Below are 52,362 nucleotides of genomic sequence, written 5' to 3'. Positions count from 1 at the left end.
CCATTTATCAAAAGATACGTTTGAACAAATTGCTGATTCAGCACAACATATTGCTCATGTTGAAGCATTATACAATCACCAGCAGTCTATTTTAATACGTCAGTCTTAGGGGAGTGTAATTGAAATGATTTATATTGATAAAAATGAAAGTCCAGTTACGCCGTTGGATGAAAAAACAATGACGTCTATTATTAGTGCAACGCCATATAATTTATATCCTGATGCAGCATATGAACAATTCAAGGAAGCTTATGCTAAGTTTTACGGATTATCGCCTGAACAAATTATTGCAGGAAATGGATCTGATGAATTGATTCAAAAGTTAATGCTGATCATGCCAGAAGGTCCGGCATTAACGCTAAATCCTGATTTTTTTATGTATCAAGCATATGCGGCACAAGTAAATCGTGAAATTGCATTTGTAGATGCAGGATCAGATTTAACGTTTGATTTGGAAACCATTTTAACGAAAATCGATGAAGTACAACCATCATTTTTTATTATGAGTAATCCACATAACCCTTCAGGCAAGCAATTTGATACGGCATTTTTAACAGCTATTGCAGATAAGATGAAAGCATTAAACGGATACTTTGTCATTGATGAAGCATATTTAGATTATGGTACGGCATATGACATGGAACTGGCACCACACATCTTAAGAATGCGTACATTATCAAAGGCGTTTGGAATTGCCGGCTTAAGATTAGGTGTCTTAATTAGTACTGCTGGAACGATAAAGCATATTCAAAAAATAGAACATCCATATCCATTAAATGTATTTACGCTAAATATTGCGACTTATATTTTTAGACATAGAGAAGAGACAAGAGTATTTTTAACGATGCAACGACAGTTAGCTGAGCAGTTAAAACAAATATTTGATACACATGTTGCAGATAAAATGTCAGTATTCCCATCAAATGCCAATTTTGTACTTACTAAAGGTTCAGCAGCGCAACAATTAGGACAATACGTATATGAACAAGGATTTAAACCTCGCTTTTATGATGAGCCGGTGATGAAGGGCTATGTAAGATACTCAATTGCAACAGCACCACAGTTAAACCAATTAGAAGAAATTGTTAAAGAATGGAGCGCAAAATATGATTTATCAAAAACAACGAAACACAGCTGAAACACAACTAAATATTTCAATATCAGATGACCAGTCACCATCGCATATTAATACAGGTGTGGGCTTTTTAAATCATATGTTAACATTGTTTACATTTCATAGCGGTCTGTCATTAAACATTGAGGCACAAGGTGATATTGACGTAGATGATCACCATGTAACTGAAGATATCGGCATTGTCATTGGCCAATTGTTACTTGAAATGATTAAAGATAAAAAGCATTTCGTTCGTTATGGAACGATGTACATTCCAATGGATGAAACATTAGCACGTGTCGTTGTGGATATAAGTGGGCGCCCATACCTATCATTCAATGCATCATTAAGTAAAGAAAAAGTTGGTACGTTTGATACGGAGTTAGTAGAAGAATTTTTTAGAGCGGTCGTAATCAATGCAAGATTAACAACGCATATTGATTTAATTCGTGGAGGTAATACACACCATGAAATTGAAGCTATATTCAAAGCGTTTTCCCGTGCATTAGGCATAGCGCTAACTGCAACTGATGATCAGCGTGTGCCGTCATCGAAAGGTGTGATTGAATGATTGTTATCGTTGATTATGGATTAGGGAATATTAGTAATGTAAAACGCGCTATTGAACATTTAGGGTATGAGGTGGTTGTCTCAAATACCTCAAAAATAATCGATCAAGCAGAAACAATCATATTGCCCGGTGTCGGCCATTTTAAAGATGCGATGTCAGAGATAAAACGACTAAATCTCAATGCAATATTGGCTAAGAATACTGATAAGAAGATGATTGGTATTTGTTTAGGCATGCAATTAATGTATGAGCATAGTGATGAAGGCGATGCATCTGGATTAGGGTTTATCCCAGGAAATATTTCGCGTATCCAAACAGAATACCCAGTGCCGCACTTAGGTTGGAATAATTTAGTGAGTAAGCATCCTATGTTAAATCAAGATGTTTACTTCGTACATTCTTACCAAGCGCCGATGTCAGAAAATGTCATTGCATATGCGCAGTATGGGGCTGATATTCCGGCAATTGTTCAATTTAACAATTATATTGGTATTCAATTCCATCCTGAAAAAAGCGGTACATATGGGTTACAAATTTTGCGTCAGGCAATACAAGGGGGATTTATAAATGATTGAATTATGGCCAGCGATTGATTTGATTGGGTCAACAAGTGTGAGGTTAACAGAGGGTAAATATGATAGTGAAGAAAAAATGTCACGCTCGGCTGAAGAAAGTATTGCTTACTATAGTCAATTTGAATGTGTGAATCGTATTCATATCGTCGACTTGATAGGTGCTAAGGCACAGCATGCCCGAGAGTTTGATTATATTAAGTCATTGAGGAGATTAACAACCAAAGATATTGAAGTAGGTGGTGGCATTCGTACGAAGTCACAAATCATGGACTACTTTGCCGCAGGGATTAATTATTGCATAGTTGGAACGAAAGGCATTCAAGATACTGATTGGCTTAAAGTGATGGCACATACATTTCCAGGTCGTATTTATCTGTCAGTTGATGCTTATGGAGAAGATATTAAAGTGAACGGATGGGAAGAGGACACAGAGTTAAATTTATTTAGTTTTGTGAGTCAGTTATCGGATATACCTCTTGGAGGCATTATATATACTGATATTGCTAAAGATGGCAAAATGTCCGGACCTAACTTTGAATTAACTGGTCAATTAGTAAAGGCAACGACGATTCCTGTCATTGCTTCCGGTGGTATTAGACATCAGCAAGATATTCAACGATTAGCGTCGCTAAATGTTCACGCTGCTATTATAGGAAAGGCTGCACATCAAGCATCTTTTTGGGAGGGGCTAAAATGATTAAAAAACGTATCATTCCATGTTTAGATGTCAAAGATGGTCGTGTCGTTAAAGGGATTCAATTTAAAGGATTAAGGGATATTGGGAATCCTGTTGATTTAGCAATGTATTACAATGAAGCGGGTGCTGATGAATTAGTATTTTTAGACATCTCTAAGACGGAAGAGGGTCATAGCTTAATGCTAGAAGTGATTGAACAGACAGCGTCACGCTTGTTTATCCCTCTTACTGTAGGGGGTGGGATTCAAAGTCTCGATGATATTACTCAATTGTTAAATCATGGTGCAGATAAAGTATCATTAAATTCAAGTGCTTTAAAAAATCCACAGCTCATTAAACAAGCGAGTGATAAATTCGGTAGACAATGCATCTGTATAGCAATTGATAGCTATTATGATCCTGAAAGAAAAGCACATTATTGTTGTACGCATGGTGGTAAAAAGATGACAAATATTAAAGTATATGACTGGGTACAGCAAGTAGAACAGTTAGGTGCAGGTGAGCTCCTCGTTACAAGTATGGGACATGATGGTATGAAGCAAGGATTTGATATTGAACACCTAGCAAATATTAAGTCTCTTGTAAATATTCCAATCATTGCTTCTGGTGGTGGTGGCAATGCACAACACTTTGTAGAATTATTTGATCAGACGGATGTTTCTGCAGGTTTAGCTGCAAGTATATTACATGACCGAGAAACGACGGTTCAATCTATTAAAGAAGTGATACGGCAAGGGGGTATAGCAGTAAGATGACCAAATATAAAATTGATTTTAGCAAAGGTTTAGTGCCAGCAATTTTACAAGATAATCAAACAAAACAAGTATTGATGTTGGGCTATATGAATCAAAAAGCTTTTGATAAAACGATAGAAGATGGTGTAGTATGTTTCTATTCGAGGTCGAAACAACGTCTATGGACAAAAGGTGAAACATCTGGTCATACGCAACTTGTTAAAGATATTCATGTAGATTGCGACAATGATACTATTTTAATTGATGTCATACCAAATGGACCAACATGTCATACAGGCAGTCAAAGTTGTTTCAACACAGAAGTTCCATTTTCAGTGCAAACATTAGCGCAGACAGTTCAAGATAGTGCCCAATCCAATAATGAAAAGTCATATACAAAATATTTATTAACAGAAGGTATAGAAAAGATTACGAAAAAATATGGTGAAGAAGCTTTTGAAGTCGTAATTGAAGCAATTAAAGGTGACAAAAAAGCATTTGTAAGTGAAGTAGCAGATGAACTTTATCATTTATTTGTCTTGATGCATGCGCTAGGCGTCGATTTTTCAGAAATTGAGGCAGAATTAGCGCGTAGACATCATAAGCGCAATAACTTTAAAGGCGAACGACAAAATATCGAACAGTGGTAAAACAAGTACGGGCTGAGATATAGAGAAAAGGATCATGGCTTATACACTTACAAATATTGTGGAAAACGTGACATTTTCAAGTTTAAAATACGACACCAACATATTTTAACTATGAATGCTGTGATGGTACTAAAGTTGCAAACGCGTTATAGATAAGTAGTGGATAATCACAATACGAAACCAAAAATAATTATGAAAAGTGAATTGAGCAACTCAGGAATAGATGTCACTGTTAAAGATGTTGAAAAGTATATGAATCGATATAATGAAGTTATGAAGGGAAAAAATGGCGAAAAAGCTAAAGAGAATTTAGTAACCTTTAATATCATAGTTGTCATTATATTCTTTGTATTTATACTGTGAATAAAAATATATCTAGCCTGAAATAGAAATGTCATAGCCTATTTAAAAGACAATCTCCATTAGAACTAAGATGTGCATCCCGAAAGTTGGACTAAAAAACTAACTTTATGGGGTGTATTTTTATGCTAATCAGAGATTAAGTTAAAGCTAGTTCAAGAGTAATTAAACAATAAATTTAAAATAGTAGGATACTTACTTTGAGGGAAGAAAATTAACTGTATATATTTAGTTTAGGAACAAGTATTACGGTTTATCCTGATACAATTATTGTGGATGGGATGATATTTTTAGGTTTAAAATACGACACCAGCAAACATTATAACTGTGATAGCTCATAAATCACCTCATACAGCTAATCTAAAAAAATAATACATCATTGGAATCAAGCCCCAAGCATGTAAATATTAAAAATCACAAAAGATATATGTAAAAAAGTTACAATTTGCATAATTAAATTGTGTCTAATTATTGACTAATTAAATTTTGCCAAATATAATATTAATTAATAATTTGAAATGATTAGCGTATACACTTTAAATTCTCTTTGGAGAATATATTTTTTAAATACAAATGTAAACGCTTTCTCGTCAAATTAAACAATAGAAAGGATGGTCATTATGAGTGCTTGGTTAAGTAAATTATTTGAGTTTATTCCTCGAATAATTATCAATTTGTTTATCTAAAATAAAAAAATAGAGGTGCTGACAATGATGAAAAGTCAAAATAAGTATAGTATTCGTAAATTTAGTGTAGGTGCATCTTCCATTTTAATAGCTACATTACTATTTTTAAGTGGTGGACAAGCACAAGCAGCTGAGAAGCAAGTGAATATGGGAAATTCACAGGAGGATACAGTTACAGCACAATCTATTGGGGATCAACAAACTAGGGAAAATGCTAATTATCAACGTGAAAACGGTGTTGACGAACAGCAACATACTGAAAATTTAACTAAGAACTTGCATAATGATAAAACAATATCAGAAGAAAATCATCGTAAAACAGATGATTTGAATAAAGATCAACTAAAGGATGATAAAAAATCATCGCTTAATAATAAAAATATTCAACGTGATACAACAAAAAATAACAATGCTAATCCTAGCGATGTAAATCAAGGGTTAGAACAGGCTATTAATGATGGCAAACAAAGTAAAGTGACGTCACAGCAACAGTCAAAAGAGGCAGATAATAGTCAAGATTCAAACGCTAATAACAATCTACCTTCACAAAGTTTAACAAAGGAAGCACCATCATTAAATAAGTTAGATCAAACAAGTCAACGAGAAATTGTTAATGAGACAGAAATAGAGAAAGTACAACCACAACAAAATAATCAAGCGAATGATAAAATTACTAACCACAATTTTAACAATGAACAAGAAGTGAAACCTCAAAAAGACGAAAAAACACTATCAGTTTCAGATTTAAAAAACAATCAAAAATCACCAGTAGAACCAACAAAGGACAATGACAAGAAAAATGGATTAAATTTATTAAAAAGTAGTGCAGTAGCAACGTTACCAAACAAAGGGACAAAGGAACTTACTGCAAAAGCGAAAGATGATCAAACGAATAAAGTTGCCAAACAAGGGCAGTATAAAAATCAAGATCCTATCGTTTTAGTGCATGGTTTCAATGGGTTTACAGATGATATTAATCCTTCAGTGTTAGCTCATTATTGGGGCGGTAATAAAATGAACATTCGCCAAGATTTAGAAGAAAATGGTTACAAAGCTTATGAAGCAAGTATAAGTGCTTTTGGAAGTAACTATGACCGCGCAGTTGAACTTTATTATTATATCAAAGGCGGTCGTGTAGATTATGGTGCAGCACATGCAGCAAAATATGGACATGAACGTTATGGAAAAACATACGAAGGAATTTACAAAGACTGGAAACCAGGACAGAAGGTACACCTAGTTGGACATAGTATGGGTGGTCAAACGATACGTCAACTAGAAGAATTACTGCGTAATGGTAATCGTGAAGAAATAGAGTATCAAAAGAAACATGGTGGCGAAATTTCTCCACTATTCAAAGGTAATCATGACAATATGATTTCATCAATTACTACTTTAGGAACACCACATAATGGTACACACGCATCAGATTTAGCTGGTAATGAAGCTTTAGTGAGACAAATCGTATTTGATATCGGTAAAATGTTTGGTAATAAAAATTCAAGAGTAGACTTCGGGTTGGCTCAATGGGGTCTAAAACAGAAGCCAAATGAATCATATATTGATTATGTCAAACGCGTTAAACAATCTAATTTATGGAAATCAAAAGATAATGGATTTTACGATCTGACGCGTGAGGGTGCAACAGATTTAAATCGTAAAACGTCGTTGAACCCTAACATTGTGTATAAAACATACACTGGTGAAGCAACGCACAAAGCATTAAATAGCGATAGACAAAAAGCAGACTTAAATATGTTTTTCCCATTTGTGATTACTGGTAACTTAATCGGTAAAGCTACTGAAAAAGAATGGCGAGAAAACGATGGTTTAGTATCCGTTATTTCTTCTCAGCATCCATTTAATCAAGCTTATACAAATGCGACGGATAAAATTCAAAAAGGCATTTGGCAAGTGACGCCTACAAAACATGATTGGGATCATGTTGACTTTGTAGGACAAGACAGTTCTGATACAGTGCGCACAAGAGAAGAATTACAAGATTTTTGGCATCATTTAGCAGACGATTTAGTGAAAACTGAAAAGGTGACTGATACTAAGCAAGCATAATTTATAAAGTAAAGGGAGGTATATACAATGACAGCAGACTTCTTTCAATTAATCGGATCATTATTTAGAATTCTAAAAGAATTATTCAAGTAATATCTTGGCGGGGCCCCAACAAAGAAGATGGCGGAAAGTCAGGTTACAATAATGTGCAAGTTGGGGTGGGACGACGAAATAAATTTTGCGAAAATATCATTTCTGTCCCACTCCCATTGGCATTTACGAAGTTTAAATGTGCAATTAGAATATATGTATAACATTATTAAACACGCGGTAAAACGAAGTCAGTCAATTCAAACTGATTTCGCCCACCGCGTGTTTTTAACATAGCTTAATAATTAATAAGCATTAATGTTCAATTTATATGGTTGTTTTCCAATAATAAACCTAAAGATATAGAATTCACGCAATATCATACCGACACCTATACATAACCCTAAAATGAATAGTAGTGATATCGCTAGAAAGACCATTGTATTATCCTCAAATATATTTGTATATGCAAACAATGAGTCTAGAATGATTGGATGTAATAAATAAATAAAGAATGAGAAAGCACTAATCATTTGAATCGTATTAAATAACATTGTTTTAAAATGCGTGCAAATACCCAAGATAACAATAAACATAATACTATTGTATGGTGTTAATGAATATGAAAAGCTGGTAACGTTCCAATAGTCTCCATTTGCTAACGCAATAAACACAAAATAAGTAGCTACAGCTAATACAATCATAATAACTAAATAACGTTCTAAGAAATTTAATACACGTTCGTAGTTATAACCCATATATGCACCTAAAAAGAAATAAAAAATCCATCCGAATATTATAGTGTTTTCACTTAATGGATAATAGTGTAGCACGGTATCGTGAAACGCTGTGTTGTTCGTAAAGTAATATAAAAATGATTGCTGTAAAATAAAAGATAACAATAATAATATTTTACTGTTGAATAGGTTATAGTTAATTTTAAAAATGATATAACTCAAAATAAAGAATTGCATGATAACAACGATAAAATAGCCATACCATTGACCTAATAGGACATTTTCAATGAATTGTTTATTGAAACTTGAATCTGTTAATAATGATTCACTATAACTGTAAAACAATCCCATTAATATGTAAGGAATAAGTATATATTTTACGCGTGTAGTTAAGTATCTATAGGTGACTTTTTGGTAATTCAAGGTTGTCAGTAACTGTGACAAGATAATAAAGCAAGGTGTACCAAAAATCACAATATTACGAATGTAAAATTGTAATACTAAGGATCCTCCCTCCATATTCTCATGTTTTAAAGTAATTTGTGTTAATAAATGTGTAACAATAATAATTGCACATATAATGGCACGTAAATATACGAGCTCAAGTCTAATCTTTTTCATGGAATCCGTCCCATCTCTTAATTAAATGCTCAAAAGCATCATCACTAATTAATATTCTAGGGATGTAATAATCATTGGAGTTCGGAGTGACTGCTTTTTCCTCTAATGAAAAACCGTATTTTAACCCAGCTTTTTTGATTACCGGTAATTTATCGTCATTCATCAAGCCATAAGGATAGGCTATAGTTTTCTGCGACTTTTTAAAGTTTTTAGTTAGATATTTTTCACTTTTGTTTAAATCTTTTATGATTGTATCTTCAGAAGCTTTCATTAATTTTGACTTATTATTTTTAGATAAGTTATGCAAATCGTGGGTATGTGTTTCAAATTCCCATAACCCAGTTTTATACATTTCTTTTAGTTCTTTTTTACTAATCATATCGAGGTTGTGAAAGTTTTCTTCCCCAACATGACCTGTGATAATAAACCCAGTTGCCGGTATTTTATATTTTTTTAAGATTGGATAAGCATTTTCATAAATAGTTTCATCCATATCATCAAAGTTAATCCATACACTTCGTTTTGGAAACTTACCTTTTTTCTTGTAATATAAAAATTCTTTCAAGGTTAAAAATTTAGCATCATGTGATTTTAGCCATTTTATTTGAGATTCAAATTGTGATTGACTAACACTATAATTTTTAATTTCTTTACTACTAGAAAAGAAGTAAATGAAATTATTCAGAAAATTCGCTTTTCTTACACGGTGATAATTTAATGCCAGAGCACTATTTTCTTTATATTTCAGTTTTTTAGGTGAATCGTCATCTGCATTTGCAATATGATGACCATCCAGTGTGCTTACAGGCAATATGATCAAGATACTCAACACTAAAATTATTAATTTTCTATACTTCACGATTCTCTTCCTCTCTGCCATTTTTGAATCAATATGCTAATTGTAAAAAATACAAAAATGATAATCGCGAAAATGCCCATAGTTTCAAATATATCTAAAATTTCAGTATTTTCAATGTTTAAAGCAACACGTATTGTATTGATACTTTCGTCATGAATTTCAAATATAGTACCAATATAAACGAGTAGAACAACTAAACAATATATCCAAAAGACACAAGATATAGCGATAAGTGCTGTTTCTCTTACAATATTTAGCGATGATTTTAGCGTTGGGTATTCCCTCTGTCTGGGCTTGACCATGTTGCGTAACCACCTTTCTTACGTTTTAATGCTTTTGGAAATGCGACAAGAACTACTGCTGCGTTAATAATCCAGTATACTGTCGGATACCAACTTACAAATATGAGTCCAGCCATATTCTTTTTCTCGTAGCGACTATCAATAAAGAGTGCGACTGTAAATTGAATAACGTTTATAAAAGTCATAGTAAATGATGATAGTAGAAATATTGAAAAACTATATGTCATAAATGTATAGTCTAAGAAGTTTGCTGTTATGAACAAATAGCCTAAATATAGAAGCACTATATATACCCATAAAATTGAGATGATTTGCTCAAACATCAAAATATATAAAGGAAACCTTTTCGTTTTCATTGTGCTAAAAAAGTCTCGTAGTAATACTTCGTGTCCCCCTTGAGCCCATCTCACGCGTTGCTTCCAAAGACCTCCCAATGTTTCTGGAACCAACATCCAACACATGGCAAGCGGTTCATACTTAATACGATATCCACGTAAATGCAATTTCCAAGAAACTGCAATATCTTCGGTAATCATATCAGTATCCCAGTAGCCAACGTCGACAACTGCACTTTTTTTAAATAGAGTAAAGACACCCGAAATAGTATTGACTGCGCCAGCAAGTGTCTGACTTCGCTTAATACAGCCAATTAAACTTGCATATTCTATCGTTTGAATTTTACCTAAAATAGAACTCTTATTTCGAATTCTAGGATTACCTGTAACTGCACCAAGTTTTGGATCATGTTTGAAATTTTCAATCATATAATATGGTGCATCTTGATCAACGATAGTATCTGCATCCAAGCACATTACATAATCATATGAAGCCTGTTTAATACCTTGATTGAGTGCGTTGGCTTTACCTCTGTTTTCTTGTAAATCGACGAAAATAAAGTCATTATTTTCTTTAATTTTATAGATGAGTTCTGCTGTATTATCTGAACTTCCATCATTAATGATAATAATTTCTTTCTTCTCGTATTTGAGTGCAAGAACATTAGACAACGTATCTTCAATCGTTTCACTTTCGTTATAACAGGCAAGTAAAAATGTAATGCCTTCTAATTCATCCACATTTATGTCAGGCTTCTTGTTCAATGAATATCTAATTTCTCTGGTAAAATAGAAATAAATTGAACCGACAATCCAGTAAATAGACATAAATACAGGATAAAAAAGCAAAAAGTTAAAAAATTGCAATTTCTTTACCTACCTTTCGTTAGTTAGGTTGTAAGCCATATGGTAATTGATAGTATTTTAATTTGCAATAGATTGTTGTTATAATTAAACGGAAATATTTGTAATTGCAACTTAATTTTCCTGTAACATAGTGTGATTAATTTTCAGTAGGGGGTTATAAAAATTGAAGGATAAGATTATTGATAACGCAATAACCTTATTTTCAGAGAAGGGGTATGACGGTACAACACTTGATGATATAGCTAAAAGTGTAAATATAAAGAAAGCGAGTTTATATTACCATTTTGACTCGAAAAAAAGTATTTACGAACAAAGTGTTAAATGTTGTTTTGATTACCTTAATAATATTATTATGATGAATCAAAATAAATCGAACTATTCAATTGATGCTTTATATCAATTCTTATTTGAGTTTATTTTCGACATCGAAGAAAGGTATATTAGAATGTACGTTCAATTATCTAATACGCCTGAGGAATTTTCTGGAAATATTTACGGACAAATACAAGATTTAAATCAATCATTAAGTAAAGAGATAGCAAAATTCTATGATGAATCAAAGATAAAGATGACAAAAGAAGACTTTCAGAATTTAATATTGCTGTTTCTTGAAAGTTGGTATTTGAAAGCATCCTTTTCGCAAAAATTTGGAGCAGTGGAAGAAAGTAAAAGTCAATTCAAAGATGAAGTGTATTCGCTACTAAATATATTTTTGAAGAAATAATTTTTGTTACTAGTTTGTAATAATTAACTTACTTTTGTAAAAAAAGACATGAGATTATTTTTTTAAATCTATATAAAGTTGACAATACAAATCGATATTGAGAATATTAAGATGTATATGAATTTTATAAATTAAATGCAATACATTAATATAAATATCAATTGTTGCAAAATACGATTTGTTCAATGATTTGATAATATTATTCTTTATATTTGTGAATGGTTAAGTTTGTCTTTGAACATATTATAAAAGTGTAATGTTCCCCTGAAAAGAATAAGTTGTCATCTAATTACAGGAAATCCGCATAAATTAGATGAAATGGAAAGTAATAAGTAATAATTTATTGATAAGCGCCTATGTGATGGTAAATCATGACATAGGCGCTTTTTTTTATAAGTTAAAAATGTAAATAAAAATTATATAAATTACCCACATCTTTTTAAAAGGTGTGGGCTTTATTATCATTAACCCAACTCACAGTGACGGGTTACGCAAGGTATTGAATTACCGAGTACGGGCACGCTCGGTGTTGTAAAGAGCAAATAATCAAGTAATGATGATGCTTCTACTCGATTATAAGAAAGCCATGATAGAGTACGATGGTATCTAGTTTTATTATTAATAGGTTTGGATATTTAAAGTTGGACAATATTATATCTTGTGCAAAAATATAAATAAGTTATACATAATGGCAGAGAATCATGATATAATTTTAAACGATAAAATATTTATATAAATAATTAGAGAAAATGTAGTTGTGTATGTTTTGTGGTCGTTAAACTAGATATAATTGTCCGATTTATAAAACATACATAATGAATACAATGATTGATTATGTGGAGGAAACCATGAAAGAAAAGTTTGATTTAGTAAAACTATTAAATATTCTAAAGAAGAATATTAAATTATTGCTTATTTTACCGGCAATATGTCTTGTAGTAAGTGCGGCATTAACCTTTTTTGTTATGCCTGACAAATATACTGCTTCTACTCAAATATTAGTGAACATGAAAAAGTCCTCAAGTGATTTAGCTTTCCAAAATGTTCAAAGTAGTTTGCAGTCTGTTAATACATATACGGAAATTATCAAAAGTCCTAGAATTCTAGATAAAGTATCTAGAGAATTTGATGGTCAGTATTCAACAGCTGAGTTGAATTCATTTTTAAAAGTAACCAATCAAACAAACTCTCAAATTATTACTGTATCAGTTACCACTGGGAATAAATCTGAATCTGACAAAATTGTTAATAAAATATCTAAAGTTTTTGCTCATGACATGCCTAAAATTATGAGTGTTGATAATGTTACGATACTTTCCTCAGCACATGATAATGCTGTAAAAGTATCTCCAATAGTATCTGTCAACTTAGTTATCAGCATTATTGTTGGTATTGTTTTAGCAATATTGATTATTTTCTTAAAAGAATTATTAGATAAGCGTATTAAGACAGAAGAAGATGTTGAATCGCAACTAGGATTACCTATTTTAGGTTCAATACAAAAATTTTAATTTACGAGGAATTACCATGACGAATACACGAAGAAGTACATCAAGTTTAATTGTCCATGAACAACCAAAGTCACCTATTAGCGAGAAATTTCGAGGCATAAGATCAAATATTATGTTTGCAAATCCTGACAGTGCAGTTCAAAGCATTGTAATCACTTCAGAGGCACCAGGCGCAGGTAAGTCTACAATTGCAGCAAATTTAGCAGTTGCATATGCGCAAGCAGGTTATAAAACACTAATCGTAGACGGGGATATGCGTAAACCTACGCAGCATTATATTTTTAATTTGCCAAACAATGAAGGCCTATCAAGTTTATTGCTAAATTGGTCAACTTATCAAGACAGTATTATCTCAACTGAAATTCAAGATTTAGACGTCTTGACGTCTGGGCCAATCCCACCGAATCCGTCAGAGTTAATTACATCAAGGGCATTTGCAAATTTGTATGACACATTATTGATGAATTATAACTTTGTAATTATCGATACGCCACCAGTGAACACAGTTACAGATGCGCAATTATTTTCAAAGTTTACCGGCAATGTTGTCTACGTAGTTAATTCGGAAAATAATAATAAAGATGAAGTTAAAAAAGGAAAAGAACTTATTGAAGCAACAGGTGCTAAATTATTAGGTGTAGTCTTAAATAGAATGCCTAAAGATAAAAGTGCTAGTTACTATGCATATTATGGGACTGATGAATCATGATTGATATTCATAACCATATATTAGTTGATATAGATGATGGTCCTAAAACAATTGAAAAGAGTATTGCACTATTAAAGCAAGCTAAGGATGAAGGTGTAACAAGTATTGTAGCGACACCTCATCATTTGCATCCGAGATATGATAATACATTTCAACAAGTGCTTGTGAAATTGGCGGAGTTAAGAACGCATCCAGAAGTTCAAGCATTGGATATTAAATTATTTCCCGGGCAAGAAATTAGAATTACAGATTCGATTCTGAAAGGCTTAGATAATGGTAGTATTCAAGGTATTAATCGTTCGAAATATTTATTAATTGAATTTCCAACGGGCGAAGTACCACATTATACAAAACAATTGTTTTTTGAAATACAATCGAGAGGTTACATACCAATCATTGCACATCCTGAAAGAAATAGAAGTATCGCCAAAAATCCGGAAATATTATATGAATTGGTTGCAAATGGGGCATTGAGTCAATTAACATCGAGTTCTTTAGTTGGTGGATTTGGTAAAAACATTCAAAAGTTATCATTACAATTTATAGAATGTAATTTGGCTCATTTTGTAGCTTCAGATGCACATTCATGTGACCAAAGACCATTTTTGATGCAAGAATTATTTCACAATCATAAATTGAAGAAATATTCGAATGATATTGAAGCATTACTTCGAAATGCCAGTTCAGTAATCAATGATAATTTTGTTTATTTAGACAGACCGACTAAGCCAGGAAAAGTGAAGTCGTTTTTGAAATGGTTTTAACTAAATATATTTTTTCGAATTAGACTGGTATACATGTACCAGTCTTTTTGAGTATGCTTAAAATGAATTATAATCATGATTATTTACTAATTCGTATAATACAACTTGTCTAATTGATTAAGGCGAATGGCTTTCAATAAAAAGACTCGTTTTTTATAGTGAAGGTAGTTTGAAAATAATGAATATAAAGATGAAGGTATTACTTTTGATATATAGGGCTAAGGAAGTGTTTTTATGGTATTAAGAAAAGTAATCATGCAGGACTTAGATCAAATTATTGCACTTGAAAATATTGGTTTTTCACCGGAAGAAGCTGCAACACCAGAGGCATTGAAATTGAGAATTGAACAAATTCAAGAAACTTTTATTGTAGCTGAAAAGAATGATGAAGTAATTGGATACATCAACGGTCCAGTCATAAAAGAGCGTTACATTAGCGATGATTTATTTAAAAATGTCTCCACAAATAATAGTGAAGGTGGTTATATTAGTGTGTTAGGTCTTGTTGTAGCACCAAATTATCAAGGTCAGGGTATTGCAGGTCGCTTACTAAACTATTTTGAAACTCTTGCTAAGAATCATCATCGACATGGTGTAACGTTAACATGTCGAGAATCATTAATTTCATTTTATGAAAAATATGGGTATCGTAATGAAGGTGTATCAGAATCATGTCATGGCGGTATTAAATGGTATAACCTTGTTAAAAATATAAAAAAGGATGATGAGGTGTAAATATGGCAGTTGTTTATGTAGCAGGAGGGTGTCTATGGGGTGTTGAAGCATTTTTTGCAACAATACCTGGAATTATACATACAGAAGCAGGAAGAGCAAATGGAAGAAGCTCTAAATTAGACGGTCCGTATGATGGTTATGCTGAATGTGTCAAACTTCATTTCGATGATCGTATGTTAACAATTACAGACATTATGAATTATTTATTTGAAATCATTGATCCTTACAGTGTGAATCAACAAGGAAATGATATTGGAGAAAAGTATCGAACGGGTTTATATAGTTGTGTAGATGACCACTTAATTGAAGCGCGTCAGTTCATTGAACGACGTAAAGACAGAGATCAAATTGCAGTGGAAGTCTTACCGCTGTCTAACTACATTAAAAGTGCTGAAGAACATCAGCAACATTTGGAAAAATATCCAGAAGATATGCATATGTGTCATATTTCAAAAGATTTGCTAAATAAATACAAGTGATTTTCAGAGGAGAATAGATGTTTAAATTAACCAAAATCGGAGAAATACCTAGATATACTTAGAAAAGAGGTAGGTATTATGTATACGTTTGATGCACAATCATTAACTGCTAGAGAAAACTATAAATTATTAATTGGTTCAATTATTCCACGACCTATAGCTTTTGTTACAACATTAAATCAAGATGCATCAGTAAATGCAGCACCATTTAGCTTTTTTAATATTGTTAATAATCATCCGCCAATGATTGCTATTGCAGTTCAACGTGCAGGAGGTAAGAGAAAAGATACTGCATTAAATATAGAACGGACTGGAGACTTTGTTGTGCATATTACAGACGAAGATAATGTTCAAGATATTAATGAGACTGCAGCGCCGTTAGCATATGGTGACAGTGAGTTGAGTCGTACAGAATTATCACTTTTAACATCTACAACGATTAAGACGCCAGGAATTAAAGATGCGAAAATGAGATTCGAATGTAAACTATCGCAAATGATATTGCTTGGAGATGTATTAGATGGGGCTGATTTAATAATAGGTGAAATTGTAACTTATCATATTGATGACAGTATTTATGAGGGTGATTTTAAAATCAATCCACACGCATTACAGGCTGTTTCTCGTTTAGCCGGAAATGATTATGCTAAATTAGGGGGAATATTTACGATAAAGAGACCAGAAAAATAATAAAACACATGCTATAGCGGTATACCGTTTATGAATTGAATCAAAAGTACACAGGTGCTAAAGTATGTGCTTCTAAAATGAAGACTATTTTTTATTACAAGAAAATGTATCTAGTAAACTTAAAGTAGCAAGACCTAATAAATTTAATGCATGTTGTGCACCTTTTTTACCTTGGCCAGCTTCGAAATGTTTGTAAGCAGCTACACTTAAAATGCCTATCGTTGATAGTGATGCAAGGCGAGAAATGTTTTTATTGATAAAGCTAGCTGAGTATAAAGCAGCAGTAGTTGCTTCTGCAATGCCGACGTATTTTACAAGTTCTTTTTGCAAGCCAAAAGTATGTTCAAACAGTTCAATCATACCCTTATCTTCTTGCAATTTAGGTTTACTGGCTTGGTATAGCTCTTTCGCAAGTTTTAAATTCGTTGCGTAACGCAAAATCATATTTAATTCCTCCCAATATTTGATTTTTTGTGAAAGATGATTACTTTATCATTTTTACCCGTTTCTATAAAAATGAATCAATTATGTAACGTATGTGTAGTTTAGGAATGTTTGCTATGGAAATATAATTCTGTTCACTCAAAATGTATGAAATTAATGTGTAGTTTTGTCGAGTTGCTCTTTTAATTTGGTTAGATTGTTTTTTAGAGAAGCGGTACTATTTTTAAGTGCATCAACAGATTTACCTTCGTTTTGAGACATTGCGTTTATTACAGCACGAAGTTCTGTTTCTAGTATGTCAGCGTCGCCTTTAGCATTAGAACTTAATACTTTAATATCTCTTAAAAGGCTATCTGATAGTAGTGCATTTTTGCCAGTCTCCAATTTCGAATTGTAATTCCAACCGCTACTTAACTCAATAGCATCTAAATCGGTTATATGATCATTTGTTCTCATCATACTTTCCTCCCTCGATGGAAATTACATTAGTATCCGATTTTAAACGGCCATTTCCATCTACCATTGACGGGGAAACATCATCTTTATAAAACTGTACAAATTTTGTGCTAGGATATGATTGCATAATGTCATTTATAGATTTTTGAAGGTTCCAAGCATAGTTTTTTACTGTTTCTCTATTTTTTTCTTTATCATAATAAGCAATGAACTCTGATTTCATATTTTTTTGTATTTGTGGATATTTGTTAATCAAAGATTGTAACTGTTGATTGAATGCATCACCTTTTAAGTGCATAACAGGTTTGAATTCTTTTTTGAACTTATCCAGATCATCGATACTATCTGTTCTGAAATTCAAGTATTGCCTTGTAACGCCGTTAAATTCTTGTTTTACTTGAAGTTTTTCGCTCATCGCATAATAGCTGTCTTTTTCAATTTCACTTTATTATTATAAACTAATCATGATTGAAGTAACTATAATTAATTAAATTTACAAAAGATATCATAAATATTAATTGTATAAATCCTTATCTGAATTTTTCGAATCAAGAACGCAAATTATAAGCAACCACGTCATATATAGTTTCTACTTATAAATAAATTGTTTATTTATATTAGACGCTTATGTAAAGAGGGCGTAACCTTAAATGTAATTACTTATAAGGGGTGAAGATAGTATGAATTATTCGCCAAAACAAGGTGTAAGAAGTCATGGTTTACCGCACGACCCATTTAAAAGTAGTACAGTACCACGTCCAATAGGGTGGATCTCTACTGTATCGAAAGATGGGAAAGATAATTTAGCGCCTTATAGTCAGTATCAAAACTTAACTTGGGATCCGCCTATGGTTATGTTCGCAGCAAATCAATCCGTTCTTGGTGATCACGAACGTAAAGATACAGTGAAAAATGCTGAAGAGACAGGTTGGTTTGTGTGGAATATGGCAACGTATGATTTAAGAGAAGCAGTTAATTTATCATCGAAAGCATTGCCACCAGAAGAGGATGAATTTAATTTTGCAGGTGTAACAAAGGAAAAATGTATAGAAGCTCCAGGATATCGTGTAAAAGAATCGCCAGTTCATTTTGAATGTGAGTACGTTCAAACGATTCGTATTCCAACTGGAGATCCAGTATCTACCGTAGATATTGTTATAGGAAGAGTTGCCCAAGTTCATATTGACGATAAGGTTATTCTTGATAATGGTAAATTGGACATTAAGTCGATTAAACCTATTGCCAGATTAGGATATTACGATTACACAGTAGTGAATGAGATATTTGAAATGAAAGCACCTGCAGCTTCTAAAGAAGAGTTAGCAGGTTTAGAAGGAAGAAATTTCGATAATCAATCAGATGAAAAGATATAAGTAATTTAATCATTTTAGTGAATTCAATGCATCCTTACTAAACATTCAACTTAGTAGCGATGCATTTTTTCGCTTTATAAATGAAAATGTTAAAGCAATATGTCGTGGTATTTATATTTTTAAAGAAGAATCTTTTAGAATTACACATATATTACACTAGGTTTATTGAAAAAATATTGGTATTACTTTAATATTAAAGATGTATTTTGCATATAATATTTATCGTTTAGTTGTAAATTAACTATTTATAAATAAAAGGTGGATGGTATAGATATATTAATACAATAATTATTTTAAAAACGAAACAATTATAATGATTAAACATAAAGCCAATTAGCCAAATTTATATAAAAAAAGATTATACGCATAAACGAGAAAAAGTAATTTTAAAAATATGAAAACGATTACATTTAGACGAATAAAAATGAATTTTTACAAATTTTAAAAAAATGAGTATTTTTGTATCAAAAAAGAGTTGTATTAAATTGAATAGTGGCATATATTATAATCTAATGAATGTAAAGATAATACAAGGAGTTATTACATGAGTAAAAGACAGAAAGCATTTCATGACAGCTTAGCAAACGAAAAAACAAGAGTAAGACTTTATAAATCTGGAAAAAATTGGGTAAAATCCGGAATTAAAGAAATAGAAATGTTCAAAATTATGGGGCTACCATTTATTAGTCATAGTTTAGTGAGTCAAGATAATCAAAGCATTAGTAAAAAAATGACGGGATACGGATTGAAAACTACGGCGGTTATTGGTGGTGCATTCACGGTAAATATGTTGCATGACCAGCAAGCTTTTGCGGCTTCTGATGCACCATTAACTTCTGAATTAAACACACAAAGTGAAACAGTAGGTAATCAAAACTCAACGACAATCGAAGCATCAACATCAACAGCCGATTCCACAAGTGTAACGAAAAATAGTAGTTCGGTACAAACATCAAATAGTGACACAGTCTCAAGTGAAAAGTCTGAAAAGGTCACTTCGACAACTAATAGTACAAGCAATCAACAAGAGAAATTGACATCTACATCAGAATCAACATCCTCAAAGAATACTACATCAAGTTCTGATACTAAATCTGTAGCTTCAACTTCAAGTACAGAACAACCAATTAATACATCAACAAATCAAAGTACTGCATCAAATAACACTTCACAAAGCACAACGCCATCTTCGGTCAACTTAAACAAAACTAGCACAACGTCAACTAGCACCGCACCAGTAAAACTTCGAACTTTCAGTCGCTTAGCTATGTCAACATTTGCGTCAGCAGCGACGACAACCGCAGTAACTGCTAATACAATTACAGTTAATAAAGATAACTTAAAACAATATATGACAACGTCAGGTAATGCTACCTATGATCAAAGTACCGGTATTGTGACGTTAACACAGGATGCATACAGCCAAAAAGGTGCTATTACATTAGGAACACGTATTGACTCTAATAAGAGTTTTCATTTTTCTGGAAAAGTAAATTTAGGTAACAAATATGAAGGGCATGGAAATGGTGGAGATGGTATCGGTTTTGCCTTTTCACCAGGTGTATTAGGTGAAACAGGGTTAAACGGTGCCGCAGTAGGTATTGGTGGCTTAAGTAACGCATTTGGCTTCAAATTGGATACGTATCACAATACATCTAAACCAAATTCAGCTGCAAAGGCGAATGCTGACCCATCTAATGTAGCTGGTGGAGGTGCGTTTGGTGCATTTGTAACAACAGATAGTTATGGTGTTGCGACAACGTATACATCAAGTTCAACAGCTGATAATGCTGCGAAGTTAAATGTTCAACCTACAAATAACACGTTCCAAGATTTTGATATTAACTATAATGGTGATACAAAGGTTATGACTGTCAAATATGCAGGTCAAACATGGACACGTAATATTTCAGATTGGATTGCGAAAAGTGGTACGACCAACTTTTCATTATCAATGACAGCCTCAACAGGTGGCGCGACAAATTTACAACAAGTACAATTTGGAACATTCGAATATACAGAGTCTGCTGTTACACAAGTGAGATACGTTGATGTAACAACAGGTAAAGATATTATTCCACCAAAAACATATTCAGGAAATGTTGATCAAGTCGTGACAATCGATAATCAGCAATCTGCATTGACTGCTAAAGGATATAACTACACGTCCGTCGATAGTTCATATGCGTCAACTTATAATGATACAAATAAAACTGTAAAAATGACGAATGCTGGACAATCAGTGACATATTATTTTACTGATGTAAAAGCACCAACTGTAACTGTAGGCAATCAAACCATAGAAGTGGGTAAAACAATGAATCCTATTGTATTGACTACAACGGATAATGGTACTGGGACTGTGACAAATACAGTTACAGGATTACCAAGCGGATTAAGTTACGATAGTGCAACGAATTCAATCATTGGGACACCAACAAAAATTGGTCAATCAACAGTGACAGTTGTGTCTACTGACCAAGCAAATAACAAATCGACGACAACTTTTACAATAAATGTTGTGGATACGACAGCACCAACAGTGACACCAATAGGAGATCAATCATCAGAAGTGTATTCACCAATATCCCCGATTAAAATTGCTACGCAAGATAACAGTGGAAATGCGGTGACGAATACAGTGACTGGATTGCCATCCGGACTAACATTTGATAGTACAAATAATACTATTAGTGGTACACCAACAAACATTGGTACAAGTACTATATCAATCGTTTCTACAGATGCGAGCGGTAACAAAACGACGACAACTTTTAAATATGAAGTAACAAGAAATAGCATGAGTGATTCCGTATCAACATCAGGAAGTACACAACAATCTCAAAGTGTGTCAACAAGTAAAGCTGACTCACAAAGTGCATCAACGAGTACATCAGGATCGATTGTGGTATCTACATCAGCTAGTACCTCGAAATCGACAAGTGTAAGCCTATCTGATTCTGTGAGTGCATCTAAGTCATTAAGCACATCTGAAAGTAATAGTGTATCAAGCTCAACAAGCACAAGTTTAGTGAATTCACAAAGTGTATCATCAAGCATGTCGGATTCAGCTAGTAAATCAACATCATTAAGCGATTCTATTTCAAACTCTAGCAGTACTGAAAAATCCGAAAGTCTATCAACAAGTACATCTGATTCATTGCGTACATCAACATCACTCAGTGACTCATTAAGTATGAGTACATCAGGAAGCTTGTCTAAGTCACAAAGCTTATCAACGAGTATATCAGGGTCGTCTAGTACATCAGCATCATTAAGTGACAGTACATCGAATGCAATTAGTACATCAACATCATTGAGCGAGTCAGCTAGCACCTCGGACTCTATCAGTATTTCAAATAGCATAGCCAACTCTCAAAGTGCGTCAACAAGCAAATCAGATTCACAAAGTACATCAATATCATTAAGTACAAGTGATTCAAAATCGATGAGTACTTCAGAGATAGTAAGTGACTCTATCAGTACAAGTGGGTCATTATCTGCATCAGACAGTAAATCAATGTCCGTAAGTAGTTCAATGAGCACGTCTCAGTCAGGTAGTACATCAGAATCATTAAGTGATTCACAAAGTACATCTGATTCTGATAGTAAGTCATTATCACAAAGTACTAGTCAATCAGGTTCAACAAGTACATCAACGTCGACAAGTGCTTCAGTACGTACTTCGGAATCACAAAGTACGTCTGGTTCAATGAGTGCAAGTCAATCCGATTCAATGAGCATATCAACGTCGTTTAGTGATTCAACGAGTGATAGCAAATCAGCATCAACTGCATCAAGTGAATCAATATCACAAAGTGCTTCTACGAGCACATCTGGTTCGGTAAGTACTTCGACATCGTTAAGTACAAGTAATTCAGAACGTACATCAACATCTATGAGTGATTCCACAAGCTTAAGTACATCAGAGTCTGATTCAATAAGTGAATCAACGTCAACGAGCGACTCTATAAGTGAAGCAATATCTGCTTCAGAGAGCACGTTTATATCATTAAGTGAATCAAATAGTACTAGCGATTCAGAATCACAAAGTGCATCTGCCTTTTTAAGTGAATCATTAAGTGAAAGTACGTCTGAATCAACATCAGAGTCAGTGAGTAGTTCGACAAGTGAGAGTACGTCATTATCAGACAGTACATCAGAATCTGGTAGCACATCAACATCATTAAGTAATTCAACAAGTGGTAGTACGTCCATTTCAACATCGACAAGTATCAGTGAATCAACGTCAACGTTTAAGAGCGAGAGTGTTTCAACATCACTGAGTATGTCAACGAGTACAAGTTTGTCTGACTCTACAAGTTTGTCAACATCATTAAGTGATTCCACAAGTGAAAGTAAATCCGATTCAACATCAATGAGCATAAGTATGTCTCAATCAACATCAGGAAGTACAAGTACGTCAACGAGTACAAGTTTGTCTGACTCAACGAGTACATCATTGTCACTAAGTGCCTCAATGAATCAAAGCGGAGTAGACTCAAACTCAGCAAGCCAAAGTGCCTCAAACTCAACAAGTACAAGCACGAGCGAATCCGATTCACAAAGCACATCATCATATACAAGTCAGTCAACAAGCCAAAGTGAATCCACATCGACATCAACGTCACTAAGCGATTCAACAAGTATATCTAAAAGTACGAGTCAATCAGGTTCGGTAAGCACATCAGCGTCATTAAGTGGTTCAGAGAGTGAATCTGATTCACAAAGTATCTCAACAAGTGCAAGTGAGTCAACATCAGAAAGTGCGTCAACATCACTCAGTGACTCAACAAGTACAAGTAACTCAGGATCAGCAAGTACGTCAACATCGCTCAGTAACTCAGCAAGCGCAAGTGAATCCGATTTGTCGTCAACATCTTTAAGTGATTCAACATCTGCGTCAATGCAAAGCAGTGAATCCGATTCACAAAGCACATCAGCATCATTAAGTGATTCGCTAAGTACATCAACTTCAAACCGCATGTCGACCATTGCAAGTTTATCTACATCGGTAAGTACATCAGAGTCTGGCTCAACATCAGAAAGTACAAGTGAATCCGATTCAACATCAACATCATTAAGCGATTCACAAAGCACATCAAGAAGTACAAGTGCATCAGGATCAGCAAGTACATCAACATCAACAAGTGACTCTCGTAGTACATCAGCTTCAACTAGTACTTCGATGCGTACAAGTACTAGTGATTCACAAAGTATGTCGCTTTCAACAAGTACATCAACAAGTATGAGTGATTCAACGTCATTATCTGATAGTGTTAGTGATTCAACATCAGACTCAACAAGTGCGAGTACATCTGGTTCGATGAGTGTGTCTATATCGTTAAGTGATTCGACAAGTACATCAACATCGGCTAGTGAAGTAATGAGCGCAAGCATATCTGATTCACAAAGTATGTCAGAATCTGTAAATGATTCAGAAAGTGTAAGTGAATCTAATTCTGAAAGTGACTCTAAATCGATGAGTGGCTCAACAAGTGTCAGTGATTCTGGCTCATTGAGCGTCTCAACGTCATTAAGAAAATCAGAAAGTGTAAGCGAGTCAAGTTCATTGAGTGGCTCACAATCGATGAGCGATTCAGTAAGCACAAGCGATTCGTCATCATTAAGTGTATCGACGTCACTAAGAAGTTCAGAAAGCGTGAGTGAATCTGATTCATTAAGTGATTCAAAATCAACAAGTGGTTCGACTTCAACAAGTACATCTGGTTCATTGAGTACCTCAACATCATTAAGTGGTTCAGAAAGCGTAAGCGAGTCTACCTCGCTAAGTGATTCAATATCAATGAGTGATTCTACTAGTACAAGTGACTCCGACTCATTAAGTGGATCAATATCTTTAAGTGGTTCCACAAGTCTTAGCACTTCGGATTCATTAAGTGATTCAAAATCATTGAGTAGCTCGCAAAGTATGAGTGGATCAGAATCAACGTCAACAAGTGTGAGCGATTCGCAGTCAAGCTCAACAAGTAATAGTCAATTTGACTCTATGAGCATCAGTGCATCAGAAAGCGACTCAATGTCTACAAGTGATTCGTCTAGCATCAGTGGATCAAATTCAACGAGTACATCACTTTCAACATCTGACTCAATGAGCGGAAGCGTATCAGTTTCAACATCGACAAGTTTAAGTGACTCAATATCAGGTTCAACAAGTGTAAGTGACTCGAGCTCAACAAGCACATCTACATCATTAAGTGATTCAATGTCACAAAGCCAGTCAACAAGTACAAGTGCATCTGGTTCCTTAAGTACATCGATATCAACATCAATGTCAATGAGTGCTAGTACATCGTCATCACAAAGCACATCGGTGTCGACATCATTATCAACATCAGACAGTATCAGTGATTCTACTTCAATAAGTATCAGTGGTTCACAAAGTACAGTAGAATCAGAATCTACAAGTGATTCAACTTCTATCAGTGACTCAGAATCATTGAGTACATCAGATTCAGACTCGACATCGACAAGTACATCGGACTCAACAAGTGGTTCAACTTCAACAAGCATATCTGAATCATTAAGTACGTCTGGTTCAGGTTCAACGAGCGTATCTGACTCAACATCAATGAGTGAATCTAATTCATCGAGTGTTTCAATGTCACAAGACAAATCCGACTCAACATCAATTAGTGACTCAGAATCAGTGTCAACAAGCACATCAACGTCATTGAGCACATCCGATTCGACAAGCACATCCGAATCACTGAGTACATCTATGTCTGGTTCACAAAGCATTTCTGACTCAACATCAACAAGTATGTCCGGCTCAACAAGTACATCTGAATCTAACTCAATGCATCCGTCAGACTCAATGAGTATGCATCATACTCACAGCACGAGCACATCTCGCTTATCAAGTGAAGCAACAACGAGCACGAGTGAATCTCAGTCTACATTAAGTGCAACATCTGAAGTGACTAAACATAATGGCACACCAGCACAAAGTGAAAAAAGATTGCCAGATACAGGTGACTCAATAAAACAAAATGGATTACTAGGTGGCGTTATGACATTATTAGTTGGTTTAGGTTTAATGAAGAGAAAGAAAAAGAAAGATGAAAATGATCAAGATGATTCTCAAGCATAAATTGAATTTATAGCTGGCTAAAATTAAAAAGACTGAGGCACCAATCACTAGAAAAATCGATATAGGATTTTAATAATTAGTGATGAACCCTTAGTCTTTTTAATGTTTTTGATATAAAAGAGGTGCAACATGTTAAAACTTTTACAACAATACGAATATAAAATTATATATAAACGTATGCTATACACATGTTTTATCTTGTTTATTTATATATTAGGCACAAACATTTCCATCGTTTCCTATAACGATATGCAAGTAAAACATGAGTCATTTTTTAAAATAGCTATTTCTAATATGGGTGGAGACGTTAATACTTTAAACATTTTCACTTTAGGATTAGGTCCGTGGTTAACATCAATGATTATCTTGATGCTGATTTCTTATCGGAATATGGATAAATACATGAAACAAACAAGTCTTGAGAAGCATTATAAAGAGCGCATCTTAACATTAATTTTAAGTGTTATTCAAAGTTATTTTGTGATTCATGAATATGTTTCGAAAGAACGTGTTCATCAAGACAATATTTACTTAACAATATTGATTTTGGTTACTGGAACGATGTTATTAGTTTGGTTAGCTGACAAAAATAGTCGCTACGGCATCGCAGGACCAATGCCGATTGTAATGGTTAGTATTATTAAATCAATGATGCATCAAAAAATGGAATATATAGATGCAAGTCATATTGTGATTGCGTTGTTAATCATCCTTGTGATAATCACATTGTTTATCTTATTATTTATTGAATTAGTAGAAGTGAGAATACCATATATCGATTTAATGAACGTTTCCGCAACAAATATGAAATCTTATTTATCTTGGAAAGTTAACCCTGCAGGCAGTATTACTTTAATGATGAGTATTTCAGCTTTTGTTTTCTTAAAAAGTGGCATTCATTTTATTTTATCTATGTTTAATAAAAGCATATCAGATGACATGCCAATGCTGACATTTGATAGTCCAGTAGGTATTTCAGTATATTTAGTGATTCAAATGTTATTGGGTTATTTTTTATCGAGATTTTTAATCAATACTAAACAAAAATCCAAAGATTTCTTAAAGAGTGGCAATTATTTTTCAGGAGTTAAACCTGGTAAGGATACAGAACGTTATTTAAATTATCAAGCACGACGCGTATGTTGGTTTGGATTGGCATTAGTTACAGTCATTATTGGTATACCGCTTTATTTCACATTGTTTGTACCGCATTTATCTACTGAAATTTATTTCTCAGTACAACTGATTGTATTAGTTTACATCAGTATTAATATTGCAGAAACAATTCGTACATATTTATATTTTGATAAATATAAGCCATTTTTAAACCAGTATTGGTAAGGAGGTAATTATGAAATACTTTATTCCAGCTTGGTACGATGACCAACGATGGTGGCAAGACACGACTGTGCCGTATTATCAACTACAAAATAAGACGGAATTTGACGATATGATTAGTTTAATGGGAATGCACCTTGAAAATGACTTAGATTATCAACTGATTGTTCTCAATCATGCACCAAATTTAAGAACATTTTTACATCGATATGACTTATATGAGACAAAGTATTCGTCTGTGTTTGATGAAATTCAAGGATTCAGTCACCATGCGCCACAAGCGATTAATTATCATCACTTAAAATGGCCGGATGATGTTGAGTTTGTGTACACACCGTATTTATTAAAATGTGTGACGAGTGAACAGACCTATACAAATATTTATTTTAGTCAAGAAGGGTATTCAATTTGGTTTGAAGAATTTGAAAGAGATCAGTTACAACGGCGTTATATTTTTGATGACAGAGGTTATTTATCAGCGATACGTTATTTTGATGATCAGGGAGAGGCTTCTTACCAAGAATATTTAACGATTAATGGAGATTGTGTACTTCATGAAGATTTGAAAAATGGCAGAGTCACTGTTTCAAAAAGATATCAACATCACTATCAACAAACAGAATATAACAATATGGCTCAACTAATTGAAGAAAAATTTCAAGCAATGATTGCACAACAAATACATGAAGATGATCATGTGATTGTGGCTTCAGATGCTAGGCACAATCGACAAATAGCCAATCATATTCCAGCGAAATCATTAAGTTATTCATTTTTTAAAAATAGAAATGAAACTGTGTCAGATGAGGAATATCAATCTATCGTAAAGAATGCCCATTTAATTGTTGATAGTGTGCAACTAGAACGTGATTTAATTAGTCATCAAGAGAAGTATCAGCGGGAGAATACAATGATTCGAATCACACCATTTGAAACGAGACAATCACCTAATATAAGTAGTCAATTGATGGAAACATTTATAGGTGTATGGATAGATGGTATGAGTGACGCTGATTTGCAACAAATGATGCAACGACTTGTGGATTATATCGCACAGGAAGATTATTACCGTTTAATTTTATTATCGCGCCATCAAAATGACATACCGATGTGGCTTCGTGAATGTATTACGTCGGTAAATGAGGAATACCAAGCTAAACAGAATGCGGATGTTAATGTTTCAGCATTAATGACACCTGAAGATCAAGATGACATCATTGCTGTTAAGACGATACATGCTGAACATGATGTTGTAGAAGCATTGCGGACGTTGCGACTTGTGATAGATATGTCAAAAGAACCTGATTTGTATTTACAAATTAGTGCAATTAGCGCTGGGATTCCACAAATTAATGGTCAACAAACAGATTACGTCTCTGATTATGACAATGGCCGTATTATAAATACAGTTGATGAATTAGATGATGCGTTAAATTATTATTTATTTTATTTGAAAAATTGGAATTATGCGTACGCCTATTCTTTAAAATTAATAGATGCATATGCTTCTAAGAATATTATTAATCAGCTCGATGAGTTAATAGAAGGTGAAAATGATGCCACGTAAATTTAGAGTTTTGCAAATTGGAGGAGACGATTTAGAACCTATTTTTCAACACAAAAAAGGTGTGAGTTGGGATTACTTCGATATTGGATTGTTTGAATTTGATAGTGGTTATGTAGAGGCTATTGAAGCGATTGTTGAAGCAGAAGGGCGCTTTGATTTTATCTATATTCAAGCACCATACTCGGAGACATTAACGAATTTATTACAAATGATAAGCGAACCATACAATACGTATGTTGATGAATCATTTTGGTCAGTTGAATATGAACAAGACGAAAATGTCCAAAAATACGTTGTTCAACCATTACATTACCGGAATATTGAAGAACGTAATAATAAATTAGAGGCAGTTAGCTTCTCAGGACAGTATGGAGATAAGGTTTCTCCTAAGTTAGCACTTGTGCATCCGAATTTTAAAGGAGATGTCGTTTACCAAGGTAATTCAGAGCTCACATTGAGTGGAGAATTTGGGAAAGAATTTAAACCTATCGCATCTTGGCAAAATAATCTCGTTTACGATAAAGATAAAGTCATTCAAATATGGCCAGAATTTGATATTGATGGTGCGGTCGAGTTGCAATATACATTTAGATTGATTCAGACTGGCGCTGATGGTGCATTAATTGAACAAATCGTATTGACTGATGATATGTTAGACAGTCCTTTAGAGATACCTGCGAAACCATTTGATGCTTATATAAGTGTAACTGTTAAGGCGCGTGGGAACGGGACGGTACATTTAGGACCTATACACAAACGATGGTCTAGATTAGACATGGGTCAATTTTTACTTGGTGGTAGTCGTTTCGTAGATAGTCAACGACAGGAATTTATTTATTATTTCCACCCTGGTGATATGAAACCGCCACTAAACGTATATTTTAGTGGTTATCGAACAGCGGAAGGTTTCGAAGGATATTATATGATGAAACGTATGAATGCACCGTTTTTACTTATCGGCGATCCTCGTGTTGAAGGTGGTAGTTTTTATATCGGTTCATCTGAATATGAACAAGGTATTATCAATGTTATTGACGAGACATTAGAAAAGCTGAATTTTAAATCACATGAATTAATATTATCTGGTTTATCTATGGGTTCATTTGGTGCCTTGTATTATGGTGCTCAGTTAAATCCTCAGGCAATTATTGTTGGTAAACCACTTGTTAATATTGGAACGATTGCTGAACATATGCGATTACTTAGACCAGAAGAGTTCGGTACAGCATTAGACGTCCTGGTGTCTAATGAAGGTGATACATCTCAAGCGTCGATACAGGCATTAAATCAAAAATTTTGGCAAACATTTCAAAAGAAATCATTGTCACAAACTGTTTTTGCCATAGCATATATGCAACATGATGATTATGATCCACATGCATTTCAAGAGCTATTACCTGTATTGACAGCACACCAAGCAAGAGTGATGAATCGCAGTATTCCTGGGCGACATAATGATGATTCACCTACCATTGCAAGTTGGTTTGTTAATTTTTACAACATTATTTTGGAAGACAAGTTTGGGAGAGTTCAACATGCTGAAAAACAAAACATTTAAAGTTACTTGGAATTATATTTCACAAACTACATTTATGTATGGCTCTAAAGTATCATTTTCAAATGGTGAAGTGACTTTTATAAATCCTTTGATGCCCTCTGGATTACCGATTCATGAGTGGTTGATGTTAAAGCAATTTTCAAAATATAAAAGTGCGCCAAGTTTACCAATTTTGCGTAGAGGACAGCATTATAAATTGCATTTTGATTTTGATGCAACGCCTGCTGGTTCAGTGTATTTTATCATCATTTTTTATAATAAAAATGGCACAAAACTAAGTACTGAGATTGTAAAGTCAAATAGTGTTACGATTCAATATCCTGATGAAGCCTATGCTTATAAAATAAAAATGATGAATGCAGCATCGACGAGTCTTATATTTAGATGTTTAACAATCACAGAGATGACGCATCAAGATGATTTAGAGTATAAAAGCATGCGGGTGACGAAGATAGGCGATGACCAATATGGAAATGATATGATCAATGTCATTATTGCAGAACCATCTGACACCTATCCAACTATTTCGAATGATTTTTTGAAACTGTTTGGTCATGTTTGGCTCGTTGAACGTTGGATGGACGACAATATCGAGGGAAATATTAAGCAACTAAAGAATGATTTGCAAAGTCAAGATACCCTAAAGGCTATTAATTTGATTAGTTATGGGTCAAAGTCAAATGTTTTTGCAACTTATGTCGCTCAGCATTTGGGTTGCAAAGTGTATCGTACAAGCCATGAAGATGATGATTTAAAAGGATGGCTTACAGAACATGTCCCAGGAAATCATGAACTAAAAGATACAAATGTCGAGGTTTATTTTAAAGAAGAGCAAGACAAACATCTAAATTATATGTCACGTTTAATGAATCCAGTACGATTTTTAGATTACTTAGATGTATCGAAACTGAATGGTGGGGAAGTAAATGAAACATAAACTAGATGTTACGATAAACGAATTAAGACTAAAGTCGATTAGAAAAATAGTGAAACGCATCAATACATGGAGCGATGAAGTTAAATCATATTCTGATGATGCGTTAAAACAAAAGACAATAGAATTTAAAGAACGTTTAGCATCAGGAGTTGATACACTAGATACATTGTTACCTGAAGCTTATGCAGTGGCACGTGAAGCGAGCTGGAGAGTATTAGGTATGTATCCTAAAGAAGTTCAGTTAATCGGAGCGATTGTATTGCATGAAGGTAACATTGCGGAGATGCAAACAGGCGAAGGTAAAACATTAACGGCAACGATGCCTTTATATTTAAATGCTCTTTCGGGAAAAGGAACATATTTAATTACAACGAATGATTATTTAGCGAAGCGAGATTTTGAAGAGATGCAACCATTATATGAATGGTTAGGTTTAACTGCTTCATTAGGTTTTGTTGATATTGTGGATTATGAGTATCAAAAAGGGGAAAAACGTAATTTATATGAACATGATATTATATATACAACTAATGGACGTCTCGGTTTTGATTATTTAATTGATAATTTGGCTGATAGTGCGGAAGGGAAATTTTTACCACAATTAAATTACGGTATTATTGATGAAGTGGACTCAATCATTTTAGATGCTGCGCAAACACCATTAGTTATTTCGGGCGCACCAAGATTACAATCAAATCTATTTCATATTGTGAAAGAGTTTGTAGATACATTGATTGAAGACGTGCATTTTAAAATGAAGAAGACCAAAAAAGAAATATGGCTGTTAAATCAAGGTATTGAAGCGGCACAATCATACTTTAATGTTGAAGATTTATATAGCGAACAAGCGATGGTCCTAGTGCGTAATATTAATCTAGCACTGCGCGCGCAATATTTGTTTGAATCTAATGTCGATTACTTTGTATATAATGGTGATATTGTTTTAATTGACCGTATTACAGGTCGTATGTTACTGGGAACTAAGTTGCAAGCTGGACTTCACCAAGCTATTGAAGCGAAAGAAGGTATGGAGGTTTCAACAGATAAAAGTGTTATGGCAACAATTACCTTCCAGAATTTATTTAAACTTTTTGAATCATTTTCAGGTATGACAGCTACAGGAAAATTAGGCGAATCAGAGTTCTTTGATTTGTATTCAAAAATAGTCGTACAAGTACCAACTGATAAAGCGATTCAACGTATCGATGAACCAGATAAAGTGTTTCGTTCAGTTGATGAGAAAAACATCGCGATGATTCATGATATAGTTGAACTTCATGAAACGGGGCGACCGGTTTTACTCATAACGAGAACTGCTGAAGCGGCTGAATACTTTTCGAAAGTATTATTCCAAATGGATATTCCTAATAATTTACTCATTGCGCAAAATGTTGCAAAAGAAGCGCAGATGATAGCTGAAGCAGGGCAAATTGGTTCCATGACTGTTGCGACTAGTATGGCAGGTCGAGGCACAGATATTAAACTTGGTGAAGGTGTCGAAGCATTAGGTGGATTAGCTGTTATTATTCATGAACATATGGAAAATAGCCGTGTAGACAGGCAATTACGTGGTCGTTCTGGTAGACAAGGGGATCCGGGATCATCTTGTATATATATTTCACTAGATGATTATTTAGTTAAGCGATGGAGCGATAGTAATTTAGCGGAAAATAATCAATTATATTCATTAGATGCACAACGATTATCGCAAAGTAATTTGTTTAATCGCAAAGTTAAGCAAATTGTAGTTAAAGCGCAGCGTATCTCGGAAGAACAAGGGGTTAAAGCTCGTGAAATGGCTAATGAATTTGAAAAAAGCATTAGTATACAGCGAGATCTTGTATACGAGGAACGCAATCGAGTTTTAGAAATAGATGATGCTGAGAATCGAGATTTTAAAGCGTTAGCTAAAGATGTATTTGAAATGTTTGTAAATGAGGAAAAGGTGCTAACAAAATCGCGTGTTGTCGAGTATATTTATCAAAATTTAAGTTTCCAATTTAATAAAGATGTGGCTTGTGTTAATTTTAAAGATAAGCAAGCAGTAGTGACATTTTTATTAGAGCAATTTGAAAAGCAATTAGCTTTGAATCATAAAAACATGCAAAGTGCATATTATTATAATATTTTCGTTCAAAAAGTCTTTTTGAAAGCAATTGATTCATGTTGGTTAGAACAAGTCGACTATTTACAACAATTAAAAGCAAGCGTTAATCAACGACAAAATGGGCAACGTAACGCTATTTTTGAATACCATAGAGTTGCATTAGATTCATTTGAAGTTATGACACGAAATATCAAAAAAAGAATGGTGAAAAATATTTGTCAAAGCATGATTACATTTGATAAAGAGGGTATGCCAGTTATACATTTTCCATAAATGAAAAGGGGTAGCGCATGACAATATATAATATAAACTTTGGTATAGGCTGGGCGAGTAGCGGTGTTGAATATGCACAAGCTTACCGTGCTAAATTATTGAGACGTACAAATCAAGACACTAAATTTGTGTTTTTAGATTTTATACAGTCAGAGAACATACAGACATTAACGCAAAACATTGGGTTTAAAGATCAAGAAGTTATTTGGTTGTATCAGTATTTTAGTGATATTTCTATAGCACCAACAACGTACACGTTAGATGACATTGAACGTGAGCTTGGTCATGAAATTAGTTTTAGAGAAAGAAATGGTAAGATAGTCCGTCTATATTTTAATGGGAAATCATCATTTGTAACATGTTATCTACAAAATGAACAAAAAGATGTTGTGGATCGTGCAGAATTTGTAATTAATAGTATGTTAGTACGTAAAGATTTTTATAGTTATACGCGTATATTTTCTGAGTATTATGCACCAGCTGATAATAAAGCGAAATTATATATGCGACAATTCTATAATGAAGATGGTTCCATCGCTTATAACGAATATATTGATGGAGACAGCTCTATATATGTGTTTGAAGATGCGGTGTTGTATAACAAAACGGAATTTATTGCATACTTTTTACAACGATTGAATTTAACCCGAGACGATATTGTCATATTAGACCGCGCTTCTGATATTGGTCAGGCTGTTTTGCAGCATAAAGGTGATAGTAAAGTTGGTGTTGTGATTCATGCTGATCATTATAGTAATAATATGATGAGTGAGCAGCATATACTATGGAACAATTATTATGAATATCAATTTTCAAAAGCTAAATACATTGATTTCTTTATTACAGCAACAGATATTCAAAATCATATGGTTTGTCGACAATTTGAGCAATATCAAGGTTATCGCCCACGTGTTTATACTATTCCTGTGGGAAGCATTGATGCATTATCATATCCAACATTATCAAGAAAGCCATATGCGATGATTAGTGCATCTCGTTTAGCGAATGAGAAACATATTGATTGGCTTGTCAAAGCGGTTATCGTGGCTAAACGACAAGTGCCAGAATTAACATTTGATATTTATGGAGAAGGTAGCGAGAAGACGCGACTGCGTAAAATTATTGATACACACCGCGCACAAGATTATATTCGTTTACTAGGGCATGTTAAACTTGATGAAATTTATAATGATTATGAGTTATTTCTTTCTGCATCAACTAGCGAAGGTTTTGGGTTAACACTAATGGAAGCGGTAGGCTCAGGACTAGGTATGATTGGATTAAATGTGAATTATGGTAACCCAACCTTTATTCGAGATGGGGAAAATGGCTACTTGGTACCTTTTGATACCGATGAAGATAGTGTGGATGATGTTGTCGCAAAACTAGCTCATGCCATTGTAATGTATTTTAACAATGGTCCCCAGACACCACATGACATCTCTTATGAAGTGGCACAGCAATTTATGACTCAAGATATTATTTTAAAATGGGAAACATTAGTTCAAGAGGTGCTGCATGATTAAATTATTTGATTACTTTAACGATCATTCACGAAAGTTATATGAGTCTTTTAAAGCCAGTAAGTTGGAGGAAGATTTAACAATTGTACTCAATGACAACGGCTTTTTACCGGACGATGTTATATCACCGTATCAATTTTTTGCAGATAATCATAATTCAGAAAATATGAAACCACGATTTTTTAATCAGGTTACTGTACCAGCTTTTTGGGAAATTAAAGGTAACAACAATTCGGCTACAATTAATGATATGGGACGTCTACGAGGCAAAATATTTTATCAAAGTGGAGAGCGCCCTAGAATTGTTAGTCGTGTCGAATGGTTTGATGACCAACAACGTGTCCGATTTGTCGATTATTATTCTAAGAATGGTATTAAATTTGCACAAACTGTTTACGATTTAAATCGTAAAGCGATCTTGAAGAAATATATGACAGCAGAAGGTAAAGAAGTGATTTATGAAAATTTTGTAACATCGGATGTCATATTGGATTGGCAAGGGAAGTCTTACTTTTTCCCTTCAAAGCTCGCATTCGTATTATTTTTTATCAAGCAACTTGAAATTACGGAACATCATTTCGTTATTAACTCACTAGCCCTACCATTTTCAGTGTTATATAATTTGCCATCAAAAGGTAGTGATGTTTTGGTATGGCAAGAACACTGTAATGGTAATGTCCCGGGAAATATGCAATTGATGTGTAAAGGTGATATGAAACGACATTGTAATATTATTATTCCAGATAAAAACGAATATGAAACGATGCTCAATATAGCAGACGCAAAGGTTCAATCTCGTATTTTACAAGGCGGATATCTATATAACTATCGTAGTAGTAATAGATATACTAAAGAAATTGTAATATTAACTAACTCGGATCAACTTCGTAACATCAAGGTATTGGTTGAAACTTTACCAGATTTTAATTTTTACATCGCTGCTATTACAGAGATGTCTGATAAGCTAATGCAACTTGATCAATATGCTAATGTGCATTTATACCCATCTATTAATATAGATAGGGTAAATGAACTATACCAGTTATGTGATATTTATCTTGATATTAATGAGGGTAATGAAATTTTAAATGCGGTGGAACAAGCGTTTGACTATGAGTTGTTGATTTTAGGTTATCGTCAAACAGCACACCATGCTAAAGTAACACTATCAGAGCACTTATTTGAGCATAATGATGAGATAACAATGGAAAGTAAAGACCAATTAATACAAATGTTAGAGAGTTTGAAAGATCAACAACAGTTTCGAGATGCTTTATTAGCACAAAAAGCACATGCACACGAAATCTCGCGTGAACAATTCGAGCAAGTTTTTAAACAGGCGCTCGAAAGCTAAAAAGAAAAAGCAGTCTAAAATAAAACATCATTTAATATAAAAGATTTGACGTAATATGATGTTAGCGACATGGACAATATGATATTACGTCATGCTTTTTTGTTTACTTAAATATAAGCTAAGTAATAAGTGGATAATTACTAACAACAATAACTAGATAGATAAGTGTAAATTTCTTGTGAACAGGTATATAATAGTATGTAATTCTTTGAAGGAAGTAAGTGAGGAAGGAGTATGTTGATGGCTAAATATCGAGGGAAACCGTTTCAATTATATGTAAAGTTATCGTGTTCGACAATGATGGCGACAAGTATCATTTTAACGAATATCTTGCCGTACGATGCCCAAGCTGCATCTGAAAAGGATACTGAAATTACAAAAGAGATATTATCTAAGCAAGATTTATTAGACAAAGTTGACAAGGCAATTCGTCAAATTGAGCAATTAAAACAGTTATCGGCTTCATCTAAAGAACATTATAAAGCACAACTAAATGAAGCGAAAACAGCATCGCAAATAGATGAAATCATAAAACGAGCTAATGAGTTGGATAGCAAAGACAATAAAAGTTCTCACACTGAAATGAACGGTCAAAGTGATATAGACAGTAAATTAGATCAATTGCTTAAAGATTTAAATGAGGTTTCTTTAAATGTTGATAGGGGTCAACAAAGTGGCGAGGACGATCTTAATGCAATGAAAAATGATATGTCACAAACGGCTACAACAAAACATGGAGAAAAAGATGATAAAAATGATGAAGCAATGGTAAATAAGGCGTTAGAAGACCTAGACCATTTGAATCAGCAAATACACAAATCGAAAGATGCATCGAAAGATACATCGGAAGATCCAGCAGTGTCTACAACAGATAATAATCATGAAGTAGCTAAAACGCCAAATAATGATGGTTCTGGACATGTTGTGTTAAATAAATTTCTTTCAAATGAAGAGAATCAAAGCCATAGTAATCGACTCACTGATAAATTACAAGGAAGCGATAAAATTAATCATGCTATGATTGAAAAATTGGCTAAAAGTAATGCCTCAACGCAACATTACACATATTATAAACTGAATACGTTACAATCTTTAGATCAACGTATTGCAAATACGCAACTTCCTAAAAATCAAAAATCAGACTTAATGAGCGAAGTAAATAAGACGAAAGAGCGTATAAAAAGTCAACGAAATATTATTTTGGAAGAACTTGCACGTACTGATGATAAAAAGTATGCTACACAAAGCATTTTAGAAAGTATATTTAATAAAGACGAGGCAGATAAAATTCTAAAAGATATACGTGTTGATGGTAAAACGGATCAACAAATTGCAGATCAAATTACTCGTCATATTGATCAACTATCTCTGACAACGAGTGATGATTTATTAACGTCATTGATTGATCAATCACAAGATAAGTCGCTATTGATTTCTCAAATTTTACAAACGAAATTAGGAAAAGCTGAAGCAGATAAATTGGCTAAAGATTGGACGAATAAAGGATTATCAAATCGCCAAATCGTTGACCAATTGAAGAAACATTTTGCATCAACTGGCGACACGTCTTCAGATGATATATTAAAAGAAATTTTGAATAATGCGAAAGATAAAAAACAAGCAATTGAAACGATTTTAGCAACACGTATAGAAAGACAAAAGGCAAAATTACTGGCAGATTTAATTACTAAAATAGAAACAGATCAAAATAAAATTTTTAATTTAGTTAAATCGGCATTGAATGGTAAAGCGGATGATTTATTGAATTTACAAAAGAGACTCAATCAAACGAAAAAAGATATAGATTATATTTTATCACCAATAGTAAATCGTCCAAGTTTACTAGATCGATTGAATAAAAATGGGAAAACGACAGATTTAAATAAGTTAGCAAATTTAATGAATCAAGGATCAGATTTATTAGACAGTATTCCAGATATACCCACACCAAAGCCAGAAAAGACGTTAACACTTGGTAAAGGTAATGGATTGTTAAGTGGATTATTAAATGCTGATGGTAATGTATCTTTGCCTAAAGCGGGGGAAACGATAAAAGAACATTGGTTGCCGATATCTGTAATTGTTGGTGCAATGGGTGTACTAATGATTTGGTTATCACGACGCAATAAGTTGAAAAATAAAGCATAATTATATTGGGGGAAGAGCATCTATATATTTTTTTAAGTATATAAGACGTCTTATTTCCCCTTAATTTATTGTGAAGTATATGCAAAATGCAATGAATAGATTGTCCATCATTTTAACGTTATAATGAATTTAACGACTTAGAACTACACAAGTAAAGGAGAATGAAGATGTCTCGAAAAACGGCGCTATTAGTTTTGGATATGCAAGAAGGTATAGCGAGTAGTGTACCTAGAATAAAAAATATTATTAAAGCGAATCAGAGAGCAATTGAAGCAGCAAGACAACATCGAATACCAGTCATTTTCATACGTTTAGTGTTAGATAAGCATTTTAATGATGTCTCCTCGAGTAATAAAGTGTTTTCAACAATTAAAGCTCAAGGATATGCGATTACTGAAGCAGATGCATCTACACGAATACTTGAAGATTTAGCACCACTAGAAGATGAGCCGATTATTTCTAAGCGACGCTTTAGCGCATTTACAGGTAGTTACTTGGAAGTTTATTTACGTGCAAATGATATTAATCATTTAGTATTAACGGGTGTCTCTACAAGTGGAGCTGTATTGAGCACGGCATTAGAAAGTGTAGATAAAGACTATTATATTACTGTTTTAGAAGATGCTGTTGGTGATAGATCAGATGATAAACATGACTTTATTATTGAACAAATTTTATCACGCTCATGTGACATTGAATCCGTAGAGTCATGGAAAAGTAGTTTATAGTTAATATAACGTCAATTAAAGCTCGGCAGTAATGTTTGAGAATAAGTACATTTGCTCATATTTATAAAATGTGTGAGATGGCAATTGAAACGGATATGATGAGGAACATTTGAACATAAAATAATATATTTATATAAAACGACCCGAGGCGTTCGAACTGAATGCCTCGGGTTTAATTGAATAAGAAATCGGACTTATGAACAGAAATATGTTTAAGTCCGAACTCCTTGTTTATACTTATAAATTTTACGGGTTTAATATAATACTTATTTACCTGTAATATATGATAATTCTTCAGCGGCAGCTGCGTTGATAGTTCTATGAGAAATGATACCTAATCCTTTAACATTGGATTCTGAAATAACGATAGAACCATCACTGTTAACTTTTTCAACAAATGCTACATGACCGTAATGTTGATCTGCACCAAATTGTCCAGCCTCAAATACAACAGCAGCATGACGTTTTGGTGTATGACTTACTTGATAATCACGGTATTGAGCTCGATTATTCCAATTATGTGCATCACCTAAATCACCTGAGATAGATGTACCAAATTGTTTCATACGGTTATATACGTACCAAGTACATTGGCCATGTGGATATGGCATACTATCAGATACCTCGCGGAAAGGTTTGAATTCATCTGATGAATCATCATAATCGTTGATAGAACGTTCATATTTATCTAAATCTGGCATGCGTTCATCGTCAAACTGAGTTAATTGATAGTGTTTAATAATACTGTTTAATTTCTTAGCATAGTTTGGATCTGTAGCATATGTTTTAGATAAGTGTGATGTTGCATCTTTATAAGAATCGGCTTCCGATTTCCATGTTGGTTTATAAATTGTTCGATTGCCATCAATACCATTTTTAATAAGGTCAGAGTAATCTTTTAGTGATTCTTTCGTGCTTGGATATTTTCGGAATCCAGCATTAATACTATACAATTGATTACCATCAGCTTCTAATGTGTTAAAAGGAACAGAATTCCCTTCAAAAGCACCTTTGATACCGAATAAATTATGGTTTGGTGACTTAGCTAAAGCACTACGACCTGAGTCAGATTCTAAGATTGCTTGGGCAATCATGACAGACGCATAAATATCGTTATCTTGACCAATGCGATGTGCATCTTTAGCAATTGATTTGACAAATTGACGTGTATCTTTTGAGTCAACAACGTTAAATTGTCCACTATCATCATTGTTAGATATACTAGGATCTGTTTCGAATAATGATGTTGCACGTGTATCCTTTTGATTAATATCGTTATTGAATGATTGAGCAGGTTTAGATTTATGTTTCAATTCATCTTGTGTTGGTAACTGTGGATTCTTTGTATTAGATTTTTCATTTTTGTCTTTTTTAGATTGAGATGCATAATCTTTTTGTGTTTTCTTTGCATCTTCACTGTATTGATCCAAAATAGAGTCTAAAGCCGAATCTGACATTGATTGATTATCTTTCGATGAAGATTTTTGATTTGCTTTATCGTCACTTGCTGGTTGACTATTTGATTGATTAGGTTGTGTTGGCTTTGGCGAATTTGGTTGCTTATTAGATGTACTTGGTTTTGTATTGTTTGATTTAGGTGCTTTTTGATTGTCTGCTTTATCTTGTTTAGGTGATTGCGTATCAGTGTCATTTTTGATGCTATTGTCACTGTTTTTATTCGAATCATTTGTTGACTTTTCACCATTACGAGGTTGTTCGTAATCAGAAATATCCGAATTTAAATTGAATAAGTTTTGGATTAAAGTTGTTAATGAGTAATTATCATCGTATTTATTTTTGGTTAGCAATTGGTTTATATTGGTTTGTGGTAAATTCTTATAAATAAAATCAATGATATTGTTAGAGTCTGAAGTGCTGTCGTCTATAGTTTTAAATTTTTTGTCGTTATTGTCTTGGTTACTTGTATTATTGTTGTCTGCTTTATCAATATCTTTACTTGTAGTATCCTTAGAAGTTTCATCGTCATTAGATTTTTTTGAATCATGAGATGTTGTCTTAGCTGTAGTATCTTTTTGAGGTGTATCAGCATAAGCGGTAGGTGAAACTAAAGTAGGTAATACGAGCGTAGTTGATAGCAAATAAATTAAAATTTTATTTTTAGGCATATTTCGTATTCTCCCTTGAAAAATATAATAATTAAGTGTGATAATAAACTATGATTTGTTATAATTTATCGTATGCTGAAAATAGTTGATAGGTATCAATCGACTAAATATCTTCCAGTAAATTGATTATACTAATTCACAACGCAAAAATAAATTAATTTACAAAAAATATATAAAAAATATGAATAATTCCTACATAGGAGTGTGACAATGAAGAACGCATTTAAATTATTTAAAATGGATCTGAAGAAAGTAGCTAAGACGCCAGCTGTGTGGATTATCTTAGCAGGCTTAGCTATTTTGCCATCGTTCTACGCTTGGTTTAACTTATGGGCAATGTGGGATCCATATGGCAACACGGGACACATCAAGGTCGCAGTCGTTAATGAAGATAAAGGCGACACAATCAGAGGGAAAAAAGTTAATGTCGGTAATACGATGGTTAATACACTCAAGAAAAATAAAAGTTTTGATTGGCAGTTTGTAAGTAGAGAGAAAGCTGATCATGAGATAAAAATGGGTAAATATTTTGCAGGTATTTACATCCCATCTAAGTTTACACATGAAATTACCGGGACACTACGTAAGCAGCCTCAAAAAGCAGATGTAGAATTTAAGGTGAATCAGAAGATTAACGCTGTTGCGTCTAAGCTAACAGATACTGGTTCGTCAGTTGTCGTTGAAAAAGCGAATGAACAATTTAATAAAACAGTAACTCGAGCATTATTAGAAGAAGCTAACAAAGCAGGTTTAACTATTGAAGAAAATGTGCCGACAATTAATAAGATAAAAAATGCGGTATATTCAGCAGATAAAGCTTTACCTAAGATTAATGACTTTGCGAATAAAATTGTATATTTGAATAACCACCAAGCGGATTTAGATAAATATGCCAATGATTTTAGAAAACTAGGAAATTATAAAGGTGATATTTTAGATGCTCAGAAAAAATTAAACGAAGTCAATGGTGCTATTCCGCAACTTAATGAAAAGGCTAAGTTGATATTAGCTTTAAATAATTATATGCCGAAAATTGAAAAAGCGTTAAATTTTGCAGCTGATGACGTGCCAGCGCAGTTCCCTAAAATTAATCAAGGACTTAACATTGCGAGTCAAGGGATTGATCAAGCTAATGGACAGTTAAATGATGCCAAAGGCTTCGTCACACAAATTAGAAGTAGAGTCGGTGATTATCAAGATGCAATTCGACGCGCGCAAGATTTAAATCGAAGAAACCAGCAACAGATTCCTCAAAATAGCGCGGCGAACAACGAAACATCAAATAGTGCACCTGCAGCTGGTAATGGTGTAGCATCAACGCCACCAAGTGCACCAAGTGGCGATACTGCACCAAATAATAATGTTACGCAAAATACCGCACCAAATAGTAATAATGCGCCTGTATCGACTACACCACAAAGTACAAGCGGGAAAAAAGATGGTCAAAGTTTTGCAGATATAACAACAACACAAGTCAGCACAGCTAACGAGAACACACAAAACATTACAGATAAAGATGTTAAATCAATGGAAGCGGCATTAACGGGCTCTTTATTATCATTATCAAATAATTTAGATACCCAAGCGAAAGCCGCACAAAAAGATAGTCAGGCATTACGTAATATTTCGTATGGCATTTTAGCATCGGACAAGCCTTCTGATTTTAGAGAGTCTTTAGATAATGTGAAGTCCGGTTTAGAATACACAACGCAATATAATCAACAATTTATCGATACATTAAAAGAGATTGAGAAGAATGAAAATGTTGATTTATCAAAAGAAATTGATAAGGTAAAAGCAGCTAATAATCGAATTAATGAATCATTAAGGTTAGTTAATCAATTAAGCAATGCATTAAAGAATGGTAGTTCAGGAACTGCTGAAGCTACTAAATTACTAGATCAACTTTCAAAACTAGATTCATCATTATCATCATTTAGAGATTATGTTAAAAAAGATCTTAACAGCTCTTTAGTATCAATATCACAACGTATTATGGATGAATTGAACAAAGGGCAAACTGCATTATCCAATGTTCAGTCTAAATTAAATACAATTGATCAAGTCATTAACAGTGGACAAGCTATTTTAAAAAATGGTAAAACACGTATTGATCGCTTACAAACAGTATTACCAAGTATTGAACAACAATACATTAGTGCTGTTAAAAATGCTCAAGCAAACTTCCCGAAAGTGAAAAGTGATGTAGCTAAAGCTGCTAACTTTGTGCGCAATGACTTACCACAGTTGGAACAGCGATTAACTAATGCGACAGCAAGTGTGAATAAAAATTTACCAACGTTATTAAATGGTTATGATCAAGCGGTAGGATTACTAAATAAAAATCAGCCACAAGCGAAAAAGGCTTTATCAGATTTAGCTGATTTTTCTCAAAATAAATTGCCTGATGTTGAAAAAGATTTGAAAAAAGCGAATAAAATTTTCAAGAAATTAGACAAAGATGATGCAGTCGACAAATTAATCGACACACTTAAGAATGATTTGAAAAAGCAAGCGGGTATTATTGCAAATCCTATTAATAAGAAGACTGTTGATGTTTTCCCAGTTAAGGATTATGGTTCAGGTATGACACCATTCTATACTGCACTGTCAGTATGGGTAGGTGCACTCTTGATGGTAAGTTTATTAACGGTTGATAATAAACATAAGAGTCTAGAGTCAGTCTTAACGACAAGACAAGTGTTCTTAGGTAAGGCAGGATTCTTTATAATGCTTGGTATGTTGCAAGCACTCATTGTATCGGTTGGAGATTTGTTAATCCTAAAAGCAGGAGTTGAGTCACCTGTATTATTTGTACTTATAACGATTTTCTGTTCGATTATTTTCAACTCAATCGTATATACGTGCGTATCATTACTTGGTAACCCAGGTAAAGCAATTGCAATCGTATTGCTTGTATTACAAATTGCAGGTGGTGGAGGAACATTCCCAATTCAAACTACGCCACAATTTTTCCAAAACATTTCGCCATACTTACCATTTACGTATGCAATTGATTCATTACGTGAAACAGTAGGCGGTATTGTTCCGGAAATCCTAATTACAAAATTAATTATATTAACGTTATTTGGCATAGGATTCTTCGTTGTAGGTTTAATTTTAAAACCTGTAACAGATCCATTGATGAAGCGCGTATCTGAAAAAGTTGACCAAAGTAACGTTACAGAATAAAAATTAAATCCACACATTAGGGTTATAGCTCCTTAATGTGTGGATTTTTATGTTTTTAGACAGAAGAGATAGTAATTTCTGTCTTTTATGGGACGGGTGTTATCATTGCTATTATCCAGGATGACTTACTATAGCACTAATATTACCGACAAAGTGAATATCCTCGTCTTCCGTAGTTAAAATAAAGCTAGAACCTTTTTGGATGTCATAGTGCTTATCGTTTACTGTTAAAGTACCAGTACCATCGATAATAGTAACTAAGCAATAAGCATGTGGTTTATTGAATTTTAAATCTCCATGAATATCCCATTTATATACTGCAAAATATTGATTATCTACAAATTGAGTTACAGTGTGTGTGTCGATGTGAGTTGTTATAGGAGTAGTATTTGGTTCATGATTGCCTAATTCAATCACATCTTTACTTTGCTCTAAGTGCAAATCACGCAATTGACCATTTTGATCTCGTCTATCATAGTCATAAATACGGTATGTCGTATCGGATGATTGTTGTGTCTCTAAAATTAAAATACCCGAACCAATGGCATGGACAGTGCCAGCAGGAACATAATAAAAGTCACCGGGCTTAACAGGTATACGTTTGAAAAGACTGTCAAATTCATGATTATCAATCATGTCGATTAACGTCTGTTTATTATGTGCATGTACGCCATATATAATTTCAGCACCTGGGGCTGCATCTAAAATATACCAACATTCTGTTTTACCTAGTTCGCCTTCGTGTTTTAAAGCGTAGTCATCATCTGGATGAACTTGAACAGATAATTTATCATTGGCATCTAATACTTTAGTTAGCAGAGGGAAACTATCTCGTGAATCATTATCGAATAATTCACGATGTTGTGACCAAAGTTGATCTAGGGTCATATCCTTGTATGGACCATTGATAATTGTATTAGGACCATTTGGATGTGCAGAAATTGCCCAGCATTCACCAGTTGTTTCATTAGGGATATCATAGTTAAATGCTTTTAATGCATGACCGCCCCAAATTCTGTCTTTAAAAACGGGTTGTAAAAATAATGCCATAGTTAAAACTCCTCTATATTTTCATTAATAAGTTATAAATTTCTGTAGTACTGTTTGCATTAATTAGTGATTGGCGTGTCTCATCATTCATTAACGCTTTAGATAAGCGCTGAAGTATTTTTAAATGTGTATCCTGACTGTTGTTTGGTACGGCAATTAAGAATATCAATTGAGGTAGACTACCATCTAGACTCTCCCATTTAACACCATGATTATTTTTCATAACAGCTACAATCGGTTGTTTTACAACATCAGACTTTGCATGTGGAATGGCCACGTTCATGCCAATAGCTGTCGTAGACTCCATTTCACGTTCTAGGATTGCATTTTTTAAATGCGATGTGTGCTCTACATAACGGCAAATTTTAAGTTTATGAATCAACATATCAATTGCTTCGTTTCGAGACATGTCGTGATCAGTAATTATCATAGTTTGTTGATCAAAAACATGAGAAGTTTTATTGAGATGTGAATGTTTCGCGGTGTTATCTACATTGTCAACCTCTGTATCATGTTGTGTAATATCTGTATCATGAAGTTGCGTGTGTTGCGCTGGTGCATCTACTGCTATAACTGGTGTATTGCGTTTTAATAATAGTACAGTAGTCATTGTGACAAGACTACCTACTATCACTGCAAAGATAAACCATAATACATGATCAATACCACCTAATACAGCCACGATTGGACCTCCATGTGCGACTCTATCGCCGACACCACCAATGGCTGCAATGACTGATGCAATCATTGCACCAATGATGTTTGCAGGTATAATGCGCAATGGATCTTGGGCTGCGAAAGGAATAGCACCTTCAGTAATACCAAATAGTCCCATGGTGAAGGAAGCCTTACCCATTTCTCTTTCGGAATGATTGAATTTATACTTTTGAACAAACGTTGCTAAACCTAAACCGATTGGTGGTGTACATACAGCAACTGCGACCATACCCATAACGGCGTAATTACCTTCAGCAATAAGTGCTGAGCCAAATAAAAATGCTACCTTGTTTACTGGACCGCCCATATCGAAGGCAATCATCGCACCTATAATCATCGCAAGTATAATAATATTAGCACCTTGTATACTTTTTAACCAGGTTGTTAATGCCTCAAAAATATTAGAAATTGGTGCACCGATTAAAAATATAAATATCAATCCTACAACGACCGATGAAATAATGGGAATAATAATGATAGGCATAATTGGTGCCATTGCTTTTGGAACTTTAATATCTTTAATCCACTTTGCGATATAACCTGCTAAGAAACCAGCAACAATACCACCTAAAAATCCTGCGCCTGCATCACTGCCATAAAAACTACCGTCAGCAGCGATAGCGCCGCCAATCATACCAGGAACAAGACCGGGCTTGTCAGCGATACTAACAGCGATATATCCAGCTAGTATTGGAACCATAAATTTAAAGGCTAAACTACCAATGTTTTCAATGGATTTCCAAAATGAATCATCTGGGATGACTAATCCTTTTGATGTCGTTTCACCGCCTAGAGTCAGCGCGATGGCGATAAGGAGTCCACCAACTACGATAAAAGGAACCATAAACGATACACCGTTCATTAAATGTTGATACACCATTTGAATACCACTTTTAGACTTACCGCGATCTTTCGAATGATAATTTGTTTCAGATTGATAAATAGGCGCATCTTGATTAATGATACGTTGAATTAGATCTCTCGGATTATGAATCCCTTCGCGAACATTTTCATTAATCAACCGTTTACCAACAAATCGGGATAGATCAACTTGTTTATCAGCTGCAATTATGACACCGTCAGCTTCTTCGATGTCTTGCGTAGTTAAAACATTTTCAGCACCAACACCGCCCTGTGTCTCTACTTTAATATCCACACCCATTTCTTTTGCTACCTGCTCAAGCTTTTCTTGAGCCATATATGTATGTGCAATGCCATTTGGGCATGAGGTAATAGCTACAATTTTCATAAAATCATCTCCTTTTCTATATTGTAAGCGTATTCTCGATACTAAAAAAAGAATAATTACCGTTACTAGTGGCAATTATTCTTGTAAGTATTCAAATAACTGTTGCTTTAAACTATGATCATCTAAACTACATAAATGGTTCACTGAATCATCATCCAAGTTAGCAATTAATTGCATCATTTGTTTTGTAAAAGCTTTGTCTTTATGCGAAATCGCTAAGAAAAAGACAAGTTTGACATCGTGTTGTCGCCAAGGAAAAACATCTTTTGTGCGAAAAATAAGCACATGTGATTGTAAAACTTTTTCAGGATCTCCATGAGGAATCGCCATAAAATTACCTATGTATGTAGAAGATGATTTCTCACGCTCTAAAGCTGATTCGATATATCCTTCTACAATCGCATGATGTGCTTGTAATATTTTTTGAGCTTCTTCAAAAATTTGCACAGTATGCCGTGATTTTTGTTCAGTATTTACGACAAGGAAATTGACAGTGTCCATATGATGATGTGCTTGAACCGGATTTTGCTTTTGCTTCACAACGTGTCTGATTTTGTGACGGTCATCTTCAGAAAATAATGGTGCAACCTTGATAGTCGTCAGGTGCTTAGGAAGTATGTCTAGCGTTTGTTTTGGAATATCATGGGTCGTTATTAATAAATCTACATTGTCAAAGTGATAGTGTGTTATATTTTCTAGTTTAATCGTATTTATCACTGACAACTCTTCGGATAAGTTATTTATTTTAGTTTCTAAAAAATTCGACACACCTAGACCATAATAACAAGCAATGACTACATTTAATTGTGTTTTGGTACGACGCTCGATGGCAGCTTGAAAATGAATTGTTAAAAATGCAATTTCATCTTCGCTCATCTCTATATCAGTATCAATTGCTAATTTATCAATCGCTTCAAAAAGTGTGTTAAACACAAAGGGATAGAGTTTTTTAATCTCTATAACTAAAGGATTGTTTAAATAAATGTTTTGAGTAATACGTAAATATGCTTTACTAAAATGATTATATAAATTTTGTTGTAAAATCGAATCTTCATTGAAAGGTACATGAATACGTTGCTGCATCAATTCGATTAAGCGATCAATATAACTTTGTATAAATATACGTTCTATGCCAATATCGAGTTTATTAAAATGATAAGCAATAAAGAATGAAAACATATTGATTACTTTTTCGTTCAAGTCATAACCTAATCTTTCGTTGATTTGCTTAATGCAAGATTGAGATATCAATTTTGCATCGTGGTTTAACGTGTCTAGCTCACTTAAAGATTGCTTACGTTTAATGATTAAAATGAGATGAATTAAAAGCTGTTGTATTTGAATATCAGTTGTTTCAATACTATGTTGTTGAAGTGTCTCTTGTATAATATGCGAAATCATCCTTTGGTGTGAATCAGGTAATTCATTTAAAATTAGGTCTTCAACATGTACATGCCCTGATGATAATTGATTTAAATGGATGATGGCATTAGTGATATCATTATCTGTTCCATCGACCACAATACCTTGTTTTTTCTTGATTGTTAAAACGATATTAAATTTTTGACACCATTGTTGAATTCGAACGAAATAGTCGTTGAGCACAGTTTTAGATAATAGATAATCTTGCTCTAGTTGTTGCAATGTCTGCGATTTATTGTGCATTAGCAGTTGATAAGCCATAGATAATAATAGTTTTTCTTTATATGATTGAATATGCGTGTAACGTTCAGTTATCGTTTCTAAGGTATACTGAGATGTATTTAATTGATATCCTTTAGATTTAATACTTACGATGATATCATCCATAAAATTGCTATTGATAACATGGATATCATTGCGAACTGTGCGGTTTGAAACATTGACATGTTTAGCAATTTCATTAGAACTAATGTGCTTTGATGGATTTTTAATAAAAAACTGGAGTAGTTTTAAGTGTCTATCAAGCATTTAACATGTACCTCCTTTCTAAATTTTTCGTGTAAGCGTTTTTAAGGGTGTATTAATATTATTAAACATGAGAGCTTATACATACGTCAATGACATTAAAGCGAACTTTTATATGATTTTAATAGAGTGCGAATTATGCAAATAAAGAACAGCAGTAAGATATTTCAAATAGAAAAATATCTCACTGCTGTTTTTCTGAATTTATGCATCTGGTACTTGTGGACGTATCAGGCAAATGATTAATTTTTAGGTGATTGTGCTTGAGGTGTTTGTTTAGAAGGCGTATTGGTATTATTTGATTTATTAGCAGGTGGTGTGTTCTGTTGTTGATTATTTTGGTTGTTTGTTGACGATTGACTGCCACCACCGTGAGTATTATTTTTATTTGAATTTGAGTCTTTTGGCTGAGCTGGTTGCGTATTCGATGGTACTGTTGAATGGTTGTTAGGAACATTTGACGGTGAAGATGGTTGATTGTCATTAGTAACGTTATTGCCATTATTTTGATTTTTATCTGTTTTGTCTGCACTATCATCTTGTTGATCATTTTCTTCGGTTTCTGTCTTTTTATGCGTAGATTTATTTTCTTGTTCTTGGTTATTACTTGATGATGTAGAATGATTTATTGCAGCATAAATTGCGAACCCAAGTGCTCCGATTAATACGATAATTACGATGGTAATAAGAAGTTTTTTCAAATATAACGCCTCCATGTTAATGAAAAGTAGTTGATACGTGAAGCTAAATAATTTATTTCAATATTGCCATAATCATTTTAAAAAATAAATATTAGAAAAGTAGGCGATATTAATATTTTCATTGTTTTTTGTGTACTTCAATTAGTATAACAAAACTGTTATGTATTTATAAATATAATCATTAGTATTTTTATGGCTGAAAAAGTTATAATAAAAGTGTAAGGAATAAAATATTTGTATGGAAAAGAGAGATAATTATGAATAAAACCAGTAAAGTTTGTGTAGCAGCAACATTAGCATTGGGCACACTGATTGGAGTAACAGTTGTTGAAAATTCGGCGCCAACAAGTAAACAGGCACAGGCAGCAATAACCCCATATTATACTTATAATGGTTATATTGGTAATAATGCTAATTTTATTCTGGATAAGAATTTTATTAACGCGATTAAGTATGATAATGTGAAATTCAATGGTATTAAATTAGCTAAAACGAATACGATAAAAAAAGTAGAGAAATATGATCAAACTTTTAAAGGTGTTTCTGCAAAAGGAAACGAAGCAAGTCAATTGCAATTTGTAGTTAAAAATAATATTTCATTAAAAGATATCCAAAAAGCTTATGGCAAGGACTTGAAAAAAGAAAATGGTAAAACAAAGGAAGCTGATAGCGGTATTTTTTACTATCAAAATGCTAAAAAGACATTAGGCATCTGGTTTGTCGTTGATCATAATAGAGTTGTCGAAGTAACAGTTGGACATACACCATACAAAACAAGTAAATAAAATAATGGCATATTAAGGCTAGAGTGTGAGGAGTGATACCGCATTCTAGTCTTTTTTATTAAATAATAACGATTATTGCGTCTTACATAGTTGTTTGAAATTGATAAAAATGTTTATTTGATCATGATTATTTAAATAGTTATCTCACATATTTCAAGCATTGATTAAGTATATAGAGCACTATTTTGTATTTGTTAATATTTTCACAAAAATAAAGCCTTGATAAATTTTAAAATATAATTAAGCTCAATTTTTAAAATTTTATTTAGTTACAGATAACATTTTTAAAAAAGAAAAGAATCAATAAATAAAATCAACGAACAAAAAGTATCGAAATAAATAGAAATAATCATTTACTTTTCTGAAAAATTAAATTAATATTTTATTTATAAGCTGTTTTTAAGATTTCAGGAGGAATGAAATGTGAGGAAATTTTCAAGATATGCATTTACAAGTATGGCAGCAGTAACATTGTTGAGCACTTTATCACCAGCAGCATTAGCGATTGATTCAAAAAATAAACCAGCTAATTCTGATATTAAATTTGAGGTGACTCAAAAGAGTGATGCGGTCAAAGCATTAAAAGAATTGCCTAAATCCGAAAATGTAAAAAATATTTATCAAGATTACGCTGTTACTGATGTAAAAACTGATAAAAAAGGATTTACGCATTATACATTGCAACCGAGTGTTGATGGTGTTCATGCACCTGACAAAGAAGTGAAAGTACACGCAGACAAATCAGGAAAAGTCGTTTTAATCAATGGGGATACTGATGCGAAGAAAGTAAAGCCAACGAATAAAGTGACATTAAGTAAAGATGACGCAGCCGACAAAGCATTTAAAGCAGTTAAG

At 33.5% G+C, this 52,362-nt stretch carries 37 protein-coding genes and 3 pseudogenes; 28 read left to right on the top strand and 12 right to left on the bottom strand.

Going from position 1 to position 52,362, the window contains the following annotated elements; genetic code table 11:
• The 7 genes and pseudogenes from IDG64_RS15175 to lip1 all read left to right on the top strand — a co-directional run.
• On the top strand, positions 1-109 hold a 109-nt coding region (locus IDG64_RS15175; RefSeq protein ID WP_241012142.1), incomplete at its 5' end, for a hypothetical protein.
• A 15-nt stretch (positions 110-124) separates the two neighbouring features.
• Positions 125-1,138, top strand: coding sequence for a pyridoxal phosphate-dependent aminotransferase (locus IDG64_RS09295; RefSeq protein ID WP_000639181.1), 1,014 nt, complete (start codon positions 125-127; stop codon positions 1,136-1,138).
• Positions 1,107-1,685 (top strand): imidazoleglycerol-phosphate dehydratase HisB, encoded by a 579-nt coding sequence (hisB, locus tag IDG64_RS09290; RefSeq protein ID WP_000640266.1) that lies wholly within the window; start codon positions 1,107-1,109, stop codon positions 1,683-1,685. The genes IDG64_RS09295 and hisB overlap by 32 nt, the downstream gene beginning before the upstream one ends.
• The gene (hisH, locus tag IDG64_RS09285; RefSeq protein ID WP_000635623.1) at positions 1,682-2,260 is read left to right on the top strand and encodes an imidazole glycerol phosphate synthase subunit HisH; all 579 of its coding nucleotides are present in this window, start codon (positions 1,682-1,684) and stop codon (positions 2,258-2,260) included. The genes hisB and hisH overlap by 4 nt, the downstream gene beginning before the upstream one ends.
• Positions 2,253-2,957 (top strand): 1-(5-phosphoribosyl)-5-((5-phosphoribosylamino)methylideneamino)imidazole-4-carboxamide isomerase, encoded by a 705-nt coding sequence (hisA, locus tag IDG64_RS09280; protein WP_000571738.1) that lies wholly within the window; start codon positions 2,253-2,255, stop codon positions 2,955-2,957. The genes hisH and hisA overlap by 8 nt, the downstream gene beginning before the upstream one ends.
• A pseudogene (gene hisF / locus IDG64_RS15170) lies at positions 2,954-4,341 on the top strand (imidazole glycerol phosphate synthase subunit HisF). The gene hisA and the pseudogene hisF overlap by 4 nt, the downstream one beginning before the upstream one ends.
• A 1,073-nt stretch (positions 4,342-5,414) precedes the next feature.
• The gene (lip1, locus tag IDG64_RS09265) at positions 5,415-7,457 is read left to right on the top strand and encodes a YSIRK domain-containing triacylglycerol lipase Lip1 (RefSeq protein WP_000842038.1); all 2,043 of its coding nucleotides are present in this window, start codon (positions 5,415-5,417) and stop codon (positions 7,455-7,457) included.
• 335 nt (positions 7,458-7,792) lie between these two features.
• Here the strand turns inward: lip1 and icaC are convergent, their stop codons facing one another.
• The 4 genes from icaC to icaA are packed head-to-tail and all read right to left on the bottom strand — an operon-like array spanning position 7,793 to position 11,208.
• Positions 7,793-8,845 (bottom strand): polysaccharide intercellular adhesin biosynthesis/export protein IcaC, encoded by a 1,053-nt coding sequence (icaC, locus tag IDG64_RS09260; RefSeq protein WP_000723840.1) that lies wholly within the window; start codon positions 8,843-8,845, stop codon positions 7,793-7,795.
• The gene (gene icaB / locus IDG64_RS09255) at positions 8,832-9,704 is read right to left on the bottom strand and encodes an intercellular adhesin biosynthesis polysaccharide N-deacetylase (protein WP_000877371.1); all 873 of its coding nucleotides are present in this window, start codon (positions 9,702-9,704) and stop codon (positions 8,832-8,834) included. Before icaB ends, icaC begins: the two co-directional genes overlap by 14 nt.
• The gene (gene icaD, locus IDG64_RS09250) at positions 9,701-10,006 is read right to left on the bottom strand and encodes an intracellular adhesion protein IcaD (RefSeq protein ID WP_000240580.1); all 306 of its coding nucleotides are present in this window, start codon (positions 10,004-10,006) and stop codon (positions 9,701-9,703) included. The genes icaB and icaD overlap by 4 nt, the downstream gene beginning before the upstream one ends.
• A complete protein-coding gene (icaA, locus tag IDG64_RS09245) occupies positions 9,970-11,208 on the bottom strand; it encodes a poly-beta-1,6 N-acetyl-D-glucosamine synthase IcaA (RefSeq protein WP_001159430.1) in 1,239 nt (412 codons plus the stop codon). The genes icaD and icaA overlap by 37 nt, the downstream gene beginning before the upstream one ends.
• Positions 11,209-11,371: 163 nt before the next feature.
• Between icaA and icaR the strand changes: the two genes are divergently transcribed.
• The 7 genes from icaR (at position 11,372) to IDG64_RS09210 (ending at position 16,820) form a co-directional block, all read left to right on the top strand.
• Positions 11,372-11,932 (top strand): ica operon transcriptional regulator IcaR, encoded by a 561-nt coding sequence (icaR, locus tag IDG64_RS09240; protein ID WP_000653261.1) that lies wholly within the window; start codon positions 11,372-11,374, stop codon positions 11,930-11,932.
• 848 nt (positions 11,933-12,780) lie between these two features.
• The gene (locus tag IDG64_RS09235; RefSeq protein ID WP_000659675.1) at positions 12,781-13,443 is read left to right on the top strand and encodes a Wzz/FepE/Etk N-terminal domain-containing protein; all 663 of its coding nucleotides are present in this window, start codon (positions 12,781-12,783) and stop codon (positions 13,441-13,443) included.
• Between the two features lie 16 nt (positions 13,444-13,459).
• A complete protein-coding gene (locus tag IDG64_RS09230) occupies positions 13,460-14,152 on the top strand; it encodes a polysaccharide biosynthesis tyrosine autokinase (RefSeq protein WP_000185863.1) in 693 nt (230 codons plus the stop codon).
• Complete coding sequence (locus IDG64_RS09225; protein ID WP_000565310.1) at positions 14,149-14,916, top strand: tyrosine-protein phosphatase; 768 nt, start codon at positions 14,149-14,151, stop codon at positions 14,914-14,916. Before IDG64_RS09230 ends, IDG64_RS09225 begins: the two co-directional genes overlap by 4 nt.
• A gap of 234 nt (positions 14,917-15,150) precedes the next feature.
• The gene (locus IDG64_RS09220; RefSeq protein ID WP_000244274.1) at positions 15,151-15,651 is read left to right on the top strand and encodes a GNAT family N-acetyltransferase; all 501 of its coding nucleotides are present in this window, start codon (positions 15,151-15,153) and stop codon (positions 15,649-15,651) included.
• A 2-nt stretch (positions 15,652-15,653) separates the two neighbouring features.
• The gene (locus tag IDG64_RS09215; RefSeq protein WP_000301924.1) at positions 15,654-16,130 is read left to right on the top strand and encodes a peptide-methionine (S)-S-oxide reductase; all 477 of its coding nucleotides are present in this window, start codon (positions 15,654-15,656) and stop codon (positions 16,128-16,130) included.
• A gap of 78 nt (positions 16,131-16,208) precedes the next feature.
• Positions 16,209-16,820 carry a flavin reductase family protein gene (locus tag IDG64_RS09210; RefSeq protein WP_000287917.1) on the top strand — a complete coding sequence of 204 codons (612 nt, stop codon included), beginning with the start codon at positions 16,209-16,211 and terminating at the stop codon, positions 16,818-16,820.
• An 84-nt stretch (positions 16,821-16,904) separates the two neighbouring features.
• Here IDG64_RS09210 and IDG64_RS09205 read toward each other — a convergent pair whose 3' ends face one another.
• The 3 genes and pseudogenes from IDG64_RS09205 to IDG64_RS09195 form a co-directional block, all read right to left on the bottom strand.
• Positions 16,905-17,264 carry a hypothetical protein gene (locus tag IDG64_RS09205; RefSeq protein WP_000603480.1) on the bottom strand — a complete coding sequence of 120 codons (360 nt, stop codon included), beginning with the start codon at positions 17,262-17,264 and terminating at the stop codon, positions 16,905-16,907.
• A gap of 153 nt (positions 17,265-17,417) precedes the next feature.
• Positions 17,418-17,720 (bottom strand): hypothetical protein, encoded by a 303-nt coding sequence (locus IDG64_RS09200; protein WP_001260012.1) that lies wholly within the window; start codon positions 17,718-17,720, stop codon positions 17,418-17,420.
• Positions 17,707-18,165: pseudogene (locus IDG64_RS09195) on the bottom strand (hypothetical protein); the annotation flags it as partial. The gene IDG64_RS09200 and the pseudogene IDG64_RS09195, both read right to left, overlap by 14 nt.
• A gap of 235 nt (positions 18,166-18,400) precedes the next feature.
• On the opposite strand from IDG64_RS09195, the gene IDG64_RS09190 reads away from it, so the two are divergent.
• The 11 genes from IDG64_RS09190 (at position 18,401) to IDG64_RS09140 (ending at position 39,740) form a co-directional block, all read left to right on the top strand.
• The gene (locus IDG64_RS09190; RefSeq protein ID WP_001109879.1) at positions 18,401-19,093 is read left to right on the top strand and encodes a flavin reductase family protein; all 693 of its coding nucleotides are present in this window, start codon (positions 18,401-18,403) and stop codon (positions 19,091-19,093) included.
• Between the two features lie 544 nt (positions 19,094-19,637).
• Positions 19,638-26,207, top strand: coding sequence for a serine-rich repeat glycoprotein adhesin SasA (gene sasA / locus IDG64_RS09185; RefSeq protein ID WP_000044528.1), 6,570 nt, complete (start codon positions 19,638-19,640; stop codon positions 26,205-26,207).
• Between the two features lie 129 nt (positions 26,208-26,336).
• A complete protein-coding gene (gene secY2 / locus IDG64_RS09180) occupies positions 26,337-27,548 on the top strand; it encodes an accessory Sec system protein translocase subunit SecY2 (protein WP_000916119.1) in 1,212 nt (403 codons plus the stop codon).
• 10 nt (positions 27,549-27,558) lie between these two features.
• The gene (asp1, locus tag IDG64_RS09175; RefSeq protein ID WP_000873197.1) at positions 27,559-29,112 is read left to right on the top strand and encodes an accessory Sec system protein Asp1; all 1,554 of its coding nucleotides are present in this window, start codon (positions 27,559-27,561) and stop codon (positions 29,110-29,112) included.
• Positions 29,102-30,670, top strand: coding sequence for an accessory Sec system protein Asp2 (gene asp2, locus IDG64_RS09170; protein ID WP_001137474.1), 1,569 nt, complete (start codon positions 29,102-29,104; stop codon positions 30,668-30,670). Before asp1 ends, asp2 begins: the two co-directional genes overlap by 11 nt.
• Entirely contained in the window at positions 30,648-31,607 is a 960-nt protein-coding gene (gene asp3, locus IDG64_RS09165) for an accessory Sec system protein Asp3 (protein ID WP_000916749.1), read from the top strand. Before asp2 ends, asp3 begins: the two co-directional genes overlap by 23 nt.
• On the top strand, positions 31,597-33,987 hold the full coding sequence (gene secA2, locus IDG64_RS09160) for an accessory Sec system translocase SecA2 (RefSeq protein ID WP_000680952.1): 2,391 nt from the start codon (positions 31,597-31,599) through the stop codon (positions 33,985-33,987). The genes asp3 and secA2 overlap by 11 nt, the downstream gene beginning before the upstream one ends.
• A 17-nt stretch (positions 33,988-34,004) precedes the next feature.
• Entirely contained in the window at positions 34,005-35,513 is a 1,509-nt protein-coding gene (gene gtfA / locus IDG64_RS09155; RefSeq protein WP_000158427.1) for an accessory Sec system glycosyltransferase GtfA, read from the top strand.
• The gene (gene gtfB, locus IDG64_RS09150; RefSeq protein ID WP_206171309.1) at positions 35,506-36,864 is read left to right on the top strand and encodes an accessory Sec system glycosylation chaperone GtfB; all 1,359 of its coding nucleotides are present in this window, start codon (positions 35,506-35,508) and stop codon (positions 36,862-36,864) included. The genes gtfA and gtfB overlap by 8 nt, the downstream gene beginning before the upstream one ends.
• Before the next feature lie 240 nt (positions 36,865-37,104).
• Positions 37,105-39,012 carry a cell-wall-anchored protein SasF gene (gene sasF, locus IDG64_RS09145; RefSeq protein ID WP_001151899.1) on the top strand — a complete coding sequence of 636 codons (1,908 nt, stop codon included), beginning with the start codon at positions 37,105-37,107 and terminating at the stop codon, positions 39,010-39,012.
• Positions 39,013-39,179: 167 nt separating this feature from the next.
• Positions 39,180-39,740 carry a cysteine hydrolase family protein gene (locus IDG64_RS09140; RefSeq protein ID WP_000088195.1) on the top strand — a complete coding sequence of 187 codons (561 nt, stop codon included), beginning with the start codon at positions 39,180-39,182 and terminating at the stop codon, positions 39,738-39,740.
• Between the two features lie 266 nt (positions 39,741-40,006).
• On the opposite strand, the gene IDG64_RS09135 is transcribed toward IDG64_RS09140, so the two are convergent.
• Positions 40,007-41,866 carry an amidase domain-containing protein gene (locus IDG64_RS09135; protein ID WP_001125614.1) on the bottom strand — a complete coding sequence of 620 codons (1,860 nt, stop codon included), beginning with the start codon at positions 41,864-41,866 and terminating at the stop codon, positions 40,007-40,009.
• 210 nt (positions 41,867-42,076) lie between these two features.
• Here IDG64_RS09135 and IDG64_RS09130 point away from each other — a divergent pair, with 210 nt between their 5' ends.
• Positions 42,077-45,058: a YhgE/Pip domain-containing protein gene (locus IDG64_RS09130; RefSeq protein ID WP_000785094.1), complete on the top strand. Its 2,982-nt coding sequence runs from the start codon at positions 42,077-42,079 to the stop codon at positions 45,056-45,058.
• 111 nt (positions 45,059-45,169) lie between these two features.
• Here the strand turns inward: IDG64_RS09130 and manA are convergent, their stop codons facing one another.
• The 4 genes from manA to IDG64_RS09110 form a co-directional block, all read right to left on the bottom strand.
• Positions 45,170-46,108 carry a mannose-6-phosphate isomerase, class I gene (gene manA, locus IDG64_RS09125; RefSeq protein ID WP_001173201.1) on the bottom strand — a complete coding sequence of 313 codons (939 nt, stop codon included), beginning with the start codon at positions 46,106-46,108 and terminating at the stop codon, positions 45,170-45,172.
• Positions 46,109-46,121: 13 nt separating this feature from the next.
• Positions 46,122-48,074, bottom strand: a complete 1,953-nt coding sequence (locus IDG64_RS09120) for a PTS fructose transporter subunit IIABC (RefSeq protein WP_000706101.1) — start codon at positions 48,072-48,074, stop codon at positions 46,122-46,124.
• A 75-nt stretch (positions 48,075-48,149) separates the two neighbouring features.
• A complete protein-coding gene (locus IDG64_RS09115) occupies positions 48,150-50,024 on the bottom strand; it encodes a BglG family transcription antiterminator (protein ID WP_206171308.1) in 1,875 nt (624 codons plus the stop codon).
• 239 nt (positions 50,025-50,263) lie between these two features.
• Positions 50,264-50,722 (bottom strand): hypothetical protein, encoded by a 459-nt coding sequence (locus tag IDG64_RS09110; protein ID WP_000734803.1) that lies wholly within the window; start codon positions 50,720-50,722, stop codon positions 50,264-50,266.
• A gap of 257 nt (positions 50,723-50,979) precedes the next feature.
• On the opposite strand from IDG64_RS09110, the gene isaB reads away from it, so the two are divergent.
• Both isaB and aur read left to right on the top strand, forming a co-directional pair.
• Positions 50,980-51,507, top strand: coding sequence for an immunodominant staphylococcal antigen IsaB (isaB, locus tag IDG64_RS09105; RefSeq protein WP_001044560.1), 528 nt, complete (start codon positions 50,980-50,982; stop codon positions 51,505-51,507).
• Between the two features lie 423 nt (positions 51,508-51,930).
• Positions 51,931-52,362, top strand: a pseudogene (gene aur, locus IDG64_RS09100) (zinc metalloproteinase aureolysin); the annotation flags it as partial.

The sequence above is a fragment of the Staphylococcus sp. EG-SA-15 genome (assembly GCF_017151895.1).
Classification (GTDB): Bacteria; Bacillota; Bacilli; order Staphylococcales; family Staphylococcaceae; genus Staphylococcus; species Staphylococcus aureus.
The sequence above is the reverse complement of the archived record's forward strand: the minus strand, read 5'-3'. Positions and strand labels throughout refer to the sequence as shown.

What these genes read in the sequence shown, in the direction of transcription:
- gtfB (WP_206171309.1), top strand. Translation starts at nt 35,506, where the DNA reads ATGATTAAATTATTTGATTACTTTAACGATCATTCACGAAAGTTATAT.
- isaB (WP_001044560.1), top strand. Translation starts at nt 50,980, where the DNA reads ATGAATAAAACCAGTAAAGTTTGTGTAGCAGCAACATTAGCATTGGGC.
- IDG64_RS09200 (WP_001260012.1), bottom strand. Translation starts at nt 17,720, where the DNA reads ATGAGAACAAATGATCATATAACCGATTTAGATGCTATTGAGTTAAGT.
- asp2 (WP_001137474.1), top strand. Translation starts at nt 29,102, where the DNA reads ATGCCACGTAAATTTAGAGTTTTGCAAATTGGAGGAGACGATTTAGAA.
- asp3 (WP_000916749.1), top strand. Translation starts at nt 30,648, where the DNA reads ATGCTGAAAAACAAAACATTTAAAGTTACTTGGAATTATATTTCACAA.
- IDG64_RS09225 (WP_000565310.1), top strand. Translation starts at nt 14,149, where the DNA reads ATGATTGATATTCATAACCATATATTAGTTGATATAGATGATGGTCCT.
- IDG64_RS09205 (WP_000603480.1), bottom strand. Translation starts at nt 17,264, where the DNA reads ATGATTTTGCGTTACGCAACGAATTTAAAACTTGCGAAAGAGCTATAC.
- secY2 (WP_000916119.1), top strand. Translation starts at nt 26,337, where the DNA reads ATGTTAAAACTTTTACAACAATACGAATATAAAATTATATATAAACGT.
- IDG64_RS09190 (WP_001109879.1), top strand. Translation starts at nt 18,401, where the DNA reads ATGAATTATTCGCCAAAACAAGGTGTAAGAAGTCATGGTTTACCGCAC.
- IDG64_RS09295 (WP_000639181.1), top strand. Translation starts at nt 125, where the DNA reads ATGATTTATATTGATAAAAATGAAAGTCCAGTTACGCCGTTGGATGAA.
- manA (WP_001173201.1), bottom strand. Translation starts at nt 46,108, where the DNA reads ATGGCATTATTTTTACAACCCGTTTTTAAAGACAGAATTTGGGGCGGT.
- icaD (WP_000240580.1), bottom strand. Translation starts at nt 10,006, where the DNA reads ATGGTCAAGCCCAGACAGAGGGAATACCCAACGCTAAAATCATCGCTA.
- IDG64_RS09115 (WP_206171308.1), bottom strand. Translation starts at nt 50,024, where the DNA reads ATGCTTGATAGACACTTAAAACTACTCCAGTTTTTTATTAAAAATCCA.
- IDG64_RS09140 (WP_000088195.1), top strand. Translation starts at nt 39,180, where the DNA reads ATGTCTCGAAAAACGGCGCTATTAGTTTTGGATATGCAAGAAGGTATA.
- IDG64_RS09215 (WP_000301924.1), top strand. Translation starts at nt 15,654, where the DNA reads ATGGCAGTTGTTTATGTAGCAGGAGGGTGTCTATGGGGTGTTGAAGCA.
- IDG64_RS09235 (WP_000659675.1), top strand. Translation starts at nt 12,781, where the DNA reads ATGAAAGAAAAGTTTGATTTAGTAAAACTATTAAATATTCTAAAGAAG.
- IDG64_RS09135 (WP_001125614.1), bottom strand. Translation starts at nt 41,866, where the DNA reads ATGCCTAAAAATAAAATTTTAATTTATTTGCTATCAACTACGCTCGTA.
- asp1 (WP_000873197.1), top strand. Translation starts at nt 27,559, where the DNA reads ATGAAATACTTTATTCCAGCTTGGTACGATGACCAACGATGGTGGCAA.
- hisB (WP_000640266.1), top strand. Translation starts at nt 1,107, where the DNA reads ATGATTTATCAAAAACAACGAAACACAGCTGAAACACAACTAAATATT.
- hisA (WP_000571738.1), top strand. Translation starts at nt 2,253, where the DNA reads ATGATTGAATTATGGCCAGCGATTGATTTGATTGGGTCAACAAGTGTG.
- IDG64_RS09130 (WP_000785094.1), top strand. Translation starts at nt 42,077, where the DNA reads ATGAAGAACGCATTTAAATTATTTAAAATGGATCTGAAGAAAGTAGCT.
- hisH (WP_000635623.1), top strand. Translation starts at nt 1,682, where the DNA reads ATGATTGTTATCGTTGATTATGGATTAGGGAATATTAGTAATGTAAAA.
- IDG64_RS09210 (WP_000287917.1), top strand. Translation starts at nt 16,209, where the DNA reads ATGTATACGTTTGATGCACAATCATTAACTGCTAGAGAAAACTATAAA.
- IDG64_RS09120 (WP_000706101.1), bottom strand. Translation starts at nt 48,074, where the DNA reads ATGAAAATTGTAGCTATTACCTCATGCCCAAATGGCATTGCACATACA.
- lip1 (WP_000842038.1), top strand. Translation starts at nt 5,415, where the DNA reads ATGAAAAGTCAAAATAAGTATAGTATTCGTAAATTTAGTGTAGGTGCA.
- secA2 (WP_000680952.1), top strand. Translation starts at nt 31,597, where the DNA reads ATGAAACATAAACTAGATGTTACGATAAACGAATTAAGACTAAAGTCG.
- sasF (WP_001151899.1), top strand. Translation starts at nt 37,105, where the DNA reads ATGGCTAAATATCGAGGGAAACCGTTTCAATTATATGTAAAGTTATCG.
- IDG64_RS09230 (WP_000185863.1), top strand. Translation starts at nt 13,460, where the DNA reads ATGACGAATACACGAAGAAGTACATCAAGTTTAATTGTCCATGAACAA.
- gtfA (WP_000158427.1), top strand. Translation starts at nt 34,005, where the DNA reads ATGACAATATATAATATAAACTTTGGTATAGGCTGGGCGAGTAGCGGT.
- IDG64_RS09220 (WP_000244274.1), top strand. Translation starts at nt 15,151, where the DNA reads ATGGTATTAAGAAAAGTAATCATGCAGGACTTAGATCAAATTATTGCA.
- sasA (WP_000044528.1), top strand. Translation starts at nt 19,638, where the DNA reads ATGAGTAAAAGACAGAAAGCATTTCATGACAGCTTAGCAAACGAAAAA.
- icaC (WP_000723840.1), bottom strand. Translation starts at nt 8,845, where the DNA reads ATGAAAAAGATTAGACTTGAGCTCGTATATTTACGTGCCATTATATGT.